At 73.0% G+C, this 55729-nt stretch carries 54 protein-coding genes, 1 tRNA gene and 1 pseudogene (2 of these 56 only partly in view); 19 read left to right on the plus strand and 37 right to left on the minus strand.

The annotated features are described in order from the left end of the window. The 3 genes from SYYSPA8_RS34375 to SYYSPA8_RS34385 form a co-directional block, all read left to right on the plus strand. Positions 1–69 carry the end of a nucleotide disphospho-sugar-binding domain-containing protein gene (locus tag SYYSPA8_RS34375; RefSeq protein ID WP_323451364.1) on the plus strand. The gene continues 1050 nt to the left of window position 1, outside the view, so the window shows 69 of its 1119 coding nt (coding positions 1051–1119); the start codon falls outside the window, past its left edge; the stop codon is at positions 67–69. A 138-nt stretch (positions 70–207) separates the two neighbouring features. After that, entirely contained in the window at positions 208–786 is a 579-nt protein-coding gene (locus SYYSPA8_RS34380; RefSeq protein WP_323451365.1) for a dTDP-4-dehydrorhamnose 3,5-epimerase family protein, read from the plus strand. Then, a complete protein-coding gene (locus tag SYYSPA8_RS34385; RefSeq protein WP_323451366.1) occupies positions 786–1754 on the plus strand; it encodes a Gfo/Idh/MocA family protein in 969 nt (322 codons plus the stop codon). Before SYYSPA8_RS34380 ends, SYYSPA8_RS34385 begins: the two co-directional genes overlap by 1 nt. 165 nt (positions 1755–1919) lie before the next feature. Here SYYSPA8_RS34385 and SYYSPA8_RS34390 read toward each other — a convergent pair whose 3' ends face one another. The 9 genes from SYYSPA8_RS34390 to SYYSPA8_RS34430 form a co-directional block, all read right to left on the minus strand. Continuing rightward, the gene (locus tag SYYSPA8_RS34390; protein ID WP_323451367.1) at positions 1920–3593 is read right to left on the minus strand and encodes a lyase family protein; all 1674 of its coding nucleotides are present in this window, start codon (positions 3591–3593) and stop codon (positions 1920–1922) included. Beyond that, on the minus strand, positions 3590–5560 hold the full coding sequence (locus tag SYYSPA8_RS34395; protein ID WP_323451368.1) for an FAD/NAD(P)-binding protein: 1971 nt from the start codon (positions 5558–5560) through the stop codon (positions 3590–3592). Before SYYSPA8_RS34395 ends, SYYSPA8_RS34390 begins: the two co-directional genes overlap by 4 nt. A gap of 78 nt (positions 5561–5638) precedes the next feature. Beyond that, positions 5639–7288: a class I adenylate-forming enzyme family protein gene (locus SYYSPA8_RS34400; protein WP_323451369.1), complete on the minus strand. Its 1650-nt coding sequence runs from the start codon at positions 7286–7288 to the stop codon at positions 5639–5641. 120 nt (positions 7289–7408) lie between these two features. After that, positions 7409–7951, minus strand: a complete 543-nt coding sequence (locus SYYSPA8_RS34405; RefSeq protein ID WP_323451370.1) for an SRPBCC family protein — start codon at positions 7949–7951, stop codon at positions 7409–7411. A 177-nt stretch (positions 7952–8128) separates the two neighbouring features. Beyond that, complete coding sequence (locus SYYSPA8_RS34410) at positions 8129–9103, minus strand: NADPH:quinone reductase (RefSeq protein WP_323451371.1); 975 nt, start codon at positions 9101–9103, stop codon at positions 8129–8131. A 468-nt stretch (positions 9104–9571) separates the two neighbouring features. Next, positions 9572–10786, minus strand: a complete 1215-nt coding sequence (locus tag SYYSPA8_RS34415; RefSeq protein WP_323451372.1) for an ABC transporter permease — start codon at positions 10784–10786, stop codon at positions 9572–9574. Then, the gene (locus SYYSPA8_RS34420; RefSeq protein ID WP_323451373.1) at positions 10783–11547 is read right to left on the minus strand and encodes an ABC transporter ATP-binding protein; all 765 of its coding nucleotides are present in this window, start codon (positions 11545–11547) and stop codon (positions 10783–10785) included. Before SYYSPA8_RS34420 ends, SYYSPA8_RS34415 begins: the two co-directional genes overlap by 4 nt. 26 nt (positions 11548–11573) lie before the next feature. After that, on the minus strand, positions 11574–12641 hold the full coding sequence (locus SYYSPA8_RS34425) for a peptidoglycan-binding domain-containing protein (RefSeq protein WP_323451374.1): 1068 nt from the start codon (positions 12639–12641) through the stop codon (positions 11574–11576). After that, a complete protein-coding gene (locus SYYSPA8_RS34430; RefSeq protein ID WP_323451375.1) occupies positions 12642–13295 on the minus strand; it encodes a hypothetical protein in 654 nt (217 codons plus the stop codon). 121 nt (positions 13296–13416) lie between these two features. Here SYYSPA8_RS34430 and SYYSPA8_RS34435 point away from each other — a divergent pair, with 121 nt between their 5' ends. From SYYSPA8_RS34435 to SYYSPA8_RS34455, 5 genes are all read left to right on the plus strand, one after another. After that, on the plus strand, positions 13417–14109 hold the full coding sequence (locus tag SYYSPA8_RS34435) for a response regulator transcription factor (RefSeq protein ID WP_323451376.1): 693 nt from the start codon (positions 13417–13419) through the stop codon (positions 14107–14109). Positions 14110–14171: 62 nt separating this feature from the next. Continuing rightward, positions 14172–15626 carry an ATP-binding protein gene (locus SYYSPA8_RS34440; RefSeq protein ID WP_407706153.1) on the plus strand — a complete coding sequence of 485 codons (1455 nt, stop codon included), beginning with the start codon at positions 14172–14174 and terminating at the stop codon, positions 15624–15626. Then, the gene (locus tag SYYSPA8_RS34445) at positions 15623–16159 is read left to right on the plus strand and encodes a hypothetical protein (protein WP_323451377.1); all 537 of its coding nucleotides are present in this window, start codon (positions 15623–15625) and stop codon (positions 16157–16159) included. The genes SYYSPA8_RS34440 and SYYSPA8_RS34445 overlap by 4 nt, the downstream gene beginning before the upstream one ends. A 29-nt stretch (positions 16160–16188) precedes the next feature. After that, positions 16189–16740 carry a hypothetical protein gene (locus tag SYYSPA8_RS34450; protein ID WP_323451378.1) on the plus strand — a complete coding sequence of 184 codons (552 nt, stop codon included), beginning with the start codon at positions 16189–16191 and terminating at the stop codon, positions 16738–16740. Between the two features lie 17 nt (positions 16741–16757). After that, a complete protein-coding gene (locus SYYSPA8_RS34455) occupies positions 16758–17297 on the plus strand; it encodes a hypothetical protein (RefSeq protein WP_323451379.1) in 540 nt (179 codons plus the stop codon). Between the two features lie 69 nt (positions 17298–17366). On the opposite strand, the gene SYYSPA8_RS34460 is transcribed toward SYYSPA8_RS34455, so the two are convergent. Both SYYSPA8_RS34460 and SYYSPA8_RS34465 read right to left on the minus strand, forming a co-directional pair. Continuing rightward, a complete protein-coding gene (locus SYYSPA8_RS34460) occupies positions 17367–17804 on the minus strand; it encodes a hypothetical protein (protein ID WP_323451380.1) in 438 nt (145 codons plus the stop codon). Continuing rightward, positions 17804–18253, minus strand: coding sequence for a hypothetical protein (locus tag SYYSPA8_RS34465; protein ID WP_323451381.1), 450 nt, complete (start codon positions 18251–18253; stop codon positions 17804–17806). The genes SYYSPA8_RS34460 and SYYSPA8_RS34465 overlap by 1 nt, the downstream gene beginning before the upstream one ends. A 265-nt stretch (positions 18254–18518) precedes the next feature. Between SYYSPA8_RS34465 and SYYSPA8_RS34470 the strand changes: the two are divergent. From SYYSPA8_RS34470 to SYYSPA8_RS34485, 4 genes and pseudogenes are all read left to right on the plus strand, one after another. Beyond that, positions 18519–18717, plus strand: a pseudogene (locus SYYSPA8_RS34470) (IS5/IS1182 family transposase); the annotation flags it as partial. 165 nt (positions 18718–18882) lie between these two features. Then, positions 18883–19482 carry a hypothetical protein gene (locus tag SYYSPA8_RS34475; protein WP_323451382.1) on the plus strand — a complete coding sequence of 200 codons (600 nt, stop codon included), beginning with the start codon at positions 18883–18885 and terminating at the stop codon, positions 19480–19482. Then, positions 19475–19984 carry a hypothetical protein gene (locus SYYSPA8_RS34480; RefSeq protein ID WP_323451383.1) on the plus strand — a complete coding sequence of 170 codons (510 nt, stop codon included), beginning with the start codon at positions 19475–19477 and terminating at the stop codon, positions 19982–19984. The genes SYYSPA8_RS34475 and SYYSPA8_RS34480 overlap by 8 nt, the downstream gene beginning before the upstream one ends. Before the next feature lie 23 nt (positions 19985–20007). Beyond that, entirely contained in the window at positions 20008–20676 is a 669-nt protein-coding gene (locus SYYSPA8_RS34485; RefSeq protein ID WP_323451384.1) for a YdcF family protein, read from the plus strand. 208 nt (positions 20677–20884) lie between these two features. On the opposite strand, the gene SYYSPA8_RS34490 is transcribed toward SYYSPA8_RS34485, so the two are convergent. Next, a complete protein-coding gene (locus tag SYYSPA8_RS34490) occupies positions 20885–21193 on the minus strand; it encodes a hypothetical protein (RefSeq protein ID WP_323451385.1) in 309 nt (102 codons plus the stop codon). Between the two features lie 121 nt (positions 21194–21314). Between SYYSPA8_RS34490 and SYYSPA8_RS34495 the strand changes: the two genes are divergently transcribed. Together SYYSPA8_RS34495 and SYYSPA8_RS34500 are read left to right on the plus strand one after the other, a co-directional pair. Continuing rightward, a complete protein-coding gene (locus tag SYYSPA8_RS34495; RefSeq protein ID WP_323451386.1) occupies positions 21315–22157 on the plus strand; it encodes a helix-turn-helix domain-containing protein in 843 nt (280 codons plus the stop codon). Beyond that, on the plus strand, positions 22136–22333 hold the full coding sequence (locus tag SYYSPA8_RS34500; protein WP_323451387.1) for a DUF397 domain-containing protein: 198 nt from the start codon (positions 22136–22138) through the stop codon (positions 22331–22333). The genes SYYSPA8_RS34495 and SYYSPA8_RS34500 overlap by 22 nt, the downstream gene beginning before the upstream one ends. A gap of 49 nt (positions 22334–22382) precedes the next feature. Here the strand turns inward: SYYSPA8_RS34500 and SYYSPA8_RS34505 are convergent, their stop codons facing one another. The 13 genes from SYYSPA8_RS34505 to SYYSPA8_RS34565 form a co-directional block, all read right to left on the minus strand. Next, positions 22383–24263, minus strand: coding sequence for an ABC transporter ATP-binding protein (locus SYYSPA8_RS34505; protein WP_323451388.1), 1881 nt, complete (start codon positions 24261–24263; stop codon positions 22383–22385). Between the two features lie 126 nt (positions 24264–24389). Then, complete coding sequence (locus SYYSPA8_RS34510; RefSeq protein ID WP_323451389.1) at positions 24390–24809, minus strand: lasso peptide biosynthesis B2 protein; 420 nt, start codon at positions 24807–24809, stop codon at positions 24390–24392. Continuing rightward, complete coding sequence (locus SYYSPA8_RS34515; RefSeq protein WP_323451390.1) at positions 24806–25090, minus strand: PqqD family peptide modification chaperone; 285 nt, start codon at positions 25088–25090, stop codon at positions 24806–24808. The genes SYYSPA8_RS34510 and SYYSPA8_RS34515 overlap by 4 nt, the downstream gene beginning before the upstream one ends. Then, positions 25077–26993: an albusnodin/ikarugamycin family macrolactam cyclase gene (locus tag SYYSPA8_RS34520; protein ID WP_323451391.1), complete on the minus strand. Its 1917-nt coding sequence runs from the start codon at positions 26991–26993 to the stop codon at positions 25077–25079. The genes SYYSPA8_RS34515 and SYYSPA8_RS34520 overlap by 14 nt, the downstream gene beginning before the upstream one ends. A 334-nt stretch (positions 26994–27327) precedes the next feature. After that, positions 27328–27954, minus strand: coding sequence for an HAD-IA family hydrolase (locus SYYSPA8_RS34525; RefSeq protein ID WP_323451392.1), 627 nt, complete (start codon positions 27952–27954; stop codon positions 27328–27330). Next, entirely contained in the window at positions 27951–29297 is a 1347-nt protein-coding gene (locus tag SYYSPA8_RS34530) for a helix-turn-helix domain-containing protein (RefSeq protein ID WP_323451393.1), read from the minus strand. The genes SYYSPA8_RS34525 and SYYSPA8_RS34530 overlap by 4 nt, the downstream gene beginning before the upstream one ends. A gap of 85 nt (positions 29298–29382) precedes the next feature. After that, positions 29383–29973: a phosphotransferase family protein gene (locus SYYSPA8_RS34535; protein ID WP_323451394.1), complete on the minus strand. Its 591-nt coding sequence runs from the start codon at positions 29971–29973 to the stop codon at positions 29383–29385. A gap of 364 nt (positions 29974–30337) precedes the next feature. Beyond that, entirely contained in the window at positions 30338–31132 is a 795-nt protein-coding gene (locus tag SYYSPA8_RS34540) for an SDR family NAD(P)-dependent oxidoreductase (protein WP_323451395.1), read from the minus strand. A 64-nt stretch (positions 31133–31196) separates the two neighbouring features. Continuing rightward, complete coding sequence (locus SYYSPA8_RS34545; RefSeq protein WP_323451396.1) at positions 31197–31991, minus strand: SDR family NAD(P)-dependent oxidoreductase; 795 nt, start codon at positions 31989–31991, stop codon at positions 31197–31199. After that, complete coding sequence (locus SYYSPA8_RS34550; protein WP_323451397.1) at positions 31988–33145, minus strand: serine hydrolase domain-containing protein; 1158 nt, start codon at positions 33143–33145, stop codon at positions 31988–31990. The genes SYYSPA8_RS34545 and SYYSPA8_RS34550 overlap by 4 nt, the downstream gene beginning before the upstream one ends. A gap of 59 nt (positions 33146–33204) precedes the next feature. Beyond that, on the minus strand, positions 33205–33957 hold the full coding sequence (locus SYYSPA8_RS34555; protein WP_323451398.1) for an energy-coupling factor ABC transporter ATP-binding protein: 753 nt from the start codon (positions 33955–33957) through the stop codon (positions 33205–33207). A gap of 88 nt (positions 33958–34045) precedes the next feature. Beyond that, positions 34046–34810: a cobalt ECF transporter T component CbiQ gene (gene cbiQ / locus SYYSPA8_RS34560; RefSeq protein ID WP_323451399.1), complete on the minus strand. Its 765-nt coding sequence runs from the start codon at positions 34808–34810 to the stop codon at positions 34046–34048. Between the two features lie 2 nt (positions 34811–34812). After that, on the minus strand, positions 34813–35988 hold the full coding sequence (locus tag SYYSPA8_RS34565) for an energy-coupling factor ABC transporter permease (RefSeq protein ID WP_323451400.1): 1176 nt from the start codon (positions 35986–35988) through the stop codon (positions 34813–34815). 341 nt (positions 35989–36329) lie between these two features. Between SYYSPA8_RS34565 and SYYSPA8_RS34570 the strand changes: the two genes are divergently transcribed. Continuing rightward, entirely contained in the window at positions 36330–36683 is a 354-nt protein-coding gene (locus tag SYYSPA8_RS34570) for an SsgA family sporulation/cell division regulator (RefSeq protein ID WP_323451401.1), read from the plus strand. A gap of 194 nt (positions 36684–36877) precedes the next feature. On the opposite strand, the gene SYYSPA8_RS34575 is transcribed toward SYYSPA8_RS34570, so the two are convergent. Beyond that, a complete protein-coding gene (locus SYYSPA8_RS34575; protein WP_323451402.1) occupies positions 36878–39121 on the minus strand; it encodes an MMPL family transporter in 2244 nt (747 codons plus the stop codon). Positions 39122–39490: 369 nt separating this feature from the next. Beyond that, positions 39491–40066, minus strand: a complete 576-nt coding sequence (locus SYYSPA8_RS34580; protein WP_323451403.1) for a TetR/AcrR family transcriptional regulator — start codon at positions 40064–40066, stop codon at positions 39491–39493. Between the two features lie 260 nt (positions 40067–40326). Here SYYSPA8_RS34580 and SYYSPA8_RS34585 point away from each other — a divergent pair, with 260 nt between their 5' ends. Then, a complete protein-coding gene (locus tag SYYSPA8_RS34585; RefSeq protein ID WP_323451404.1) occupies positions 40327–43770 on the plus strand; it encodes a S41 family peptidase in 3444 nt (1147 codons plus the stop codon). Positions 43771–43829: 59 nt separating this feature from the next. Here the strand turns inward: SYYSPA8_RS34585 and SYYSPA8_RS34590 are convergent, their stop codons facing one another. From SYYSPA8_RS34590 to SYYSPA8_RS34600, 3 genes are read right to left on the minus strand one after another with little or no spacing between them, the layout of a single operon-like run. Further along, positions 43830–44792 carry an SDR family oxidoreductase gene (locus SYYSPA8_RS34590; protein WP_323451405.1) on the minus strand — a complete coding sequence of 321 codons (963 nt, stop codon included), beginning with the start codon at positions 44790–44792 and terminating at the stop codon, positions 43830–43832. After that, a complete protein-coding gene (locus SYYSPA8_RS34595; RefSeq protein ID WP_323451406.1) occupies positions 44789–45760 on the minus strand; it encodes an alpha/beta fold hydrolase in 972 nt (323 codons plus the stop codon). The genes SYYSPA8_RS34590 and SYYSPA8_RS34595 overlap by 4 nt, the downstream gene beginning before the upstream one ends. Then, positions 45757–47409, minus strand: a complete 1653-nt coding sequence (locus SYYSPA8_RS34600) for a flavin-containing monooxygenase (protein ID WP_323451407.1) — start codon at positions 47407–47409, stop codon at positions 45757–45759. The genes SYYSPA8_RS34595 and SYYSPA8_RS34600 overlap by 4 nt, the downstream gene beginning before the upstream one ends. 223 nt (positions 47410–47632) lie before the next feature. Here SYYSPA8_RS34600 and SYYSPA8_RS34605 point away from each other — a divergent pair, with 223 nt between their 5' ends. Then, positions 47633–48262 (plus strand): MerR family transcriptional regulator, encoded by a 630-nt coding sequence (locus tag SYYSPA8_RS34605; protein WP_323451461.1) that lies wholly within the window; start codon positions 47633–47635, stop codon positions 48260–48262. A 49-nt stretch (positions 48263–48311) separates the two neighbouring features. Here the strand turns inward: SYYSPA8_RS34605 and SYYSPA8_RS34610 are convergent, their stop codons facing one another. Further along, positions 48312–49184: an exodeoxyribonuclease III gene (locus SYYSPA8_RS34610; RefSeq protein ID WP_323451408.1), complete on the minus strand. Its 873-nt coding sequence runs from the start codon at positions 49182–49184 to the stop codon at positions 48312–48314. A gap of 64 nt (positions 49185–49248) precedes the next feature. On the opposite strand from SYYSPA8_RS34610, the gene SYYSPA8_RS34615 reads away from it, so the two are divergent. Next, a complete protein-coding gene (locus SYYSPA8_RS34615; RefSeq protein WP_323451409.1) occupies positions 49249–49731 on the plus strand; it encodes a GNAT family N-acetyltransferase in 483 nt (160 codons plus the stop codon). Between the two features lie 120 nt (positions 49732–49851). Here SYYSPA8_RS34615 and SYYSPA8_RS34620 read toward each other — a convergent pair whose 3' ends face one another. Further along, a complete protein-coding gene (locus SYYSPA8_RS34620; RefSeq protein ID WP_323451410.1) occupies positions 49852–50817 on the minus strand; it encodes a ScbA/BarX family gamma-butyrolactone biosynthesis protein in 966 nt (321 codons plus the stop codon). Between the two features lie 648 nt (positions 50818–51465). On the opposite strand from SYYSPA8_RS34620, the gene SYYSPA8_RS34625 reads away from it, so the two are divergent. Next, positions 51466–52215: an SDR family NAD(P)-dependent oxidoreductase gene (locus SYYSPA8_RS34625; RefSeq protein WP_323451462.1), complete on the plus strand. Its 750-nt coding sequence runs from the start codon at positions 51466–51468 to the stop codon at positions 52213–52215. A gap of 745 nt (positions 52216–52960) precedes the next feature. Here the strand turns inward: SYYSPA8_RS34625 and SYYSPA8_RS34630 are convergent. From SYYSPA8_RS34630 to moaC, 5 genes are all read right to left on the minus strand, one after another. Then, positions 52961–53034: transfer RNA gene (locus SYYSPA8_RS34630), tRNA-Ala, on the minus strand. 123 nt (positions 53035–53157) lie between these two features. Beyond that, positions 53158–54279 (minus strand): divisome protein SepX/GlpR, encoded by a 1122-nt coding sequence (sepX, locus tag SYYSPA8_RS34635; protein WP_456115174.1) that lies wholly within the window; start codon positions 54277–54279, stop codon positions 53158–53160. Between the two features lie 137 nt (positions 54280–54416). After that, a complete protein-coding gene (locus tag SYYSPA8_RS34640) occupies positions 54417–55031 on the minus strand; it encodes a GNAT family N-acetyltransferase (protein ID WP_323451412.1) in 615 nt (204 codons plus the stop codon). A gap of 14 nt (positions 55032–55045) precedes the next feature. Continuing rightward, on the minus strand, positions 55046–55624 hold the full coding sequence (locus SYYSPA8_RS34645; RefSeq protein WP_323451413.1) for a MogA/MoaB family molybdenum cofactor biosynthesis protein: 579 nt from the start codon (positions 55622–55624) through the stop codon (positions 55046–55048). Continuing rightward, positions 55621–55729: the final stretch of a cyclic pyranopterin monophosphate synthase MoaC gene (gene moaC, locus SYYSPA8_RS34650; protein ID WP_323451414.1), read on the minus strand. It continues 371 nt past the right edge of the window; only the last 109 of its 480 coding nucleotides appear in the window; its start codon lies off the right edge, out of view; the stop codon is at positions 55621–55623. Before moaC ends, SYYSPA8_RS34645 begins: the two co-directional genes overlap by 4 nt.

A 55729-nucleotide genomic window follows, 5' to 3' on the forward strand; every position in this document is an offset into this window, starting at 1 on the left:
ATGGAGCGGATGCCGACGGCGGCGACGGTCGTGGCCGAGCTGGAGCGGCTGGTCGCCGAACGCGGCTGACGTGAGCGGGCCGTACGGCCCGTACGTCACCACCCCCACGGCCGGCCGTGCGGGACCCGTCCCACCCCCAACCGGACGGGTCCCCGCGCGGCCGGCTCCACCCTGCCCAGGGGCAGAAGAGAAGAAGGGAGAGCGGCGGTGCGCATCGAGGAGACGGCGATCCCCGGGGTCCTGGTGGTCACCCCGGAGCTGCTGCCGGACGAACGGGGCCGCTTCTACGAGCAGATGCGCGCCGACAAGCTGGAAGCGGTGCTCGGTGAACCCTTCGTCCCCCGCCAGATCAGCTACTCGGTGTCCGCCCGCAACACCCTGCGCGGCATCCACACCGTGGCGATCCCCCCGGGCCAGGCCAAGTACGTGACCTGTGTCCGGGGCGCGCTGCGGGACATCGTCGTGGATCTGCGGGTGGGCTCGCCCGCGTTCGGGAAGCACCACGTCACCACCCTGGACGCGGACTCCGGCCGCTCCCTGCACATCCCCGAGGGCGTCGGCCACGGCTTCCTCACCCTCACCGACGACGCCTGCATCTGCTACGTCATGTCCACGGTGTACGCGCCGGGCACCCAGATCGACATCGATCCGCTGGACGCGGCCCTGGACCTGCCGTGGGGATTCACCGAACCGCCCCTGATGTCCCCCAAGGACACCTCGGCCCGCTCGCTCGCCGAGACGGTGGCCGCCGGTGTCCTGCCGACCTGGCGAGGAGCCGGATCCTGATGGCCGAACCGATCCGGATGGGGGTGCTGGGCTGCGCCGACATCGCCCGGCGGCGCATGCTGCCGGCGTTCGCGGCCTGCCCCGACACCGAGGTGACCGCCGTCGCCGGACGGGACGCGGCCCGCGCCGGGGAGACGGCCCGCCCGTACGGGGCGCTCGCCTTCGGCGGGTACGCGGAGCTGCTGGCCGACCCGTCGGTGGACGCGGTGTACGTGCCGGTGCCGCTCGCGCTGCACTCCCGGTGGGTGGAGGCGGCGCTGCGGGCGGGCAAGCACGTCCTGGCGGAGAAGCCGCTGACCGGCGACGCCGGGGAGACGGAGCGGCTGTTCGCCCTGGCGGAGCGGCAGGGCCGGGCCCTGATGGAGAACGTGATGTTCGTCCACCACGGCCAGCACCGGCGGGTCCGTGAGCTGCTGGCCGAGGGTGCCGTCGGGGAACTGCGCTCCTTCGAGGCGTCGTTCACGGTGCCGCGCCGCCCCGACGACGACATCCGCTACCGCGCCGACCTGGGCGGCGGGGCCCTTTTCGACACGGGGGTCTATCCGCTGCGGGCGGCGCTGCACCTGCTGGGCCCGGAGCTGTCGGTGGCGGGCGCGGTACTGGAGCACGGGCCGGGTTTCGGGGTCGACACCTCCGGGGCGGTGCTGCTGCGGACACCGAAGGGGGTGCTCGCGCAGCTGTCGTTCGGCCTGGACCACGCCTATCGCGGCTCGTACACGCTGCACGGCAGTACGGGCCGGCTCACCCTGGACCGGGTCTTCACCCCGCCGGCCGATCTGGTGCCGGTGGCCCGGATCGAGGGCCCGGCGGGAGTACGGGAGATCCCGCTGGCGGCGGAGGACCAGGTGGCGGCCACGGTCGCCGCGTTCGCCGCCGCCTGCCGGGAGGGTTCGGCGCCGTCGGCCCAGAGCCTGGCGCAGGCCCGGCTGCTGGACGCGGTCGTCCGCGCGGCGCGGGCGGCGGTCTGAGGGGCGGCGCGGGAGAGGGGCCGCACCCCGGACGGGGTGCGGCCCCTTTCGCGTACGTCCGCGGATGGTTCGGGGCCCTTTCGCGTACGCCTGCGGACGGGTCGCGGCCCTTTCGCGTACGCCGTGTCGTACCGGGCCTCAGCCGCGCGCCGCTCCCGGTGGCGGTCAGGGCGTGTGTCCCCGTACCGGAGTGCGCAGGAGGGCGCGGTCGACCAGCGGCGCCGCGCCACCGGTGTAGTTGTCGGGGTCGCAGAGGTCGGCCAGTTCGTCCCGGCTCCAGCGGCCGGCGATCTCCTCCTGGGTGACCAGGACTTCGGGGAGGGGCCGCCCGGAGGCGACCGCCTTGGCCGAGCAGCGCGACAGCAGCTGTTTGGCGGCGGCCTTGCCGAGGGAGGGCGCGAGGTGGGCGGCGAGGCGTTCGGTGACGACCTGGCCGCCGGTGAAGGCGAGGTTGTCGCGCATCCGGTCGGCGTGCACCGAGAGCCCCGTGGCCAGTTCGACGGCGGTGTGCGCGGCGCCGCCGGTGAGCCGCAGGGCCTCCCGGAGGAAGGACCACTCGGCGTGCCAGGCCCCGGCGGAGCGCTCGTCCTCGGCCAGCATGCACTGGGTGAGCCCGGCGGCGAGGACGGGGACCTGGAGGGCGGCGGAGCGGATCAGGGTGGAGAGGACCGGGTTGCGCTTGTGGGGCATGGCGGAGGAGCCGCCGCGCCCCTCGGGGCCGGGTTCGGCGACCTCGCCGACCTCGGTCCTGGCGAGCGACTGCACATCGACGGCGATCTTGCCGAGGGCGCCCGCGGTGAACGCGAGGACGGCGGCGAGGTCGGCGACGGGCGTGCGCAGGGCGTGCCAGGGCAGCCGGGGGACGGCGAGCGCGGTCTCGGCGGCGAACGCCTCGGCGAGCCGGTCGAGGTAGTGCCCGGCGGCGTCGGGGTCGTCCTCGGCGGTGGCGCCGTCGACGACCGCGTACTCCAGATAGCCCGCGAGGGTCCCGGCGGCGCCGCCGAGGGACACCGGCAGGCCGCCGTGGAGCAGCCGTGCGACGCGCGCCTCGGCGTCGAGGACCAGGTCGCGCCAGCCGGCGGCCTTGAGGCCGAAGGTGGTGGGCACGGCCTGGAGCGCGAGGGTGCGGCCCGCCATGGTGGTGTCGCGGTGGCGGTGGGCGAGCCCGCCGAGGGCGTCCGCGATCCGCAGCAGGTCGGCGCGGAGGATGGCCAGGGCCCGCGCGGCGACCAGCATGGTACCGGTGTCGAGGATGTCCTGGCTGGTGGAGCCCCGGTGGATGTGGTCGACGGCCGCCGGGTCGCGGGCGGCGACGACCTCGGTGAAGGCGGCGATCAGCCCGACGACCGGATTGGCGGTCTCCCGGGAGGCCAGGGCGAGGGCGCGGGCGTCGAGGAGGCCGGCGTGCGCGGCCGCGGTGATGGCGTCGGCGGCCTCCTTGGGCAGGGCGCCGAGCCGGGCCTGGGCCCGGGCGAGGGCCGCCTCCGCGTCCAGCATGGCCTGGATCCAGGCGTGGTCGTCGGTGGCGGCCTCGACGGGGGTGCCGGCCCGGACGGGCGACAGCAGCCCGGTATCGGCGCACACGCCGGCCGCGGCGGCCAGGGTCCCCGGCGTCGCGGTGCCGACCGCCCCGGCCGCTGTCCCGTCGCCCGCCTGGGTCCTGTCCGGCCCCTTCGCCCCGGCACCGGCCGCCGTCCCAGCGGCCGCCCAGGTCCCCGAGTCCCCGGCACCGGCACCGGCACCGGCACCGGCCACCCCGGTCCCCCGTGCCCCGGCACCGGCCGCCCGAGTCCCCGGCGCCCACGCGCCATTCGTTCCCGCCGCGATCCGCCCGGTCATACGATCACCCCGTCCAGCTCGAACTCGGCCAGGTCCGGCCGGACCTCCGCCGGTACGTTCGCGACCGGCGGCAGCGCCAGCACCGCGCGGGCGATCGCGTCGGAGTCGCCGACGGTCACCGAGTCCACGCCCGGCCTGATCCCCGCCGCCGTCACCCAGTGCACCGACTCGGTCGGCACGCCGTACGCGAAGCGGCGCGGATGCGCCTGTCCCCGCCCGTCGAGCAGCCGGTAGGGCCGTTCGGTGACGGCGAGCCCGCCGGTCTCGAACGCGGGCCCGTGCGCGCTGGGGATCCGGTACGGCAGGGCCTGGTCCGTGTTGAGGAGGTGCCGCAGCAGCGGGTCGTCGGTCCGCCGCAGGTCGGGCTCCGGCAGCCGGGCCTCGATCAGCGCCCTCGCCCGCACCGGCTCCCCCGGCACCTGCGTCGACGAGGCGACGAACTCGGGGCCGGCCGTGTTCAGCCGTACCGTCGTCCCCGGGCCCATGACCTCCAGCAGACCGGCCCGGATCAGCGCGATCATCTCCTCCACGCGGGAGGCGGGCGGCCCGATGGAGAGGAAGGCGTTCAGCGGCGTGTACCAGCCCTCCAGGTCGTCGCGGTGGGAGTCGCCGTCGAGACCGCTGTGGTCGACGGCGAGCCGCACCTCGTTGCGCAGGTCCCGCAGGACGTCGAGCGCGGCTTTGACCGGGCCGCTGACATTGCCCGCCCGCGCCTCCCGCACGTCCTGTTCGAGATAGCCGAGGAGCCAGCTCCTGAAGGCGTCCCGGTCGGCGAACTCCTCCCCGGCGCACGGCTTGGAGATCCGCTCCCAGTCCCAGCGGGCCGCGTGCTCGATGCCCGCCGCGTCCAGCAGCGCGCCCGCCCCGCCGTCGTCGCCCAGCGCCAGATAGGCGTCGGTGAACTTGTCCCGCTCCGCCTCGCGGCCGCGCGCGGTCAGCAGGGTGGCGTAGTAGACGCTCTCCACCTCGCGGCGGATCAGCGGCCACAGCTCCCGGCCGAAGTGGGTGCCGTGGTGGCGGGCGCGCAGCTCGGCGACCTTCGCCGGGGTCAGCAGCCGGGGGAAGTACCGTCCGGACGCGCCCTTCTCGTTCTCGCCGCGTGCCTGGTAGGGGACGCCGCGCCGGGAGAACGCGTACATCTTCGGCTCCCGGCCCGAGGCCCGGTACCCGAGCCGCCCGTCGTCGTCGCGGACGAAGGTGCCGCCCCGGCCGGCGGTGAAGAGGGCCATGTAGTCGAAGAAGCAGAGCCCGAGGCCGCGCAGCAGCACCGGCCGGCCGGCCTCGACGGCGCTCAGGTCGAGATCGGCGGGGTTGGTGGGGGTCACATAGGTCAGATGGTGGATCCGGGCGAGGCTCGCGGCCCGCTCCTCGCGGACCGTGGGCCGGGTCGGGACATGGCCCTGCGAGAGGACGATCGCGTCCAGCCGGTTGAGCCGGGTGCCGTTCTCCAGGCGCAGCCCCTGCGGGCCGCCGGGCACGCCGTGGGTGTCGGCGATGGCGACCGCACGGGAGCGGTGGGTGACGACCGTGATGTGCGCGGGCGCGGTGGCGACGACCCGCTGGAAGCAGTCGCCCAGGTAGGCGCCGTAGAAGGCCCGGGTGGGGTAGGTGTCGGGGCCGAGCCGGCCGGCCTCGTCCAGCACGTCGGCCGCGACTCCGGCGGCCTCGCCCAGCGTGACCAGGTCGAGGGCCCATTCGTGGAGGGTGGGGCCGGGTTCCACCGGCCCTTCGATGGTGGTGCTGTCGTCGGTGAAGACGGTGATCTGCGACGCCACCGTGTTCATCAGCAGATGGCGCGACTGCTCGGTGCGCCAGACGGTTCCGGCGCCGGGTCCCGAGGGGTCCACCACATGGACGGTCACCGACGTGTACGAGGGTGACACCCGCTCGTTGGCGCAGATCCGCTCCAGGACGGAGAGTCCGCGCGGGCCGACTCCGACGATTCCGATCTCGACGTGGCTGCTCATCAAGTCAGTCCGTTTCTGAGGAATTCCGTTGGTGGCGGGGAAGGGCACGCCCCGCTCGGGCGTGCCCCTCGTACCGGGTCAGCCCTGCTCGACGGCTTCGGAGGCGGGGGCGGGAGTGGCTTCGGAGGCGGCCTCGGAAGGGGTGTCCGCGGTCCCCGCTCCCGTGCCGGCGGCCCGCTGCTCCAGCTGCCGGATCAGCTCCAGCCGCTTGATCTTCGTGGTGGCGGTCTGCGGCAGGTCCGCGATCCGGTACAGCACCGGCTCGGCCAGCTTCGGCAGGTCCGCGACGGCGGTGCGCCAGGCGATCGGGTCGACGGGCAGGTCGTCCTTGGTGGAGATCACCGGCACCGCCCGTCCGTCCGGGCCCGGCACGATGATCGCCTCGGTCAGCTCCGGCAGCCGGCCGAAGAGCTTGTCCTCGATCTCCAGGGTGCTGTCGATGCCGGGGATCTCGTCCACCTCGCGGTCCAGCAGGTGCAGACAGCCCCACTTGGTGCGGTAGCCGACGTCCCCCATCCGCCACCAGCCGTCGTTGACCTGCTTCTCCCAGCGCGGGTGCTCGCCGAGGTAGGTGACGATCCGGCCGTCGCTGCGGACCTCGATGAAGCCGGGCGTGGCCTTGGTGGGCGTGTTCCCGTCGCGGCTGACCACCCGGACGCCGGTCATCCCGGGGAACGGCCGCCCGACGCAGCGGCCCTCGGCGTCCGCGCCCCGCTTGTGGGTGTAGGTGCGGCCGGCGATCGGGCCGACCTCGCTCTGTCCGTACATCTGGATGAAGACCTTGCCCTTGCGGTGCGAGGCCCCGAGCAGCCGGTGCACGGTACGGGGGTGGATGGCGTCGAAGGTGGAGCTGAAGTACTTCACCTTGGCGAGGGGGCCGCGCGGGTCGTCGACCAGCTCCTCCCAGCGCATGAACGTATTGGGGTGCGCCTCGATCAGACCGGGCGGGACCTGCGTGAACAGCTCGCCCACGACCTCCGGGTCGTCCTCCTTCAGCAGGATCACCGGATGGCCCTGGAGGATCGAGATCGGCAGCGCGGTGAAGATCCGCGAGTGGACGAACGAGACATGGATGGCGACCGGTTCGCCCGGCTGGACCAGCTTGGCGACGGTGCCCTGGGGCCGGTAGCGGGCCTGGAAGGTCCGCCCGGTGTGCACGGCCAGCTTGGGGATGCCGGTGGTGCCCGAGGTGTGGGTGATCAGCGTGGGGTGGTCGGGGGAGACCACGGCCGGCGCGACCCGGGGCGAGCCCTTGAAGGCGGCCAGCTCGATGCCGTCGCGGTGGGTGCCGGTGGTCAGCAGCAGCTTCCGGGTCAGCTTGGCGACCTCCTCCGGGAGGTCGTGGTCCAGCTTCGCCTGGTCGGTGACGAGGAACGGCATGTCGACCCGGCGCAGCAGCTCCGCGACCGTCTCGCCGTCCAGCTTCGGCGACAGCAGGACGGGGATGGCGCCGAGCCGGGCGACCGAGCAGGCCAGCAGGGTGATGTCGAAGCAGTTGGTCTTGTGGACGACGACGCGCTCCCCGGCGCGGACCCCGGCGGCCCACAGCCGGTCGGCGAAGTCGGCGACCAGCTCGGCCACTTCGGTCAGTGTGAGACGGCGGCCCAGCTCCGGCGCGATGTCCAGGTCGTGGTCGAGTATCAGCGGGCCCGCGGGGTGCTTCTCGGCGGCCCTGTCGAAGAGTGTCCCCAGGCGGATGCCCTTGTTTCCGATGCGCTGGAGCAGCATTGCACGTCCCCTCGTGAAAATGTCGGTCGCCGGCCGGGGTCAGAGAATTCCGGCCGGCCCGCCCCGGCCCATCACCGATGGGCGGGGACGGCTACGCCATGGGTACGGCGGCCCGGACGGTCAAGAATTCTCGATGATTCCCTTGATGCGCTGAAGAGTTGCGTCGAGGTCCTGGGCCAGCTTCGCGTCCCATTCCTTGACGAATCGCGCGCGCCCCTCCTCGTCGAGGTCCGCGACGATGTGATGGATTCCGGCGGTGGCCTTCCCCATCCGGAAGTGGTGGGTGAGCACGGAGCCGCCGCCGGCGGCGGGGGCCAGGTCGAAGCCCCAGATGCTCTCCTGGTCGGCGCCCGCGTGGGTGAGCATCATCCACTGGAACGTACGGCCGGGCTCGGCCGCGGTGATACGGCACTCGGTGTACCAGATGCCGCGGATCAGCGGCGCCCAGCCCACTACTTCCTCGCTCCGCAGATTCTCCCCGCGGAATACCGATCCCACCTCGGACGGCTTTCCGGAGATCCATTCCCCGCCCTGGCACTCCGGGCTCCACTCGCCGCTGCGCGGGAGATCGCTGACCACGGCGTAGACCTCTTCGGGGGTGGCTTCGACAGTAATGTCGGCGCGCAGTTCGAAGAGGGGGGAATTGTCAATGATGGAAGTCATGCGGAACAGCCTCGCAGTGGGCTTCGCGGGGCGGCCAACGCTCGGCGGAGGGTTGGTCAGGTCCAAGGGAGGGCGCCGGATCCGGCCCCGGGCCCGTACCCGGGAGCCGCGTCGGCCCCGCGCCCGGACGCCGTTTCCCGGAGGCCCCGGACGCCGTTTCCCCGGAGGCCCCGGGCCTCAGCCGGTGTGGAGGACCACCTTCCCGGCCACCTTGCCCTCCTCCACCAGCCGGTGGGCCTCGGCCGCCGCCCGCAGCGGCATCGGCTCGATGCGCCGGGGCCGCAGCGAGCCGTCGGCCAGGAGCCGGTTCAGCCCCCGGGCGGCGCCCGCGAGTTCGTCGCCGGTGGCCTGCGAGATGGCGAAGCCGACGAGCGAGCAGTCCTTCACATACAGCTTGCCCGCCGGGAGCACCGGCCGGGTGTGGAGCCCCGCGAGCAGGACGATCCGGGCCCGCCGGGCCAGCAGGTCCACGGCGCTCTCCAGGTCGTTGCGGGCGGAGGTGTCCAGGAAGAGGTCGACGCCGTCGGGCGCCAGTTCGCGGAGCCGTTCCGTGAGGCCGTCGGCGCGGTAGTCGACCGTGTGCGCCGCTCCGAGCGCCACCAGCCGGTCCGTGTCCCGTGGGTGGGCGACGGCGACGACCCGGGCCCCGGCCCGCGCGGCCATCAGCACCAGGGCGCTGCCGACGTTGCCGCCGGCGCCGAGAACGACGACGGTCTCCCCCGCCCGCAGCCGGCCGTGGACGAAGAGCGCGAGATGGGCCGTCGCCGCCGGGTGGGCCACGGCGGCCGCGTCGGCCGGGTCGACGCCGTCGGGCAGCCGGTAGAGCCGGTCCGCCGGGACGACCGCCCGTTCGGCGGCGGCGCCCTGGCGGCCCGCGTAGCCGAGGCTGTTGCACCACACCCGGTCCCCCGGGGCGAAGCCCACGGCCCCGGGCCCGGCGGCGGCGACGGTCCCGGCGAGGTCGCGTCCGACGACGAAGGGGAGGGGTACGGGGGTGCGCCAGGCACCCGAGCGGACGAAGGTGTCCACATGGTTGACGGCGGCGACGGCGACATCCACGAGGACGTCGTTCGGCCCTGGTTCCGGATCCGGCAGCTCGCCGTACCGGATCACATCCGGCGGACCGAACTGTTCTAGGTAGGCGGCACGCATGGCTCGATACTCCGGGCGCCACGGGGCTCGTCGCGCCCCGGTGGGCGGGGACTGTGTCACCTCGGCCCGGGTTGCGCCGCCGGGGCCGCGCTACCTGACAAACCCCGTTCCCGGCCCTGTCGTCGCGGGTGTCAGGGTCGGGATGGTGATCACCGGCGGCCGGTGGGCGTGTCCGGCCGATGAAGATGTCCGGGCCGTTCCCGTACGGGAGCGGCCCGGAGGAAGACGGGGTACGGGCGGGCGCACACCGATGCCCCCGGTGCGGTTCGTCCGCGCTGTGTGCCGCCCGTACCCCGACGCGGGGACACCGGTCAGTGACCGGTCCCCCGTCAGCGGTATGCGGTCCCCCGGGGCCGTGGGACACGAAGCCCACGGCCCCGGGGGCCGCCGACCGGCGCCCCAACGCCGGCCCTCCTCAGTGGCGTGCCGGGTGCGCGGCGCGATGCCGTGCCCGTCCCGGACGCTACGTCATGCGGCGCCGAGGGCGACCGTCGGGTGCAGGCGGGAGGCCCGTACCGCCGGATAGAGGCCCGCCAGTACGCCGATGACCAGCGTCGCCCCGAAGCCGGCCGCGACGGACCACGGCGGGACGACGGGACTCCAGCCCTGTGCGGCGGAGAAGCCGAAGGTCGCGGCCGCGCCGAGGACGGCGCCCGCCGCCCCGCCGAGGGCGGACAGCAGCAGGGACTCCGTGAGGAACTGGAGCCGGATCGCGTTCCTGGTGGCGCCGAGCGCCCGCCGCAGGCCGATCTCCTGGCGGCGTTCCAGGACCGAGATGACCATGGTGTTGGCGACGCCGACGCCGCCGACGAGGAGGGCCACCGCGCCCAGGCCGAGCATCAGGGTGGTCAGTCCCTTGTCGGTGGCGGCCTTCGCCGCGAGCGCGTCGGAGGGCCGGGAGACCTTGACGGAGTGTTCGGCGCCGGGGCTGACCGTGCGGGCCAGGACGGCGCGTACGTCCTCGACCGTCGCGTCCGGTGAACGCTCGAAGACGGTCGTGGGCCGGCCGTCGGAGCCGAAGTACTTCTCGGCGGCCGGGAAGCCGATCATCGCGACCCGGTCCAGGGTGGGGAACAGCTCCACGGGGTGGAGGATGCCGACCACGACGACGTACCGGTCGTTCATCATGATCTTGTCGCCGGGTGCGGTGACGCCCAGGCGCCGGGCGGCGAGTGAGCCGAGGACGGTGACGGGCAGCCGCTCGCTGGCCGCGTTCAGCCAGGTCCCGCGGGCGACTTCGGCGTTGAGGGCGGTCAGCAGGTCGGTGCGGGCCGCCTGGGTGGTGACGCCCGCCGGCCGCTCCTCGGGGACGAGGTCGCTGCGGCGGATGCGGGTGTCGACGTTCGCGGTCGCGGTGGCGTGCTGGACGGGGCCGATGCGCTCGACCATCGCCACCGCCGATCCGGGCAGCTTCACCGCGTTGCCGGCGGGGTCCTCGCCCGCCTCGACGGTGAGGAGGTTCGTGCCGAGGCGGTCGAGGCGGGCCATCAGATCCGACTTGCTGGACTGGGACAGGCCCACGACGGCGACCATCGTGGCGATCCCGATGGCGATGCCGAGGGCGGACAGGACGACACGGGCGCGGCGGGAGCCGAGGCCGACGGCGCCGAGGCCGAGGATGTCGCGGGCGGACAGCCGGGAGGGCCGCAGCCGGGACGCCCGCTTCCGGTCAGAAGGATTCATGGGGCGCTCGCTTCCTGAGCGGCACGGGCAGCGGCACGGGCAGCGGCATGGACAGCGTCATGGACAGCGGCCCGGGCACGGGAGTCGGAGACGATCTCGCCGTCCCGGAAGCGGACCCGGCGCGGCAGCGAGTCCGCGATCCCGTTGTCGTGGGTGATCACGCAGATCGTGGTGCCGGCCGCGTTCAGCTCGTGGAGCAGTTCCATCACGACCTCGCCGGACGCGGTGTCCAGGGCGCCGGTCGGCTCGTCCGCGAGCAGCAGGTCCGGTTCGCCGACGAGCGCGCGGGCGATGGCGACGCGCTGTTTCTCGCCGCCGGAGAGCTGGGTGGGCCGGTGGCCGAGGCGGTGCCCGAGCCGGACGCGTTCCAGGGCGGCGCGGGCGCGTGCCCGGCGCTCCTTGCGGGGGACGCCCGCGTACAGGAGTCCGTCGGCGACGTTGTCGACGGCGTCGCGGCCCGCCGCGAGGTGGAAGTGCTGGAAGACGAAGCCGATGTGGCGGGCGCGGAGCGCGGACAGCTGGGCGTCGGAGAGCCGGCCCACGTCGTGTCCGGCCACGCGGACGGTGCCGGTCGTGGGGCCGTCGAGGGTGCCGATGACGTTGAGCACGGTCGACTTGCCGGAGCCGGAGGGGCCGACGACGGCGAGCAGTTCGCCCGCGCCGACGGTGAGGCTGACCCCACGCAGGGCGTGGACGCCGCCGGGGTAGGACTTGCCGACGTCCCGCAGTTCGACAACGGCAGGGGGCGCGGGAGTCGTCATTCCGTGGCCTGTCATTCGGTGGCCTGTCATTCGGTGGCCATCCCGACCGTCAGGCCCTCCTTGAGCTGCGGGCCGCTGACCTCGATGCGGCCGTCGGCCGTCATCCCGGTCCCGACGCGCACCATCCGGGTCGTGGTGCCGTCGACCACCTGGAGGCCGTAGCCGCCGTCGGCGCCACGCAGGGCGACGATGGCCTCCACGGGGACGGTGAGGACGCCCCTGCGGCTCTCGCTGACGAACTTCACGCTCGCCGAGGCGCGGGTGTCCTCGCCGGACACGGCCGACGCGCCGCCCTCCAGGGTGACCTCGACGATGATGCTGTCCTGGGCCGCGGCGTCGTCCGCGCCCTCGGGGCGGACTGTTCCCGTGACCCGGCCCCGCTTGGTCTTCCCGCTGGGCAGGGTCACCTCGACCCGGGTGCCCCGCGCGGTGAGCGGCGCGTCGGCCAGTTCCAGTTCGGCGCGGACGACGGGCTTGGTGGAGGCGACGGTGAGGACGGCGGTGTCGGGGCCGACCTGGTCGGCGAGGGCCGCGTCCGCGCGGACGACGTTGACCTCCTCGGGCTGGAAGACGACGTCGCCCTGGCCGACCCTGCCGCTGGGGGTGCGGTTGAGGGACTTCTGCCACTGCTGGACGGCGGCTTCCGTCGCCGCGTCGTAGAAGGGGTCGACGTAGAGGCCGCGCCCGTAACCGAGGGCGACGAGGTTGCGCTCCAGCTGGAGCACGTCGCTGCCCCGGGCGCCGTCCTTCATCTCGCGGAAGGCCGGTACCGGCCCGTACAGCAGGGAGACCGGTTTGTCGTTCAGCTCGTAGAGGGCCTGGCCGCGCGTGACGGTGGCGCCCTCGCGGGGGGCGACCGTCACCGTGCCGGCGACCGCCGACTTCACCGCCCGGCGCTGCGAGAAGTCGATCTTCCCGTCGACCGTCTCGGACTGGACGAGGTCGGCCCGGGTGATCGTGGTGGTGGCGGGCGGCCCCTCGCCCCGGCCGTCGCCGCCGCCGGTGCCCCCGTCGCCGTACACGAGGGCGCCCGCGCCCACCGCTGCGGCGGCCACCAGGGCGGCGGCGGCCAGGAATCCCGTACCCCGCTTCATCTACTGCATCCCGTCCAGACCGTCGAGGAGCTTGCTCGCGCAGGCCTTCTCGGCCTGCTGGTACGCGGGCGCGTTCGGGTCGAGGGCCGGGCTCCCGGGGCTGGGGTCGCCGCCGGGGATGACGTTTCCGCCGGACATGGTGGGGTTGGTGAACTTGGAGACGCCGTTGTCGCGCATGCACTTCGCGTGGGCGAGCAGGGACTCGTAGTCCTTCTGCACATCGCGCTTCGGCGCCAGGTTCATCGCCTTCTCCATCTCGGGGAAGCAGACGCCGTCCTTGCCGCCCTTGTACTCGACGCCGCCGTTCTTCGGGTCGATGATCTCCCCGATCCTCGCCTGGTCGAGATGGCCGCTGAGCTTGGGGTCGGGGAAGTCCTTCACACCGCCCTTGGTGCGCATGCAGCGGACGTACGTCATCTGGGCGTCGTGGAAGGCGCCCTTGCCGCCGGCGGCCGGCTCCCGCGCGCCCCCGCTGTCCTTGGCCGGCGCTTCGGTCCGTGGCGAATCGTCGGGTACGGAGGCGACCTCGTCGCTCCGGTCCGCGCGGGCGCCCTCGCCGTCCCCGCAGGCGGCGGAGAACGCGAGCAGGGGCACGGCGACGAGGGCGGCGAGCCGCAGCCGCGCGGCGCGGCGGGCGGTGGTGTGAAGAGTCATGCACTCACCGTCGACCCCCCAGATGGTGACTTTTCCACCACCGCATGATGAGCGCGTAACAATGCCCGGGATCTCCGCCACCGGGGATGATCAGCCGAAACACTCACGCATAATCTGCTCCATGGCCCACGTACTGCTGATCGAGGACGACGTGTCGGTGCGCGACGGCATGGAGCTGGTGCTGCGGCGGCACGGCTACGACGTGCACACGGCCGCCACCGGCGAGGAGGCCCTCGCGCTGCTGGCGGGACCGGTGGGCGGATCCGTCGAGATCGCCGTGCTCGACCTGATGCTGCCCGGCATCGACGGCTTCGAGGTCTGCCGCCGGCTGCGCGCCACCGGCTCCACCCTGCCCGTGATCATGCTGACCGCGCGCGGCGACGACAGCGACATCGTGGGCGGCCTGGAGGCGGGCGCCGACGACTACGTGGTCAAGCCGGTGACCGCGCCGGTCCTGGAGGCCAGGATCCGGGCGGCGCTGCGGCGGGCCGAACCGTCCGCCCACCCGGCGCGGGGCGAGGACCACGCGGGCCTGGTCCTGGACCGGGCCGGTCTCACCGTCACCAAGCGCGGCATCCCGATCGCCCTGCCCCCCACCGAGCTGCGGCTCCTGCTCGAACTCTCCGCCTCCCCGGCGCGCGTGTTCAGCCGCGAGCAGCTGCTCCAGTCCGTGTGGGAGCACGACTTCCTCGGGGACTCGCGGCTCGTGGACGCGGCGGTCGGCAGGCTGCGCTCCAAGATCGAGGACATCCCGGCGCGGCCGCGGTACATCCAGACGGTACGGGGCTTCGGCTACCGCTTCGGGCCGGTGTGAGCGTGCGCCGACCCCGCGTGCGCCGCCCCCTCGTGCGCCGGCCCCGCGTGAGCCGGCCCCGGCTGCGCCGCCCCCGGCTGCGCGTGCGCCGGTGGTTCGGCGGGCTGCGCACCCGGCTCGTCGTGGCCTTCGTCCTGGTCGCCCTGGTCAGCGCGGTGACCACGTCCGCGCTCGCCTACCGCGAGTCCCGCACGGCCGTCCTGGAACGCAAGCAGGACGCGGTACTGACCGACTTCACCAACCGGGTCGACCAGGCCGCCGCCGACTTCGACGTCCCCGCCGACGAGGCCTCCCTCAACCGCTTCGCGACCGGCATCGCGGACGGCCTCGGCGACGACGCCCTGGTCGTGGCCCGGTACCGCTCGCTCACGGCGTCGTCCGACGCGTCCGCCGACCGCACCCGGATCACTCCCGCGCTGCGGGACGCGGTGCGCAAGTACAACCGCATGAGCTTCCAGCGGGTCGATCTGGAGGAGAACCCCTACCTGGTCGTGGGCACCCCGGTCACCTTTGACTCGGGGGCGCCCTCCGGCCTCGACGTCTTCGCCATCACCTCGCTGCGGGCGGAGCGCGAGCACACGGCGGGCCTGCTCTACGCGGCACGCAACGCGATCGTCCCGGTGGTCCTGCTCGCCGCCCTCCTCGCGCTCCTCGCGGCGGGCACCGTGCTCCGCCCCGTCCGCGAACTGGGGCGGGCCACCCGGCAGCACGCCGCCGGCGACCTCACGTCCCGGGTCCGGGTCCGGGGCAGCGACGAACTCGCCTCCCTCGCCCACGACTTCAACGAGACGGCGCAGGCCCTGGAGGCGTCCGTGACCGAGCTGCGCGAACAGGACGTACGGGCGAAACGATTCGTCGCCGATGTGTCGCACGAGCTGCGCACCCCGCTCGCCGCGATGACGATGGTCGCCACCGTCCTGGACGAGGACGCGGCGACCCTCCCCCCGGACGCGGCCCACGCGGCCCGCACGGTCAGCGACGAGACCGCCCGGCTCTCCCGGCTCGTGGACGACCTGATGGAGATGTCCCGCTTCGACTCGGGAGCGGCCCGCCTCAACCTCACCGACACCGACCTCGCGGAGTCCGTCCGCGCCACGCTCTCCCTGCGCGGCTGGACCGACCGGGTCGCAACGGACCTGCCCTGCGGCGTACGGGCCCTGGTCGACCGGCGCCGCCTGGACGTGATCGTCGCCAACCTCGTCGGCAACGCGCTGCGCCACGGCGCCGAACCGGTGACGCTCACCGTGAGCACCGACCCGGAGGGCGACTGGATCACCGCCGAGGTCACCGACGAGGGCGCCGGGCTGCCGCCGGAGGCCCTCGCCCATGTCTTCGACCGCTTCTACAAGGCGGACAGCGCCCGCACCCGCTCGGAGGGCAGCGGCCTCGGCACGGCCATCGCCCTGGAGAACGCGCGCCTGCACGGCGGCACCATCGAGGCGGCCAACAGGGCCGGGGGCGGGGCGGTGTTCACGCTGCGGATGCCCTGGCGGCTCACCCCCGAGGAGTCCCCGTGACCTCGGCACTTCCGTCCTCCGTGCACCGGACCGCACTGGCCGGACTCGCGTCGGTGCTGCTCACCACCGGCTGCGGGGTGCCCCCGACGGGCGTCCTGGACGGCGGCGACCCGGCCGGCGGCCTCACCCAGGGCATGCGCCTGTACTTCATCTCCCCCACCGGCCGTCTGAAGGCGGTCCCACGCCCCGGCATCGACCCGTCCGGGCTGCGCATACCCGGCGACGTCATCGGCCTCCTCATGGAGGGCCCGACGGAAGAGGAACGCGCGGCCGGGCTCACCACCCTGCTGAAAACACAGGGGTTCGCGACCTCCACCGACGAGGACATCCCCTCGGCGTTCTTCCCGACCACACCCTTCGACCCCTCGTCGGTGCGGGACCGGAACACGATGGGCCAGGTGGTGTGCAGCGTCGCCCGGGCGCTGGCCGTGGCGGACGACGACGACACCCGGCGCACCGACGACTTCCCGGTCCGGGTGGGCGCGCGGGACGCGCCGACCACGTCGTACGTGTGCTCGGACTTCCTGAAATGACGACTCCACGGAGAAGAAAGGCGGGGGCGGTGTCCACGCTGCGAACACCCCGGCGGCCCACCCCCGAAGGGGGCCGGGCGGTAATGATCACCCTGGCGGCGCTGCTGCTCGCGACCGGCTGCGGCGTGCGCCCCACGGGCGTCCTGGACGGCGGCGACCCGGCCGGCGGCCTCACCAAGGGCATGCGCCTGTACTTCGTCTCCCCCACCGGCCGCCTGGAGGCGGTCCCCCGCCCCGACATCGAGCCGTCCAAGGCCGGTGACCCCGCCGGTGTCATCAAACTCCTCGGCGGCGGCATGTCCGACGCGGAACGCGCGGCCGGCCTGACCTCGGAGGTCCCGGGCCGCACCTACGCGGAGACGGACAAGGAGGGCCGGGTCTCCGTGATCATCCCGTACGAGGCACTCGACCCCTCGTCGGTCGACGACCGGAACCTGATGGGCCAGCTGGTGTGCAGCATCGCCCGCGGCCAGGCCGTCGCGGAGGAGGACGGGACACGGCGCACGGACGACATCCCGGTCCGGGTGGCCGCGCTGGACCGCGAGTTCACGTCGTACGTGTGCTCCGACTTCCTGAAGTGACCCCTGGAGACCACCCGATGCCACCCGCCCGCCGGACCCCCCGGACCCCGCGGACCGCCCTGACCGGCCTGGCGGCCGCGCTGCTCACCACCGGCTGCGGCGTCCCCCCGACGGGCGTCCTGGACGGCGGCGACCCGGCGGGCGGCCTGACCCAGGGCATGCGCCTCTACTTCGTCTCCCACACGGGCCGCCTGAAGCCGGTCCCCCGCCCCGACATCGACCCGTCCGAGCTGAAGGACCCCGGCGATGTGATCGAACTCCTCGGCGACGGCCCATCGGAAACGGAACGCGCGACCGGCCTCACGACGCTGGTGCCGCAGGGCCCCTACGCGTACACACCCGACTGGAAGAACCTCTCGATACGCTTCCCGGCCCACATGATCGACCCCTCGTCGGTGGAGGGCCGCAACCTGATGGGCCAGCTGGTGTGCAGCATCGCCCGGGGCCGGATCCTGGCGGACGGCGACGAGACGCGGCGGATGGACGACGTCCCGGTCCGGGTGGCGGGAAGGTGGGAGGAGCGGGAGCCCTATGTGTGCTCGGACTTCCTGAAGTGAGGACGCGGCCGCGGAATCCGATACCACCCGCACCAGGCAGGGCGACAAGGCCCGGCGGTTCTGATCCCGTCAGTCCGGGACCTGGATGTTGGCCATCCATCGGACGCTGTCCGCCGCCTCGATGTGGAAACGCCCCTTGCGGCCTTCCGACAGGTCGAGTTGGTTGACGCTGATGCGGGCCTCGGTGCTGGGGCAGTCGATGGTGAATTCCCCGACGGTGTCGACGGACAGTTCGATCCGGCCGGTGCCGGTGTCCGCGACACAATTGACGTTCACCCAGGAGACGCCTTTGCCGAGCTGGACCGAACCGAGGTCCCAGTCGCCGCGACGGGGCCCTCCCGAGGCGATCGTGCGGTGTCCGGGCCGGAGTTCCGGTGAAGTCAGTGCCACGGCTGATGGCGACGGCGTGGATGACGAACCAGGAGCGGGTCGATCCGAGTCCGTGTACCCGGCCACCGTCGCCATCACGATGACGACGAGCACGCCCGTACGGCGGAAAGAGATCATCAGCGACTGGTCTCCTCGTGAACGTGCGGGTTCGGGTGGGGTGGGCGTGCAGGACGGGATGCGGTGGCTCGGGCGGCTCGGCGTGCCAGTTCGCCGCGCCACCCCGCCCGGTTCATCAGCCACAGCAGTGTCGGGATCACCAGACCCACGACGATGAAGACCCAGGCGCTGTCCCGGTGCCGGCCGGCTTCGTCCACCTGCCACAGGACGGCCACACTGAGAACCGAGGCCGCAGGCATATGGGTCAGCAGCACCAGCACGATCACCGGGGAATGCGGCTCGCGCGACTTCACGCTGAAGACGACAAACATCCCGAGGTACAGAACCCAGATTCCACCGATCCAACCGGCGGCGGTGTACCAGCCGCTCCCGGGTCCCTCCGCAAGGGTCCCGCCCTTCGCTGTCGGCACCATGCCCAGATCGAGCACGCCCACGGCCGCGAGTCCCACACAGCTGGACCCTATGAAACCCACGAGCCAGATCGCTCCGAAGAATCCGAAGACCTTGACGGCCTCCCACGAAAACCATGCGGATCCACGCCGCTCCCCCATGAGCCCCCCTGATGCGATCAGTGTCCAATTGCCCTGCGGCATTGTGCTGCACGGGGCTCGGAGCACGACATCATCCTGTCGTCAGGTCACAGCTCTTGAAGCGAGACTGTGACACCTGCGCGTGCCTCCTGCCGAGCCCGGCTGCCCACCACCGTTCACCACGGCGCAGGCGGATGCCGACGAGGCCCTGGACTGGGCCGTCTCGGTGGACTCCACGATCGTCCGCGCCCACCAGCACGCCGCCGGGGCCCGCAAAAAGGGGCCCGGCAGGCGAGCCGGCCGACCACGCCATCGGACGCTCCCGCGGCCGGCTGACCACGAAGGTCCACCTCGCCGCGGGCGGCCGGTGCCGCCCCCTGGCCTTCGCCCGGCGTCGCGGCTGTACTCGATCAAACGTGGGCACGGCGGTTCGGGATGGGCGGCGGGACAGGAAGACCGGCCGGCCGTGTACAAACCAGGAGCCGACTCGGGCGACCACCAGAGGGAATGCCGTCGACACGGGCGAAGCGCGATCGTAGCCTCCTGGCATGCGCGCATCCCGAAACATCGACTCCTGGGAGCAGGTGGACTCCCGAGAGGACTTCTCCTCCTGGCTGCGCTTCCTGGCCTTCGACTGCGAGCAAGCCCACAGCGGCGGAACTTCCGGGGTTTCCGCGGCCCTGGAGTGGACCCACCAGAGCATCGACGGCTTCCTGTGGGGCTGGGTCCGCCTTCTGGGCAGCCGTCTCGACGGTACCGACCTGCTGCACGAGGAAGCCCCCGGCCGGCCCGGCTGGCGCGGACTGGCCCATCAGCTCGACAGGGTCCGCACGACCCTGCCCGGGTACAACGACGTGCTCGCTGACTCCGGCACCCGGCATGAAGAGGTCGACACCCCAGGGGACCTGAGCATGTACGCCGCGGCGCTCGCGATGGACTTCGTCCGGGACCGACGCGAGATGCAGGCGAAAGCCGGACGGGGCGAATGGGCCGGCGACGGAGGCAGCTGGGCGCACGGCACTCTCTACGACTGGCTCGCCTCCTGGGGCTCCTGGGTGGGCGCCGACTCACCACGCCATGCCCAGCTCACCCCGGTCACCTGGCGCTGCGTCGCCCTGCAACTCTCGGTCGCACGCATCTATGAGTAGCAGCTTCGGCTTGAAGGGGATGATCCTGGGGCCACTGTCAGCCGCCCGGTCCTACGCCAGAACACACACCCTGTTCACCGAACTGGATGTCCCTCGCTGTGCGGCACAGATCGAGCTGGCGCTCGTGGTCGTCAACGAGGTGTTCGGCCAACTCGCATTATCAGCGCGCCAGTACGAGCAGCTCACCACCGATGAACGCCTGAGTCTTCGCGACCGGGCATGCGCCCGCCTGTGGATCGGTACGGCTCTCGGCAAGGAAGGCGACAACGCCCACGCCGGCCGCGTCATGGCGGCCGCCATCCGGGAGTTCGGGGAACTCGGCGAGCCCGAGGACTGGTCAGTGGCCCACCAGAAACTCGCCCTGGCTCACCGTGGCTCCGGTGATCTCAGCGGCGCGGATGGCCACGCGGTACGGCCTGACCCATCAGCTGCGCAGCATCGAGAACATCCGACAGCCCTACAAGGATCCGCCGGCCCTCCGTACAGGCTGAGTGGCCAGTAGCGACGAATCAAGGAGCCCCGGTGATGGATCCCGGACAGAAGGCAATCACCGACGCGCAGTGGAACGACGCCAACCTGATCTGGCAGTACCACCGGATGGGCCACGAGGTCCGCCCCTGCTCGGCGGCGATCGGCCTCGGCAGCCATGACCTCGGGGTCGCGAAGGCGGCAGCCGCGCTGTACCGCACCGGGCTCTTTCCCGTGATCGTGTTCAGCGGTGGCAACAGTCCGACGACCGCATCCCGCTTCCCTCGCGGCGAGGCGGTCCACTACCGCGAGCACGCGCTCGACCTGGGGATGCCCGACGGCGCGATCCTCCTGGAGACCGGGGCGCGCAACACGGGGCAGAACATCACGCACTCCCGCGAGGTGCTGGGTGCGGCCGGCGTCGTTGTCGACTCGCTGCTCCTCATCTCCAAGCCGTACATGGAGCGCCGTTCGTACGCCACCTGCCGCAAGCTGTGGCCCGACGTCGACGTCATCTGCGCCTCCGAGCCGCTTGCGTTTGATGACTACCTCAAGTCCATCGGCGACGAGAAGCTGGTGGTGGACATGCTCGTCGGGGATCTGCAACGGGTGATCGAGTACCCGGGGCTGGGGTTCGCCGTCCGGCAGGACGTGCCGGGGGATGTGCAGGACGCCTACGAACGCCTCCTGCGCTCCGGTTTCGACAACCGGCTCATCGGCGCATGAGTGCCCCGGCCGGGGAGGCGTGGGCCCGGCCGGGGCGGGGACCCGGTCCGCCTCAGGGGCAGGGGCGGACCGGGGGCTTTTCACAGCGCGTGGACGAACGGGTCGTACAGGCGCGGGCGCAGCACGCTGGTCAATAACAGCGCGACCGAACCCAGGTACACGAGCACGTAGAGCGTGGCTATGCAGCGACGCAGCCGACGACGGAGGCTCACTCCGCGCCCTCGGCCTGGTTCCGGCGAAACGCCGGAGTCCTGCGCCGCTCGTTCGCCGCCCGCAGCGCCGCGATCAGCTCGGCCGCCAGCACCTCCGCCTCGTACGGGGCGAGATACAGGCCCGTCGCCCGGCCCATGCTCCCGTCCGAGACGGTGAGCGGTACGTAGATCTGGGCGGCGTCGCCGTCGTGGAAGTCCACCAGATCCACCCGGCCACCCAACGTGCGGTTCACGGTCCAGGCGGCCTCGGACTCATGGCGGAACGGCGGTGGATCGGCCTCGCGCGGGTGGTTCGTGGGGAGCACGAAACGTCACCTCCTTCGGGTCGTGTTGTCGCGGAATGTGTCTCCAGCGTGACGCTCCGGCGCTAGCCTCCGGAAGTAGGGCAGGGGCATCAACGGACCTGACGCGAAAGACGACATAGACATGGGCAAAGAGGACAATCCCTACACTGGCCGCACGAAGGACTTCTTGGGCGAGGAGCTTCGGCGGCGACGGCAGGCGAAAGGGCTCTCGCAGCGGGAGCTGGGCAACAAGATGTTCATCTCCGGCGGTTACCTCGGGCAGATCGAGGTCGGCACTCGGCGGCTGACGGCGGACATCGCCCAGCGGCTGGACGAGGAGCTGAACACGGACGGGTTCTTCGAGCGGCTGGCCAACGCCATGAAGAAGAGCAATCACACCGCATATTTCGAGGAAACAGCAGAACTGGAGACGCTGGCCACGGCCATCTGCGACTACGCCTGCGTGTTCGTGCCCGGACTGTTCCAGACCGAGGACTACATCCGCGCCCTAGTCCGCTCCACTTACCCGACGGCGCCGCCAGAGAAGCTAGACAACGCGGTCAAGTCCCGAGTGGAACGGCAGAGCCTCCTCAAAAACCCGGAACGGCCCGACATGTGGGTCATCCTGCACGAGACCGTACTGCGCACGGTCGTAGGCGGCCCTGCAGTGATGGGGGAGCAGCTGCGAAGGATCGCGGAGATCGTGCGTGCGCATCGTTCCGTCGTGCAGGTTGTCCCGTTTTCCGCAGGCGCGCATGGATGCATGGGTGGGCTGGTCAGCCTCATGTCTTTCGACGACGCACCTGATGTCGTCTACACCGAAGCTGCTCTGTCGGGGCAGTTGCTGGACGATCCGGCCCTGGTTGCCACGCACCGCAAAGCCTACGATCACGCCAGGGCCGTCGCGCTGTCTCCGGAGGCGTCCCTGAAACTGATCGAGTCAGTGGCGGAGGAATTCGAGCAATGCGCAGAGAAGCAGACCTGACCGGTGCCATCTGGCGCAAGTCCAGCCACAGCAATTCCGAGCACGCGAACTGCGTCGAGGTCAGCGACGACCTCCCCGGGCTCGTCCCCGTACGGGACAGCAAGCTCCAGACCGGCCCTGCCCTCGTCTTCGGCGGGCCCGCCTGGACGGCGTTCGTCCGCGACATAGCAGCCTGAAGCATCGCGCGGCCCCGGTGAGGATCCACCTCACCGGGGCCGCGCCATGTCACGGTGTGGCCATCGCGGGTGCGGTGGGCCGGTCGCCTTCCTGCAAGGTCAGAAGCTCTTGGAAGATCCCGCCCGGCTGGGCGGACAGTTCCGCGAAGGTGCCCTGTTCGGCCACTTTGCCATGGTGGAGGACGATGATGCGGTCGGCATGGCGGGTGCTGATGAGGCGGTGGGTGACCAGGATGGTGGCCCGGCCGACGGCCATCCGACGCATGGTGGCGAACAGAGCTGATTCCGCACGGGAGTCGAGGGCGGACGTCGGCTCGTCCAGGACCAGGAGGGCTGCATCCCGGTGGAACGCGCGGGCCAGGGCGATGCGCTGCCACTGGCCGCCGGAGAGGTCGTGGCCGTCGGCCCAGGACGGCGCGAGCGAGGTGTCGAGGCCGTGGGGGAGCCGGGCGATGACGCTGTCGGCCCGGGCGGTGGCTGCCGCGGCGTGGACGGCGGGGTCACCGCCGGGCCCCGGGGTTCCGAGGTGGATGTTCTCCCGGACGCTCAGGGGCCATTCGGTGAAGCGTTGCGGAACCAGGGCGACGTGCTCCCACACCGTCTCCGGGTCGGCGTCGGCGAGGTCGAGGCCGTCCCACCGGACGGTGCCGGTGCCGGGGAGGGTCAGGCCGGTGAGGAGTTGGATCAGGGTGGACTTGCCCGCGCCGTTCTCCCCGACCAGGGCGACGACCTCGCCCCGCCGGACGGTCACGCTGACGCCGTCCAGTGCCGGACGGTCGGCACCGGGGTAGGTGTACGTGACATTGCCGGCCTCGATGACCTTCGGCCCGGCGGCTGGGACTGCCTGGGTGCCACGCCGGGCGGTGTGCTGTTCGGCGAGGGTGGTCCACCGGTCCCAGTCACCCACATAAAGGGCACTGCGGAACAGCCTGCCTGCGGTGATCGCGGCGTCTGCGAGGGCGGCATTGACGGTGCGGACGGCCAGGACCGCGGTGCCTGCGGCGGCGAGGTCGAGACGTCCGGTCGCGGCCAGGGCGCCGAGCGCCGTCCAGGTGGCGAGCTGCCCGGCCCCGGAACCGAGGTCTCCGACGATCCGGGCGCGTTCGGCGTGGTGGACCCCGGCGAGCACCGCCGAGTCCAGACGCCGGGACACCTCGTGAAAGCGCCCCTGAAGGAACGCGGACATCTTCGCCGCGCGGATCTCGGCGGCCGGTCCGCGCTTGGTGGTGTCCCGGTAGAGGTAGTGCCGCATCCGCCGGTCCGGATGGGTCTCGTGCCGGATCATGTGCTCGATCCGGGCCGCGCGCACGGTCGCGCCGGCCTTCGGCACCGCCGTGAGGACCACCAGCGGCAGCAGCACCGGGTGCAGCGTCACCAGGACGGACACGGCCGCCGCCATCTGCGCCAGGGAGGCGATCACCCCCTGGGCCTCGGCGACCAGGTCGGCCATCGCCTGCGCGCCGTCGTCGGCGGCCTCCATGGCGTCCACCACGCCTGGGTGTTCGTACGCCGTCAGCTCCAGCCGGTTGGCGCCGGCGACGACGGCGTAGCTCGCCTCGGTGACGCATCGGGGCCCGATCCTCGCCGCCGCCAGCCGGGCCGCACTCGCGGCGGCGTAGCGTACGGACAGGGTGACCAGCAGCGTGCCCACGGCGGGCCAGGCCGCGTCCGCCGACGCTCGCCACGGTCGGTCGTTCAGCAGGTGGGTGAGGACGGCGGTGGTGGCGAGCAGCGCGACGGCGGTGGCCGCCGCCGCGACCATCTGGCCTGCGGCGACGGCGAGCACGGCCCGCCGGTCGGTCCGCCACGCCATGCGGGTCGCCTGGGCGAGGAGGGCGGGCAGTTCGGTGGCGACGGCCCGGCCGGTCATCGCCAGAGTGCGCTGCTGGTGCACATCCGCCGGCGGGGGCGGGTTCTGCAGGGTGGTCATGGGCACCATGTGTGCCGCAACCGGTGCGGTAGCGGCACCCGTTTTCCGTCGTCCCGGGCCGCCCATCGCAGGTCACCGCCCCGGTCACGCTCGGTGGTTCACCCATTCGGGTGGTTGTCCTGGGGGTCAGATCTCCAGCGCCGGCATGTAGTGCCAGCCGTCTTCGGTGCACTCCCCCACCGGCTGCCCGCCGGGGATCCGGGCCCAGGCGTGGTACTCCGTCGGCGGTTCGACCCGCGTTCCGACACACCAGGTCAGCCGCCTGCCGAGGAGCGCGCAGGCCAGCATCGCGCCGAGCGACGATTCGAGACACGCGACACGGACCGGCCACCTGCGTCCGGCGTAGCGCACGGCCTCCACCACCTCCAGCGCCCGGTCCGCAGACAGGGGGCGGCGCCCCGCGATGCGGGCGAGCTGCGCGACCCGGACCGCCCACCGGAACGGCAACCGCAGCAGCAGTACCGCGACCGCCAGCCCCAGCCGGGCGAGCGCCCGTTCCCGGGCGGTGCCGGCCCGTACAGTCGCGTACGACTCGACCGACGTCACCGCCACCACCCCCGTCCCCACCGCTGCCGGGGTCGGTGGAGCAGACCTCCATCGCCCAGGGTGCGTTCGACTCCGGCAAGGTCCCGCTCGGCCACCTCCCGGGAAACGCCGAACCTGCACGCATAGCCGTCAATCGCCGGGCCGCGCTCTTCGTGGTCCAGCAGAAGACGGAGCGCGACGGCGGCGGTGCCGGTGAGCTGGAGCCACCGCCCGGAGCGCTCGTCGAGCAAGGCTCCGGCCGTCTCGGTCAGGACCGGATGCACCCCTCTACGCAGCCGCACGACCATCCCCTTCCTCGGACAGCATCCAGTGGGCCGGGGCGTCGGCGGCCTGCCGCAGCCACAGTTCGGCCGCGACCGCGTAGTGGATCGCGCCTGCCCCGCCGGGACGCCCCGATGCCGCCGCGGCCACCTCGCCGCCCACTCCCGCAGAGGGAAGCAGCCCCAGTCCGGCCAGGTGCGAGCCGGGGCCGAGGAGTTCCGCGAGGAGACCGGCATGGCGTACGAGTCCCGCGTGGGCCACCCCGTCGAGCCCGCCCTTGGTGGTGCGCTCCAGGACGAAGCCGGGCACCGGGCCGTCGGGAAACGCGGCGGCCAGGAGCGGCTTGTACCGGTCGGCCGCGCCGCGTTCGGACGCTTCGACGGCGAGGCACGCCCGGACGACCTCGTTGTCCAGGTATGGGGTGGCGAGGGTCATGCCGTGTTCGCGGGTGATGGCCCGCCACCCGGCGAGGCTCGATCCGATCCGCATCAGGTCCTGCCGGTCCGACCAGTCCGCCATGCCCGGATCCTCGCCGAACGCGTCCGCCGCAGTGTCGACCTCGTCGGCCAAGTGGAGCCGGACGCCGGGACACAGCCATCGCGCGCACGGCGACAACACCTGCCGCGCCACCGCCTCCGGCGTGACCGTCGCCGCGGGGTTCGGGGCGGCGCGCAGGGCGCTCGCCGCCTGCCGCCACCCGCCGGCCACTCCGCCGCGCGCCAGGAACCGTACGCGCCGCCACAGCGTCAGCGGGCTCACCCGGCGCACCCGGGCGTGCGCGAGCGTGTGCTGCCACGCCTCCCGCCGGCGCCCCTCCCGGTAGAGATCCGGCAGATATCCGGCGGACGCCGCCAGAACAACGTCACCCCCCTCTCCCGTGAGGTAGACGGCCCCCGCACGGCTGACGAGGTCCAGCTGAGCATGCTTGATCCGCGCGGTTGCCGCGTAGAGGGTCGGCTCGTCCGTCACCGGTGCCGACCCCGGATCCTCCAGCCCTCCGTACAGCACCGCCTCCTCGCTCCCGGTGAACGTGTGGTGCCGCACCCCGGGCACCACCGCCGCGGTCCGCCGGGCGTAGGCCAGGTCGTCGTCGCGCATCCGCGGGTCGGCATGGGTCACCGCGTCGACGGGCACGCCCTGGGCGGCGGCGAGGCAGACGAGGGTGGTGGAGTCGAGCCCGGCGAGGTCGGCGACGCCCGGCCGCCCGTCCAAGCGGACGGTGACAGCCTCCGTGAGGGCCGCCGCGACCTGCGGCGCCCCCTCGGGCATGCTCACCGGCCGGGGCTCCGACTCGAACCGGACGACCGCCGCGTCGTCGGGGCGGAGGAGGAGCAGGTGCCCGGGGGGAACCCGGCGCACACCCGTGAACAGACTCCGTTCCGCGAGGATGCCGAACGGGCCGAGCGCGAGCCGCGCCGCCAGTGAGATCCGGTCAACCGCGGCGCCGTGGAGCTGTGCCAGCGGCAGAGCGGCGGTCGCCCACCACAACCCACCGCCGTCGAGCGGTTTCCAGTGCACGGGGTGCTGCCCCGCCAGATCGCCGATCACCGCCGTCGTTCCGTACCGGGCCGCCACTGTCAGGTAGGAGCCGGCCCACCGGGTCAGGGCCCGCCACCGCCCGGCCTCCACATCGGCCAGCGCCCTCTCCAGCCCGGCCGCCGAAGCGCCGCACCGGCCGACGACCACCAGCCCCAGACGGGCCGTGCCCGCGGTCCTCACCTCGGCGGGTGGCCACCCGCACGTCCACATCCCCGGCAGCACGGACACCCCGTGCCCGCCCGCCGGCACCCGGCCCGGCCGTCCCGGGCCCCGCCACCCTGCACACCACTGATCCACCCGGCGCCTCCCCGTGCTCCCGGCTCCAGATATGAGGGAGGGCGCCGGGACCGCCCGGAGGCGGTCCCGGCGCCCGGACCGGATCACCCGTGGATCCGGTGACCGGCTTGGTCAGACGGCGGACACCCCGGGGGGTCTTCTGCCGGTACTCGGTGTTGTCCTGGACGTCATAGCCGTTCCGGCCCAGAGTCACCGCCCGGACGGTCCCGGCGACGAACAGCTCCGGCTCCTGGTAGACGACGGCCGGAGCGGCAGTGGTGGACTCCGTAATCACGGATACCTCCATGAAGCCATCACCACGCACCCGTTGCTCCGGTACCCGGACCGGCAGGCCGCGGTGGTCATGTCCACCACCATGACGCACGGCCAACCGCTCCATCCGCAGCCGCAGCACGGGCCCGCAGCCCGGCTGCGGGCCGGTCTAGACCCCCTCGGTGAGCCGGAGCCCGAGAAGGGCTTCCACCTGCGCGATCGTGTTCGCCGGACGGGTAGCGTGCACGGTGGCGATGCTCAGATCCCCGGCCGGGGGAAGATTGCGGGCGGTGTCATCGACAAACACACACGCCTCACCCGGCAGCCCCATCAACTCCAGCATCTCCTTGTAGAGAGCGGGATCGGGCTTGCGCATCCGGTAGTCCTCGGACACCAGCACCACGTCGTACAGCTCGTCGAGTCCATAGCCCGCGTAGACGTCGTACGGCTCCCTCCCGAGGCTGTTGGAGAAGATCCCCACCCGCACCCCCTGGGCGCGGGCCGACTGGGCAGCGGCGATGACCGACGGCTCCGGATGCAGATCCTCCAGCACCCGGCCCAGCAGATTCCCGCCCTCCAGACCGAGCAACGCGGCCGTGCCCGCGTTCCACTCGGCCTGCGTGACCGCTCCGCGCTCCAAATCCTCGTACAGCCGCGAGCCTTCCGGATGACGGGAGATGACGGACAGGAATGTCCCCACGGCCAAGCCCGCCCGCCGGTCGAAGCCGGCCGCGCACTCGGCCACGCCCGTCGTCAGCACCCCACCGAAGTCCAGGATCAAACCCGAACGCCTCATACCAGCCTCCTTGTCGCCGACCTCATCACCGTGCGCACGTCCACGAGATGCTCGCCCAGAGCCCGGGCCCCGGCTGTTCCCCGCGGGCGCAGGCCGCGGTGGAGGGCGCTCACCCGCCGCAGCGTCTCCTGGTGCTGGACATGTTCGGCCAGGTCCAGCGCGGCGTGCCCGTCGGCGCACGCCGCCTCCACCTCCCCGGCCCCCGCGTACGCCTCCGCTCGCGACACGAACGCCGAGCACCGGTGCCGCACCATCTCGGCCGGCAGCCGCCCGATCGCCCCGTCCAGTGCCGGCAACGCCTCCGCGAACCGACCCAGCCGCACCAGATCACTTCCCTCGTAGGCGTCGGCCTTCGCCAGGTCGAACGCCCCGATCCCACCCCACCGCTCATCATCGACCGGCCCGGACACCACCCGCCGGGCCTCCTCCAGCGAGGTGCGGAACCCGTGCTCGTCCCCGGTGGACGCGTACATCTCCGAGGCCACCGCACTCGTCCACGCCCGCATCCGCACGGATGCCCCGCGCCCCGCGGTGTCCACCGCGGCGAGCGCGTAGTCCAGAGCGCTCTCCCCATCCCCGCCGAAGGCGGCAGGGAACGCCCGCCCGGCCAGGATCAACGCCCTGATCTCGGCGCTTCCGGTCTCCTTCGCCACCTGGTAGCCGAGGTCCAGATAGCCCTCGGCCAGTTCCGGGTCCCCGAGGTCGATCGCGAGCAGAGCGCCCGCGAGCGCGGCCATCTCCGCGAGATGCGCCAGCAGTGATTCCCGCACGCCGACCGGCTGGTCCTTCGGCCGTAAGGAGAGCACCAGCTGTACCTGGTGATGAGCCACCGTCACCAGGCTCGACGCGGGAAACGAGCGGTACGAGCGTCGGTACGCGGCCCCGATCGCCCGCAGCTCCTCCGCTGCGGCCCGGTCCACTCCGTGACCGGAAGCCCGGCCGATCTGAGCATGAGCATCAGGAGAAAGTCCGGTCACGGCGGTCGTCAGACCTGCCAGCGACCCCAGAGTGAACACACGACGCAGCACAACCCCGTAGCCTTCCGCATCCGGCGGTGCGTCGACAGACGAACCGGCGACCGGACCGGACGACCGGACCGGCCGGGTTGCCTTCGGTCCTGCGGAGTACCGGACATCGAAGGCCAGAAGGAACTCCACTTCCAGCCGCACGATCCGCGCCAGCCGCTCCGCCATCGCCACACTGTCCAGGGATGCCACACCCCGCTCGATCTGCGACACCCACGACTCCGAACGGCCCACAGCTGCCCCGAGCTCACCCTGATGCCAGCCCTTGCGCCGCCGCGCCTTCTCCAGGCGGCCGCCGACGACCCTGTCGATCTCCACCACCACACCCCCACAGGGCAAGTGTCACCGAGCGGCTACTTTAAGCAACCGTACCGGGTTGCTCTCTTCCGCCATCCAGAGCGATTCAAGCCACCCGGACAGCTTCGGTCAGTGGGCGTTTCGTCGACCAACCGACGATCAAAGCCATCACGACCGCGCTCGCGGACACCCTCCAGAAGGGCACCACCGCATGACCACCACCGTCACCGCCAGGGCCCTGCGCCGGCAGCTTGTCGAGCAGCTTGTCGCGGATGGCCTGCTGCACGATCCCGAGGTGCGCCGCGCGGCCGAGGCCGTCCCCCGTGAGGCGTTCCTCGGGTCTGCGGTCTACCGGCCCAGTGCCCCGCCCGGGGTCACGGTCTGGACTCCGGTGCGCCGTGCCGATGTCCCGGAGGAGGAGTCTGCCTGCCTGCTCGACAGCGGCCAGCGCCTTCACCGTGTCCGCCGCTTGCGGAGACAGCACAGGTACCGTTCCGGGGATGTCCTCAAGGCACAGCCACCACCATCCGGCGCTGTCGTCGGGCGTGGCCCACCACAGGACGCGTGGCCCCACACCATCCGGAAGAGCCGAGGTCACGGTGATCTCATCCGCGTACTGCGGTGCGAACGGGTGATCACCGCTCATGCCCTTGAGGAATGCCGTCCGCCCGTCGTCCAGAAGCAGCCGGGACGCCACCCCCGGAGTGAAGCCGCCTGTACACGGAATCGCGCCGGCTACGGGTGAACCCAGCCGCAGTTCGACGTAGGCACGCGCCTCGGGGGGAAGCGAACCCCACGTGGGCCGGACGGAAGTGACGGCCACGGATGCCTCCCTGGAACCGGCTGCCGGACAAGACGCATTCCCGGCAGGTTAGCGCCCTGCCGGGACGCGGCGAGGGAGTTTCCCCGCCCGGCGGGCCGGGAGAGCGCCGGGCACTCATGGCCCCGCGCGGGGGATGCCCGCCCGTGTGACGACCCGGGCGTCACACCGGCGGACAGCTCCTGGTCCGACTCCACGGGCATGGCCTCCGGGCATCAACACCCCTGGGGCCGCCCGGCGTTCACCCCTTCGCCCGCTCCTCGTCCAGAATCTCGCGGAACGACGTGTTCACCGCGAGCAGACCACCATCCACCCGCAGCGTCGTCCCCGTGATCCAGGCCGCGTCCGGCGACGCCAGGAACGTCACCGCCGCCGCGATGTCCTCCGGTTCGCCCACCCGGCCCAACGGGTAGATCTTGCGGCCCAGTTCCGCGAGGCCCTGGTCCTGGCCCTCCCAGGCGCGGGTGCGGATCGTGCCCGGGTTGATCTGGTTGACGCGGACGCCGCGTGGGCCCGCGTCGCCCGCCAGGGTGCGGGTGAAGGACGCCAGGCCCGCCTTGGCCGCGCTGTAGGCGTGGCCGCCGAAGTCCATCTCGGCGTTGACGGAGCCGATGTTGACGATCGAGCCGCGTCCCGACGCCTCCAGGTGGGGCATCGCGGCGCGGGCGAAGCGGAAGGCGCCCGTGAGGGAGATGTCCAGGACGCGGGTCCAGTCGGCGTCGGGTTCGTCCTCGATCAGCGGGGTGTCGTCCGTGCCCGCGAAGGCGTTGTTGACCAGGGTGTCCAGCCGGCCGAAGCGTTCCACGGCGTACGCGACCGCCGCGTCCACCGCCGCCCGGTCCGCCACGTCGCAGACGACGGACTCCGCTCCGGGTATGGCGGCGGCCGCCTTCTCGGCCGCCGCCGCGTCGATGTCGGCGATCAGGACCCGGGCCCCTTCCGACGCGAACCGGCGGGCGGTGGCCTCGCCGACTCCCCGCGCCCCGCCGGTGATGAGAACCGCGTACCCCTCGAAACGTTTCAGCGACTCGTTCATAGCGCTGAACGTACCGCGCGGATCAAGGCCTGACCACGGGGAATTCACTGGAACAACGCCGCGTTCAGCTCTCGGCGCGGCCCGCGTCGACCATCGCGCGGAAGGACGTGTTCACGCCGAGCAGGCCACCGTCCACCCGGAGGGTCGTGCCCGTGATCCAGGCCGCGTCCGCCGATGCCAGGAACGCCACCGCCGCCGCGACGTCCTCCGGTTCGCCGACCCGGCCCAACGGGAAGAATTTCCGGCCGAGTTCCTCCAGGCCCTGCTCGCGGCCCTCCCAGACACGGGTGCGGATCGTGGCCGGGTTGATCTGGTTCACGCGGACGCCGCGCGGGCACGCGTCGCCCGCGAGGGTGCGGGTGAGGGAGGCCAGGCCCGCCTTGGCCGCGCTGTAGGCGTGGCTGCCGAAGCCCACCTCCGCGTTGACGGAGCCGATGTTGACGATCGAGCCGCGCCCCGACGCCTCCAGGTGCGGCAGTGCCGCACGGGCGAAGCGGAGCGCTCCCATGAGGGAGACGTCCAGGGTGTAGGTCCAGTTCGCGTCCGGCTCCTCTTCAAACCTCGGGGCGTCACCCCCTCCGGCGAAGGCGTTGTTGACCAGGGTGTCCAGCCGGCCGAAACGTTCCACGGCGTACGCGACCGCCGCGTCCGCCTGGGCCGAGTCCGCGACGTCGCAGACGACGGACTCCGCGTGGGGAATGTCGGCGGCCGTCTTCCCGGCGGCCTCCGCGTCGATGTCCGCGATGAGGACGCGGGCCCCCTCCGACGCGAGCCGGCGTGCGATGCCCTCACCGATTCCCTGGGCGCCGCCGGTGATGAGGACCGCGTACCCCTCGAAACGTTTCAGCCACTCATTCATAGCGCCGAACGTACCGCCCGGATCAGGGCCTGACTACGGGAATCAGCCGTAACTCCGGTCCACATACTGTTGGTTGTGTAGGCGAGGGCGATCCCGGATTCCGGGTCGGCGAAACCGAGGGAGCCGCCCCGGCCCGGGTGGCCGAAGGAGCCGGGGCCCAGCAGGGGGCAGGCCGGGCCGTGCAGCATGAAGCCGAGGCTGAGGCGGGTGGGGACGACGAGGACGCGGTCCGGGCCCGCCGACTCCTCCGTGCGGGCGAGGGTGAGGGTGGCCGGGGCGAAGAGCCGGGGGCGGCCGCCGACCGCGCCGATCGTCGCCGCGTAGAAGCGGGCCACCGCGCGGGCGGTGGAGATCCCGTTGGACGCGGGGAGTTCGGCCGCGTGGTAGGCGGGGTCGTTCTCGTCCGGGAGCGGGTGGATCGCCCCGAAGGCGCGGCGGGTGAGCGAGTCAGGGTCGCTGTACGCGGCGACGACGGACCGCTTGGGGCGCAGGGTGAGCCCCGGGGAGGACGGCGGTTCCTCGGCCTGGCCGATGCGGCCGACACGGTGGGCCTCGTCGGCGGGGAGGCCGATCCAGAAGTCCAGGCCGAGGGGTCGGGCGATCTCCTCCGCGACCCAGCGGCCGATGGTCCGCCCGGTGACCCGGCGGACCAGTCCGGCGATCAGCCAGCTGTAGGTCTGGGCGTGGTAGCCGTGGTCCGTGCCCGGCTCCCACGCGGGGGCCTGGGCGGCCATCGCGGCCTCGGCGGTGGCCGGGTCGATCGCCTCCGCCGGGGTGAGGGGCCGGTCCAGGACGGGCAGGCCCGCGCGGTGGGAGAGGAGGTGCCGGACGAGGACCCGCTCCTTGCCGTTCGCCTTGAACTCCGGCCAGTACGTGCCCACCGGCGCGTCCAGGTCGATCTGCCCGCGCTGGTGCAGCAGCAGGACGACCGCCGCCGCGACGCCCTTGGTGACGGAGCGGACGACCTGCGTCGTGTCCACCGCCCAGGGGGCCCGGCCGTCGACGTCCCGGGTCCCCGCCCACAGATCGGCGACCTTCTGCCCGTGGCGGTAGACGGCGACGGCCGCGCCCCGCTCGCCGCGCTCCTCGAAGTTGCGTACAAACGCGTCGCGTACCGGCTCGAATCCCGCCGCGACCGTGCCCTGGACGTCCACTGTGTTCTCTCCCGCCGCTGTCGTCCCCCCATGGTGCAACGACGGGCGCCACGGCTGGTTCAGCGGGGGCGGGCGGCGGCCGCGTCGAAGCCGTAAGGCAGCTCCAGGCGGTGCCGTCGCAGCAGCCCGGCATCGGTGAGCAGGTCGCGCGTGTCGCCGTCGGCGCAGATCACGCCGTCGCTGAGGATCACCGAACGCGGGCACAGCTCCAGGGCGTACGGGAGGTCGTGCGTGACCATGAGCACGGTGACGGACAGCGCCCGGAGGATGTCGGCGAGTTCGCGGCGGGAGGCCGGATCGAGGTTGGACGAGGGCTCGTCCAGGACCAGGATCTCCGGTTCCATCACGAGGACGGTGGCGACGGCGACCCGGCGGCGCTGCCCGAAGGAGAGGTGGTGCGGGGGCCGGTCGGCGCAGTCGGCCATGCCGACCAGGTCCAGGGCGGCGCGGACCCGGGCCTCCAGTTCGGCGCCGCGCACCCCGGCCGCCGCCGGGCCGAAGGCGACGTCGTCGCGGACGGTCGGCATGAAGAGCTGGTCGTCGGGGTCCTGGAAGACGATGCCGACCTTGCGGCGGACCTCCGCGAGATGGGGGCGGGCGACGGGGAGCCCGGCGACGCGGACCTCGCCCGTGCCGCCGCCGAGGATCCCGTTCAGATGGAGGACAAGAGTGGTCTTCCCGGCACCGTTCGGGCCGAGGAGGGCGACCCGTTCGCCGCGCGCGATCGTCAGGTCCACGCCGAACAGGGCCTGGTGGCCGTCCGGGTAGGCGAACGCGAGCCGGCTGATCCGGAGCGATGCGGGGGTGGTCATACCGGCCCTTTCGGTCATGCATTGCCGTACAGGGGCGTACGGGTCGGAGTACCGCGATCATCGGCGTATACGGGTCGGAGCGCCGCGTTCACCTGGTCGTCCACGCGGTGAGGCAGAGGGCGAACGCGGCCGACGGGAGGGCCAGCGCGTACCCCCACCGGGCCCGCGACACGGTCGTTTCGGCCAGGTGCGGCAGCACTCCCGTACCGCCCCTGCTGACCATCGCGAGATGGACGCGCTCGCCGCGTTCGTAGGAGCGGATGAAGAGCGCGCCCGCCGAGGTCGCGAGGGTGCGCCAGTGCGCCGGGCCCCGGGCCTCGAAGCCCCGGGAGCGGCGGGCGACCGACATCCGGCGCATCTCGTCGGCGACGACGTCCGCGTACCGGATCATGAAGGCGGCGATCTGCACCAGCTGCGGGGGCAGTCGCAGCCGCTGGAGGCCCAGCAGCAGGGCGGTCGGTCCGGTGGTGGCGGCGAGGACGACGGCGGCGGCGACCCCCAGCGTGCCCTTGGCGAGGATGTTCCAGGCGCCCCACAGGCCGGGGACGCTGAGCTGGAGTCCGGCGACGGCGGTGGTCGGGCCGGGGACGGTGAGCGGCAGCAGGACGGCGAAGAGGACGAACGGGGTCTCCACGAGGAGCCGCCGCAGCACCAGCCGGGCGGGGAGGCGGGCGTGGGCCACGGCGGCGGCGACCAGCAGTGCGTACGCGCCGAAGGCCCACATCGCCTCGCGGGGTGTGGCGGCCACCGCGAGGACGAAGCAGAGCACGGCGACGAGTTTGGTGTGGGCGGGGAGGGTGTGGACGGGGGAATCGCCGGGGTGGTGGAGCCGGTGGGCGTGCCCGGCGCCCATGATCAGGCGCCCCGGGGGCCGGCGGAACCGGTGGATCCGGCTGACCCGGCGGAACCGGTTGATCGGGTCGATCGGGTCGATCGGGTCGATCCGGCGCGGTGGCGGGCGCGTTCGCGGCGGCGTCGGGCCACCGGGTACAGGAGGGCGACCCCGGCGACGGCGGTCGCGCCGACGCCGATGACGCCCGCGAGGCCCCCGGAGAGACGGGCGTTGCCGATGTCCCCGACGCCGTAGTCCGCCAGCGGCCAGTCGGCGGTGGCGTGTTCCTCGGCCTTCTCGTCCATGCCGTGGTCGGCGGCGACCTTCTCCAGGCCGTCGGGGCTGGCCGAGGCGTAGAAGGAGACCCCGCCCGCGAGGACGAGGGCAGTGAGCAGCGATGCGGACAGGAAGCGGCGCGAGGAGCGCGCCGGGCGCCGGGCCGCAGGAGCCGGGGACGGCCCCTCCCCCGGCGCGCGCAGGGTGAGCGGCCGGCGGGCCAGGCCCCGGGCGCCGTGGACGAGATCCGGTCGTACGGCGAGGACCGCGCCGACCGTGAGCATGGTGATCGCCGCCTCGCCGATCCCGATGAGGACATGGACGCCGACCATGGCGCCGAGGACCGTGCCGAGCGGGATGTCGGTGGTGCCGCCGACCGCGTAGAGCAGGGTGAAGGCGGCGGCGGACGCGGGGACGGAGACGAGGGCGGCGGTGAAGGAGGCGACGGCGACCGCCCGGCGGGTCCCGGCGCGGGCGCGGACGAGGACCGCGAGCAGGCCCCGGAAGAGCCCGTAACCCGTCAGAACCGTGACCACACCCATGATCAGGACGTTCACCCCGAGGGCGGTGAGTCCGCCGTCGGCGAAGAGCAGGGCCTGGGTGAGCAGGACGACGAAGAGGCACAGGACGCCGGTGTACGGGCCGACGAGGATGGCGGCGAGCGCACCGCCGAGGAGATGGCCGCTGGTGCCCCCGGCGACGGGGAAGTTGAGCATCTGGGCGGCGAAGACGAAGGCGGCGGCGAGTCCGGCGAGGGGCGCGAGCCGCTCGCTCCCGGAGCCGGGGCCTCCGGAGCCGGGGCCTCCGGGCGCTTCCGCCGCCTCCGCGCGGGCGCCCCGCAGGCAGACGCCGACCGCCACGGCGGCCAGGGCCCCGGCGGCGACGGACACGGGCGCGTTGATGAATCCGTCGGGTACATGCATGGCTGGCTCCGCATCGGACAGACGCGTGGAACGCCGCGGAGTCCGCGGGATTCAGCGCGTTCGTACAGAGGAGGGCGCGCGTGCAGAGGACCGCGTACGGCCGAGGGGCGGGAACGCGATCGGGAACACAGTGGGGAACAGAGGGGATCCGGACGACTACGGGGCGGCGTGCCCGTGCCCCGCGGTCGCCCTCGATAGTGGGCCTGCTGCACAGGGCTCGCAAGGGCGTGGCAGTCGTAAAAACGGACCGTTCGCACCGCGCCCGGAGGGCGGAGCACGCCCCCGCCGGGCAAAATATGGGACATTAGATAGCAAATAAGACGAATGTGAGGAGCGATCCGATGTCCGTCGCCACCGTCGAGGAGCACGCCTGGGGGCGTGTCGTCGTCGACGACGCTCCCGACTACCAGCCGGTACGGGTCGCGCTCCGCTACGAACCCTCCGAGGATCCCCGCTCCGTCCACTTCTCCTTCCCCAGCGGCAGCGACTGGGTCCTGCCCCGCGAGGTCCTGGAGAGCGGGCTGCGCTCGCCCGCCCGCAGCGGGGACGTCGAGGTCTGGCCGTGCGGGCGGGTCCAGGCGGTCGTCGAGTTCCACACGGCGGACGGGGTCGACGTGGTGCAGTTCGACACCAGCGCGCTGCGGCGCTTCATCCGGCACACGTACGCGGCGGCGGCCGGCGTCCCTGTCGACTGACACGCCTGACACGACTGACTCCGGCCGACCCGGCCGACCCGACTGACCCGGCCGACCCGGCCGACCCGGCCGACCCCCGTACCAAAAAGCGACCGGCCCCCGTACCAAAAAGCGACCGGCCCCGTACGAAAAGGGCCGCGCCCTCTGCCCCGGAAGGTTCCGGAGCAGAGGGCGCGGCCACAGGCGGTACGGACTCAGCCGCGGGCACCGACCAGGCGGCGCTCCTCGTCCGGGTCCTCCGGGGAGGCGGCCAGGTGCTGCGCCAGCTTCTCGCCCTCCACGTCCACGTTGGGCAGGATCCGGTCCAGCCACGCCGGCAGCCACCACGCCTTGGCGCCGAGCAGCGCCAGCACGGCGGGCACGATCGCCATCCGGACCACGAAGGCGTCGAAGAGGACCGCGATCGCGAGACCGAAGCCCATCATCGTGACCATCTGGTCGCCGGAGCCGATGAAGCCGGAGAAGACGCCGATCATGATGACGGCGGCGGCGACGACCACCCGGGCGCCGTGGTTGAAGCCGGTGACCACCGCGTCGCCGGGGCGCTCGCCGTGGACGAACGCCTCACGCATCCGCGTGACGAGGAAGACCTCGTAGTCCATGGCGAGACCGAAGACGACACCCACCATGAAGATCGGCATCATCGACATGATCGGGCCGGGCTGCTCCACGTTGAACAGCTCGCCCATCCAGCCCCACTGGAAGACCGCGACGACCGCGCCCAGCGCCGCGAGGACGGAGAGCAGGAAGCCGAGGGCCGCCTTCAGCGGGACGAGGATCGAGCGGAAGACCAGCACCAGCAGGAGGAAGGCGAGGCCGACGACGAGCGCCAGGTACGGGACCAGGGCGTCGTTCATCTTCTGCGAGAAGTCGATGTTCAGCGCGCTGGTGCCGGTGACCAGGATGGTCGCGCCGTTGTCGGCCTTGATGTCGGAGTCGGCCTCACGGATGTCGTGGACCAGGTCCTCGGTCTTGGTGGAGGACGGGCGGTCCTTCGGGATGACCGTGACGATGCTCGTGTCGCCGGCCTTGTTCAGCGGGCCGGCGCCGGCCCACTCGACCCCGTCCATCTTGCCCAGGCGGTCGGCGACGGCGTCGACGGCGGCCTTCGGGTTCTCGCTCTTCTTCGCGTCCACGACGATGGTCAGCGGGCCGTTGAAGCCCGGGCCGAAGCCGTCGGAGAGCAGGTCGTACGCCTTGCGCGGGCTGGCCGACGGCGCCTGGGCGCCCTCGTCCGGCAGGCCCAGCTGGAGCGAGCCGACCGGCGCGGCGATCACGCCGAGCCCGACGACGGCCATGACCAGGACGGCGATCGGACGGCGCAGCACGAAGCGGGCCCAGCGGGTGCCGCCGTTGGGCTTGCCCTGCGCGGCCTTCGCGGCGACGGCGGCGGGCTCGTCGCCCGCCTTCATGGCCTTGCGGGTCTTGCGGCTGAAGGCCATCTTCCCGGCGAAGCCGAGCAGCGCGGGGATCAGGGTCAGCGCGATGACGACGGCGATGACGACGGTCGCCGCGGCCGCGAAGCCCATCTTGGTGAGGATCGGGATGTTGACGACGGCCAGGCCGCAGAGCGCGATGACGACGGTCAGACCGGCGAAGACCACGGCGGAACCGGCGGTGCCGGTGGCGCGGCCGATCGCTTCCTCGCGGCTGTGGCCGTCGGCCACCTCCGCCCGGTAGCGGGAGACGATGAAGAGCGCGTAGTCGATGCCGACCGCGAGACCGATCATCGTGGCCAGGGTGCCGGTGGTGGTGCCCAGGTCCAGGACGTTGGCGAGCGCGGTGATCGAGGAGATGCCGATGCCGACACCGATGATCGCGGTGAGCAGCGGCAGGCCGGCGGCCACCATCGAACCGAAGGTGATCACCAGGACGACCGCGGCGATGGCGATACCGATGGCCTCGGCGGACGACGGGTCCATCTCGGCCATGGCGGCGTCGCCGCCGATCTCGACCTGCATCCCGGATTCGCGGGCGTCCTCGCCCGCCTTCTTCAGGGCCTCACGGGTCTCGTCGTTCAGCTCCATGGCGTTGGCCTTGTAGCTGACGGTGATGTAGGCGGTGGACTCGTCCTGGGAGACGGCCTGGGCGACGAACGGGTCGGCGGCGTCGGCGACCTGGTCGGATCCGGCCTTCAGATCGGCGACGATCCCGGTGATCTGCGCCTTGTGCTTGGCGTCGGAGACCTTCTGGCCGTCGGGGGCCTTGAAGACCATCCGGCCGACGGCTCCGTCGGCCATCATCCCGGGGAAGCGCTCTTCCATGAGGTCGAACGCCTGCTGGGACTCGGTGCCGGGCAGGGCGAAACCGGGGTCCTTGGCCTTGGCCGCGGTGGAGGCGCCCACGCCGGCCAGGACCAGCAGCGCCACCCAGGTGAGAAGGACGAGCCAGCGGCGGCGGAAGGATATCCGCCCGAGCTTGTAGAGGAACGTGGCCACGAGGGCTTTCTCCCGTTGAGTAGATGAACAGGGGTTGGGGAGTCGGCCCGACGGACGAGAGCGGCGCGCGTCAGGTGCGGTGCTGCGGTCACTGCGGTACTGCTGAGCGGTGCTCCGGACACGCGGGCGCGGGTCCGGCGCTTCCCGGAAGGCGGTTCCGGGAGGGGTTCGCGGGGAGCCGGTGGGGACGGCTCCGGTCAGCAGGGGGTCAGTCGCCGGACTCCGGGGGTGCGGACACCCGGAAGGCGCTGTCGTGGGGACGACAACTCGGGGCCCCTCCGGCGCCCCGGCAGCCGGGGCGTGGAGCGGGCGGGGGCAGGGTGGTGGTGCCCAGCGGTCCACGGCCGCGCGGGGGACGGACGGATCCCATCACGCCTCCAGCGCCGGCAGGACGACCGAGTCCACGTACCGGGCGAGGAATTCCCGGTCGGGGATCTGGTCGTCGACGATCTCCCGGGCGAAGAACGCGCCGAGCAGCATGTGCGCGACGAACTCCCGGGCCGGGTTGTCGGGGCGGATCTCGCCGCGGTCGACGGCCCGGTCGAGGACCTCCCGGAGCCGGCCGGTCTCGGGACCGATCACCCGCTCCCGCAGGGCCTCGTGGAGATCGGGGTATTCGTGGGCCGCCTGGATCAGGCCCCGCATCAGCGCGGAGTCCCGTTCCATCTGGTCCTCGTCCGACCGCGAGACCATCTCGTGGAAGTCACCGCGGAGGCTGCCGGTGTCGACCTCCTCGTCGCCGTGCGGCGGGCACTTCTGCAACGCCGTGGCGACGAGCTGGGGCTTGCCGCCCCACTGGCGGTAGAGCGTGGCCTTGCTGGACCGGGTGCGGGCGGCGATCGCGTCCATCGTCAGCGCGCCGTACCCCACCTCGCGGAGGAGATCGAGCACTGCTTCAAACAGTTCGCGCTCGCGCTCGGGCGTGAGCCGGCTGCGTGTCGTCATGGACGGACCTCCTCCCTGACCGATCGAACGGGACCGAACGATGTCGAACGAAACGATGTCGAACGAAACGATGTCGAACGAAACGGTTTCGTACACCAGGACGTCAACGGTAGCCCAGAGGGTTGAGCGAAACGAAATCGTTTCGCTGTGGTGTCAGTCACGAAGGGCCCGCCTCCATCCGTACTTCACCCGTACTTCACCCGTACTCCGGCGGCGGTCCAGGAGTTGCCGGGTCACCGGCGCGCGGAAAGCATGGTGGGGTGAGCCCCAGCGACCCCCCGTCCGGCGGCGACGACGGCGCACCGGCGTATCTCCGGTTCCCCCATCTCCACGGGGACCTGCTGTGCTTCGCCGCCGAGGACGACCTCTGGGTCGCCCCGCTGGTCCCGGCGGGGGCGGGGCACCGGCCGGAGCGTGCCTGGCGGCTCACCGCGGACCGCACCCGCGTCGGGCCGCCGCGCTTCTCCCCGGACGGCCGGTGGATCGCGTACACGAACTGGCGCAGCCTCGACCCCGAGATCCATCTCGTCCCGGTGGCGGGCGGACCGGCCCGGCGGCTCACTCACTGGGGCTCCGCCGACACCCGGGTCTGCGGCTGGGCCCCGGACGGGCATGTCCTCGCCGTCTCCTCGCACGGCCAGCCGTTCGCGTACTTCTCGTGGGCGTACAGCGTGCCCGTGGACGGGGCGCCGGGCGGGCGGCTGCCCTGGGGGCCGGTCTCGGACATCGCCGTCGCCGACCTGCCCGACACCGGGCTCCCGCCCGAGGCCGACGACGGCGGGGAGCGGCGGACCCTGCTGCTGACGGGGCGGCCGCCGCACGAACCGGCCGCCTGGAAGCGGTACCGGGGCGGCGCGACCGGCCGGCTCTGGCTGCACGGCCGGCGCCTGCTCGCGGGACTCGACGGCCAGCTGGACTGCCCCATGTTCGTCGCGGGCCGGATCGCGTTCCTCTCCGATCACGAGGGGATCGGCAATCTCTACTCCTGCCGCCCGGACGGGAGCGACCTGCGGCGCCACACCGACCACGACGCCTTCTACGCCCGCCACGCCGCGAGCGACGGCCGGCGGGTGGTGTACCAGTGCGCGGGCGAACTGTGGGTCGCGGAGGACCTGGCCGACCCGGCCGCGCTCCCGCGCCGGCTCGACGTACGCCTCGGGGGGCCGCGCACGGGGCGGCGGCCGTACCAGGTGCCGGCCGCCAGCCATGTCGACGCGGTGTCCGTGGACACGACGGGACGGGCGAGCGCGGTGTCGGTCCGGGGCGCGCTGTACTGGCTCACCCACCGCGACGGGCCGGCCCGGACGATCGCGGACACTCCGGGCGTACGGGTGCGGCTGCCGGTCATGCTCGGTACGGGCGGGCAGGTGGCGTACGTGACCGACGCGGGCGGCGAGGACGCGGTGGAGGTCGCGTATCTGCCCAGGGCGAGCGGGGAGCGGCCGCCGCGCCGGCTGGCGGCGGGGCTGCTGGGGCGGGTGCAGGAGCTGGTCCCGGACCCGGCGGGGGAACGGCTGGCGGTGGCCGCGCACGACGGCCGGCTGTTGCTGCTCGACGTCCCCGACGCCGACGGCACAGCCGACACCGGAACCGGAAACGGAACCTCCGCTACGAGTACCGGCGATGCAAGCGGTGCCGATGACGCCGATGTCGTCGCCGAGGGCGTCGTGGAGCTGATCCGCTCCGTCAACGGCCCCGTCCGCGATCTCGCCTTCTCCCCCGACGGCTCCTGGCTCACCTGGTCCCACCCGGGCATCGGGCGCTCCCTGCGCCAGATCAAGCTGGCCCGGATCGTGGACCGGACCATCGTCGACGTCACCAACGGCCGCTTCGAGGACGAGAACCCGGTCTTCACCGGCGACGGCCGCTATCTCGCCTTCCTCTCCTGGCGGGGCTTCGACCCGGTGTACGACGTCCACACCGGCGACCTCTCGTTCCCGCTGGGCTGCCGCCCCTATCTCGTCCCCCTGTCGTCGGCGACCCCCTCCCCCTTCGCGCTCTCACCGGACGGCCGCCCGGCGGCGGGCGGGCTCGACCCGCTGACCGAACCGGAACCGGAGGGCGGAACGGAAGGTGCCGACGGCGGCGGCGAGAGCGGGTACGGCCCGCCCGTCACCGTGGAGGTCGAAGGGCTGGAGAGCCGGGTGACCCCGTTCCCGGTGGCGGCGTCGAAGTACTCGTCCATGGCGCCCGTGGACGGCGGCGGCCTGGTCTGGCTGCGCTGGCCGATCTCCGGCGCGCTCGGCGAGACCTTCGTCAACCCCGCCGACACCTCCGGCCGCCCGACCCTGGAGCACTTCGACATCTCCAAGGCCCGCCGGACGGAACTGATGTCCCATGTGGACTGGTTCGCGGTGAGCGGCGACGGCACCCGGCTGGTCGTCGTGGACGAGGACGAGCTGAGCGCCGTGCCCGCCGCCGAACCCGCCGACGCGGACGCGACCGTCCTCATCGATCTGCGCCGGATCCTGCACGAGGTCGACCCGGCGTCCGAGTGGCGGCAGGCGTACGCGGAGGCGGGCCGGCTGGTCCGCGCGTACTTCTGGGACCCGGGGTTGAGCGGGATCGACTGGGACGGCGTCCTCGCCCAGTACCGGCCGCTCGTGGAGCGGGTGGCGGCGCCGGACGAGTTCGCCGATCTGCTCCGGGAGGTCCTGGGCGAGCTGGGCACCTCGCACGCGTACGTCGCGGCGGCGCGGCGGAACGAGGGGCCGCCGCACTACCAGCGGCCGATGGGCCTGCTGGGCGCCGATCTCGTCTGCCGCGACGGGGAGTGGACCGTACGCCGGATCCTGCCGGGCGACTCCTCCGACTCGAAGGCCCGCTCGCCGCTGGCGGGTACGGGCATCCGCGAGGGCGCGGTCGTCACCCATGTCGACGGGCGCCCGGTGGACCCGGTCGCCGGCCCGTTCCCCATGCTCGCGGGGGCCGGCGGGACCACCGTCGAACTGACCTTCCGCAACGAGGGCGAGGGCGCCGCCCGCCGGGTCGCGGTGATCCCGCTCGTGGACGAGCGGCCGCTGCGCTACCAGCACTGGGTGGCCAAACGGAGGGCGGTGGTCCGAGAGCTGAGCGGCGGCCACTGCGGCTATCTGCACATCCCCGACCTGGGCGGCTCCGGCTGGGCGCAGTTCAACCGGGATCTGCGGCTCGAAGTCTCCCGGCCCGCGCTGATCGTGGACGTCCGGGGCAACGCGGGCGGCCACATCAGCGAGCTGGTGGTGGAGAAGCTGACCCGGCGGATCCTCGGCTGGGACCTGACCCGCGACGCCCAGCCCGTCTCGTACGCGTCGAACGCGCCGCGCGGGCCGGTGGTGGCGCTCGCGGACGAGGCGACCTCGTCGGACGGCGACATGATCACGGCGGCTTTCAAGCTGCTGCGGCTCGGGCCGGTGGTGGGCACCCGGACCTGGGGCGGGGTGGTCGGGATGACCGGCCGGCACCGGCTGGGCGACGGCACGGTGATCACGGTGCCGATGAACGCGGCCTGGTTTGACGCGTACGGCTGGTCGGTCGAGAACCACGGCGTGGAACCGGACCTTCCGGCGTTGCGCACCCCGCTGGACTGGGCGGAGGGGCGGCACGCCGGCCTGGACGAGGCGGTCGGGCTGGCGCTGGCCGCGCTCGACGAACGCCCGGCGGCGAGCCCACCGGGGTACGACCAGGTCCCGGACCGCAGCCGGCCGAAGCTGCCACCGCGCTGACCGGCCGCCGCCGGGTCCCGGGGGTGTCGGGCGGCACCCCCGGGACCGGGCGGCCCCGGTCAGACCCCGGCCCGGCGGGCCGCCTCCGACTCCGCCTCCGACTCCGCGCCCGAGCCCGCGCCCGAGCCCGCGCCCGCTCCGGCCGCGCGGGCCGCGTCGTCGGCCGCGCCGCCCGCGCCGACGAGCGTCCCCGGATCCGGCCCCAGGGCGGCGATCCTCGGGGCGAACCGCCGCATCTCCCGCGCGGCCCCGTACCCGAGCACGGCGGGCAGGACCCCCCGCAGCGGCTGGAGGGCCCGGACCCACGGCTGCCCGTAGACATGCGCGGAGCGCCGCTCGATCCCGGCGACCAGCCGGTCGGCGGCCGGCCCGAGCGGATAGGTCCGGTTCCCCGGCCAGGGCAGCCGCCGCCGCAGATCCCGCATGACCTCGTGCTGATCGGCGCCGCGCACCATGTCCGTGTCGGTCCAGGAGAGATAGGCGACACCCACCCCGACGCCCTGGTGCCCGACCTCCGCGCGCAGCCCGTGCGCGAACGCCTCGGCCCCCGCCTTGGAGGCGCAGTACGCGGTCATCAGCGGCATCGCCGACATCGCCGCGACCGAGGCGATCTGGAGGAAGTACCCCCGGCTCTCGGTGAGGACGGGCAGGAACGCCCGGCCGGTGATCGCGCTGCCGACGAGGTTGACCTCGATCACCCGCCGCCAGGCGTCCGGGTCGGAGTCCGCGAGGAGGCCGCCGGTGGCGACCCCCGCGTTGGCGACGACGATGTCGACCTTGCCGAAGCGCTCCTTGACCTCGGCCGCGACCCCGGCCATGGCCGTGTGGTCGGTGACGTCCGCGTGCCACCAGCCGCCCTCGGTGTGCAGCCGGGCGGTGACCCGCTCCAGCTCACCGGGTTCCAGGCCCACCAGCGCGACCCGGGCGCCGCGCGCGGACAGTTTGCGCGCGAGGAGTTCACCGAGGCCCCGGGCGGCCCCGGTGACCACGGCGACCTGCCCGTCCAGACCCACCCGGCTCATACGGCGTTCTCCCGTTCGCCCTCGCTCGTCCCGTTACTCGTCCCGTTACTCGTCCCGCTGTCCGACGACGTATCCGCCGTGGCCGGGGCGTGGTCACGGACCAGACCCCGGATCAGGGAGCTGACCGTCATCGGCGCCTCCACCGGTGTCATATGGCCCGCCCCGGAGATCTCCACCAGCTCCACGCAGTCGGGCAGCAGCGCCGCGAGCCGCCGGGCGTGGACCATCGGCGTCAGCCGGTCCTCGGTGCCGCAGGCGACGACGGTGGGGACGCGCAGCTCCCGTACGCCCGCGCTCAGATCGAGAGAGGCGAGCGCCCTGGCCCAGGCGGCGCGGACCTGGCGCGGGCAGGCGTGCACGATCCGCGCGCACTCGGCGACCTGGTACGCGGGCGTGCGCGGGCTCATCGTGGCGTACCGGAGCAGCCACCGGGAGAGCGGGTTGACCGGCCCCATGGGGGCGTTGGAGCCGATGACCCCGAGGGTGAGCCGGAAGCGGAGCGGGCCGCGCCGCAGCGGGAACACCCGGGACTCCTCGACCAGGTGGGAGCTGCCGGTGCTGAGCAGCAGCACGGCGGCGGCGTGGTCGTTGAAGACGGCCCGGCGGGCGGCGGCCATGACGGTCATGCCGCCCATGGAGTGCCCGGCGATCACGGCCTTCTCCCCGGGTTCGAGTACGGCGGAGAGGACGGCCTCCAGATCGTCGGCCAGGAGATCGGTCCCGGTGGGGGCGGCGGGGGTGCGGCCGTGGCCGCGCTGGTCGTACACGACGACCCGGTACTCGGCGGACAGCTCGCGTATCTGGGCGTTCCAGAACTCCGTCGAACAGGTCCAGCCGTGGATGAGGACCACGGCGGGCGCGCCCTCGGGCCCGTGGACGCGGGCGTGTATGCGGGAGCCGTCGGCGGAGACCGGGTGCAGGGTGCGGTGGGGCGCGGCCGGCTGCCGGACGGCGGGCTCGGGGCTCATCGGACGGCACCTCCCGCCGGTACGGGGGCGTCCGCGCGGACCGGCGCGCGCAGGATGTCGTACTCGGCGAGGTCCACTTCGCGGGTGAGGCGGCGGAACTCGCCGGTGGTGCCGGGCCAGATGGTGGTGTTGCGGCCCTGCTCGTCGAGGTACCAGCTGGTGCAGCCGCCGGTGTTCCACACGGTCCGCTGCATCCGGCGCTGGAGCATGCGGTTCCAGCGGGTCTGGGCGGCGGGCCGGACGGCGAGCGCGGTCCGGCCGCCGAGGACGGTCAGCTGGCGCAGATAGTCGGCCATGTAGTTCAGCTGGGACTCGATCATCAGGATCATGGAGGAGTTCCCGAGTCCGGTATTGGGTCCGATGAGCGTCATCCAGTTGGGGAAGCCGGCGGTGGTCGCGCCGCGCAGCGCCTGCATGCCGCCTTCGCCCCAGACGTCGGAGAGCCTCGTCCCGTCGGCGCCGGTGACCCGCTCGGCGATCGGGATGTCGGTGACCCGGAACCCCGTACCGAAGATGATCACGTCTGCCTCGGTCTCGGAGCCGTCGGCGCCGACCAGGGTGGAGCCCCTGACCTCGCGCAGGGCGGAGGCGACGACGTCGACGTTGGGGCGGGTGAGGGCGGGAAGGTAGTGGTTCGACAGCAGGATGCGCTTGCAGCCGAGGCGGTACGAGGGCGTCAGCTTGGCGCGCAGCCGCGGGTCCTTGACCACCTGGGCGAGGTGGGCGCGGGCCAGCGCCTCGACCGGGCCGAGCCGGGCGGGCTGCTTGGTGAAGGCGGAGACCTGGAGTTCGCGCAGGCCCCAGAGCACGCCCCGGCGGAGCGACCCGGTCAGCGGGATCTGGCGGTGCAGCCAGCGTTCGGCGCCGCTGATCCGGCGGTCCACGCGGGGCAGCACCCAGGGCGCGGTCCGCTGGAAGAGGGTGAGCCGCTCCACCCGGGGCTGGATCTCGGGCACGATCTGGGCCGCCGACGCCCCGGTGCCGACCATGGCGACCCGCTTGCCGGTGAGATCGAGGTCGTGGCGCCAGCGCGCGGAGTGGAAGACCTCGCCGGGGAAGCCGTCCATGCCGGGCACGTCGGGGACGCGGGGGTCGGAGAGCGGGCCGGTGGCGGAGACGACGACGTCGGCGGTGTACGCGCCGCGCCCGGTCTCGATGGTCCAGCGCAGCTCGTCGGGGTCCCAGGTCACCTGGAGCACTTCGTGGCCGAGACGGACATGGGGGCGGATGCGGAAGATGTCGGTGACCCGCTCCAGATAGGCGCGGATGTGCTCCTGCCCGGAGAAGGTCCGGGGCCAGTCGGGGTTGGGCGCGAAGGAGAAGGAGTAGAGGTGGGAGGGGACGTCGCAGGCGCAGCCGGGGTAGCTGTTGTCCCGCCAGGTGCCTCCCACGGAGTCGGCGCGCTCCAGGACGACGAAGTCGGTGATGCCCTCGCGGCGGAGCCGGACGGCCGCGCCGATGCCGCCGAAGCCGGCGCCTATGACGGCGACGCGGACGTGCGGCCGGTGCTCCCCGGCCTCCCGATCGCCCGCCTGCCCGCCCGGCCGCTCGGGCTCCTGCTGCGGTGGGTGCTGCTCGTGCTGTTCGCTCTGCTCGTGCTGTTCGCGCTGTTCATGTCGCTCGTGCTGTTCATGTCGCTGCCGGCTCATGCTGCCGCCTCCCACTGAACGCCACAACCGAACGTCACGGCCGGGGCCGTGGGCCCGGGGTCACCACCGGGGTGCCGTGGCCCGGACCATGGACCATGCCAGCAATCACTGGCGCAATGGGGAGAGTAGAGCAGGGGCGACGGCAAGCGGTAGAGGCTGGGCCCGCCAAGTTACCGGGCCGACAACATAGGCTTTGCCCGTGGCAGAGGAACGCGAGTACCGCATGGAGGAGCTGGCCCGCCGGGCCGGTGTCACAGTGCGCACCGTGCGCTTCTACCGTGAGCGCGGACTGCTGTCGCCGCCCCGCCGGCAGGGCCGGATCGCCTGGTACGACGACCACCATCTGGCCCGGCTGCGGACGATCTCCGCCCTCCTGGAGCGCGGGCACACGCTGAACGGGATCGCCGACCTCGCGAAGGCGTTCGAGAGCGGGCGGGACGTGGGCGAGGCGCTGGGCCTGGTCGAGCCGTCCGAGGAGACCCCGGTCCGGCTCACCCCGGAGGAGCTGGCCGACCTCTTCGAGGGCGAGGTCACCCCGGAGAATCTGGCCGGCTCGCTGGAGCTGGGCTATCTGGCGATCGACGGCGACGAGATCGTGCACATCAGCCGCCGGCTGCTGGAGGTGTCGGCGGCGCTGGTACGGGAAGGGGTGCCGCTGGCCGTGGTGCTCGACGCGGGGCGGCGGGTGCGGACGCACGCGGACGCGCTGGCCGGCCTCTTCACCGAGGTGCTGCGGACCCATCTGCCGGAGGGGGACGTGGAGCGGCTGCGTCCGCTGGCGAAGAGCGTGGTGGAGGCGGAGCTGTCGATGGCGCTGGACCGGCGGCTGCGCGAGGAGCCGCCGGGCGCTTGAGGCGTACCGCCCCGCAGTACCTCCAGTGGTCCTCGTGGTCCTCGTGGCCCTAGTGGTCGTAGTCGACCGTGACGGGCGCGTGGTCGCTCCAGCGCTCCGCGTGGGTGGCCGCGCGCTCCACGTACGCCTTCCGCGCGCGGGCGGCGAGCCCCGGCGTGGCGATCTGGTAGTCGATCCGCCACCCGGTGTCGTTGTCGAAGGCGCGGCCCCGGTAGGACCACCAGCTGTAGGGGCCCTCCTGGTCCGGGTGGAGCGCGCGGACGACGTCCACGTACTCCGCCGTACCGTCGGCGCCAGGCGCGTCAGCCGCACCCTCGGCACCTTCCGCGCCCTCGGCACCCTCCGTGCCCTCCGCGCCGATGACCTTGGAGAGCCACTCCCGCTCCTCCGGCAGGAAGCCGGAGTTCTTGCGGTTGCCGCGCCAGTTCTTCAGGTCCGCCTCGCGGTGCGCGATGTTCCAGTCGCCGCAGACGAGAACCTCGCGGCCCTCCGCCGCCGCCCGGGCCCGCAGCCCCACCAGGTACGGCAGGAAGGCGTCCATGAACCGGTACTTCTCGTCCTGCCGCTCGGTGCCCACCTCACCGGCGGGCAGATAGAGGCTGGCGACCGTGAGCCCCGGCAGATCGGCCTCGATGTACCGGCCGGAGCCGTCGAACTCGGGGACGCCGAAGCCGGTCCTGACCGCGTCCGGCTCCCGGCGCGTGTACAGCGAGACGCCCGCGCGGCCGGTGGCCCCGGCGGGCGCGTGGGCCGTGAACCAGCCCTCGGGGTCGCGCACCCCGGCCGGCAGCTGCTCCGGCGTCGCACGGACCTCCTGGAGGCAGACCACGTCGGCGTCGGTGGCGGCCAGCCACTCGACGAAGCCCTTCTTCGCGGCGGCGCGCAGGCCGTTGACGTTCACGGAGGTCACGATGCGTCCCATCCAGGCACCATACCGGGGAAAATCCCCCCCGTCCGTACTTGCGCCCGCACGTACGATCTGACGCATGGATGTACGCCCCACCCGTTTCGATCACCCCGACGCCGTGCTCCTCAACGACCTCGTCCAGCGCGAGTACGACGAGCGCTACGAGGACGGCGGCGACGCCACCGTGGTCCTCCCCGAGATGTTCGTCCCCCCGCAGGGGCTCTATCTGCTGGTGTACGACGAGGACGGCCGACCCGTGGCCACCGGCGGCTGGCGCACCCAGCGGCAGAACGAGGAGGGGTACGCGGACGGCGACGCCGAGCTGAAGCGGATGTACGTGATACCCGAGGCCCGGGGGCGGGGGCTCGCGCGGCGGCTGCTCAAGCTGCTGGAGGAGGACGCGCGGGCGGCGGGCCGTACCAGGATGGTGCTGGAGACCGGGGACCAGCAGCCGGAGGCGATCGCGCTCTACAGCTCCACCGGATACCTCCCGGCAGCCGTGAAATTCGGCCATTACCGGGAGTACGACGCCAGCCGCTGCTTTGTGAAGCCACTGGTCTGACGCCGTCCCACGCGCGCCGCACGGATCCACGCGCCGCGCGCGCCCAGGATCGCCCGACCGCACGGACCGTCCCCGTGCGGAGCCCGGGCGGGCCGGGTGGCCAGGCCGTCCCCCGACGGCCTACACCGGGGCGGGTGCGGCCACGGCCGTCGTCACCGTGCACTCGAAGAGGCAGTCGTCGTGCTGGCGCGCGACGACCCGGGTACGGCTGTTGCCCCGGGTGTCCGGGGCGGTCGGGGCGGCCTCGATCCAGCAGTCCTCGTCCAGCTCCGCGTACCGGTGGAAGACGGCCTCCGTACCGACCGGGACGACCGGCACCGGGGGGCTGACGGCGAGGGCGGCCTGCCGGGCCGCCTCCAGCAGGAGCATGCCGGGCGCGTGGTCCTGCGGGTGGTCGAAGAGGATCGGATGCCGGGTGTCCGCCCGCAGGAGCCAGCGGTCCCGGACCCGGGTCGGGGCGAGGACGACGTCCTCGGGCCGGAGCCGGCCCACCAGCGCCGGCTGGACCGGCGGCGGCAGCAGGGCCAGGTTCCCCGCCGTCCGGACCTCCGCGTGCGGGCCCCTCAGCCTCCGGTAGACGGTCCTCGGGAGCGAGGTCACACTGCTGACCGCCCGCCCGAGATAGCGGCCGTCACGGCGGGCCGTCACCTCCATCCGCAGCCCGCGCAGCGCGCCCGCGCGCCGCTCCACGTCGGCGCAGCGGATGTCCAGCTCGACGGAGGCGGGGGTCCCGCCCACGAAGAGCGCGTCCCGGTCGAGGTCGACCGTGAGCCGGCGCCAGATCTGATGGTGGTCCATCGGTGTGGCGTACACGGTGTGGGTGATCAGGTGGACGGCCTGGCGCAGGGTCTCGGTGAACATCAGCGGGTCGTGCACGCCCGCCGTGGGGCCGTAGAAGGTATGGGCGCGCGGCCACTGGGCGGTCACCGTGAGGGTGTCGAGCCCCGTGGGGTGCACACCGGTGAGGAACACCTCGGCGAGTGCCGCCCGGTGGACGTACTCCCTGGGAACCGTGGTGGTGAACGGCCCGTGCGCGACCGGTCGGTCGACGACGGCGAGGCTCTCCCGGCGTAACGGCATGGTCATGTCCCTCCCACAAGAAACGTGCTGCGGCGAACGCGACACTCTTCAACGTACAGACTGTGCGGCGCTATTCAAGCCCTAGCAAAGATCCGGTAAAGGTGCCAGAATCCTCAGCGCCGTCGACCATTCCGGGCAACCTCGGGGATTATCCCGGAGCGACGTCATTTGGATCGACCACGTAACCGGGCCCGCGGAGCTGTTCGGACCCGTACGACAAGGCCGTTCGGCCGGGCCGGTGAGCCGTGCTGTCAATAACTCCCCCAGCGGTCCACAGGGATAGGGCACTTCTTTGTCCGAGGAACTGAGCCGGTTACGCCGATCCGGGACGAACGACGCGGGTACGCGCCCCCTCGCGCGGGCGCGGGCAGGACCGTCCGCCACGACGACGGCGGCGGCCCCCTCAAGGAGCATCGGGTACGCGTGGAGGACTGCGCCGCAGATTCGCTGGAGCGGCCACGCATCTGCGCACGGCTTTCGGCCACCTTTGATGCGGGAGAAAGAAATGAGGCGCATGGTGACCTCTGCGACGGAAGTGGGCGACCGGGCACACCCCGCGGACGCGAGGACGGGCCGGTGACCGGGCACGTCGGCACCGGCACCGGCACCAGCACCGGCACCAGCACCGGCACCGGCGCGGGCCGGGGCGGTCCGCTGGCCGGGAAGAGCGTGCTGATCACCGGGGCGAGCAGCGGCATCGGGGCGGCGGCGGCCCGCGTCTTCGCCGCGCAAGGCGCCCGGCTGGTGCTGCTGGCCCGCCGCGCCCACCGGCTGGACGCCCTCACCCGCGAACTGCGCTCCCACGGCGCCCAGGTGCACGCCACCACCGGCGACGTACGGGACGCGGCACAGGTCGCGCACGCCGTCGACCTCTGCGTCGAGCGGTACGGCCGGCTCGACGGCGCCTTCAACAACGCGGGCGCCGTCACCCCGCCGCGCCCCCTGCACACCACCGACGACAGCGACTACGACCTGGTCATGGAGACCAATGTGCGCGGCGTGTGGAACTGCCTGCGCCACGAGATCCCGGCCCTGCTCGCGACCGGCGGCGGCGCGATCGTGAACAACAGCAGCACCGCCGGGATACGGGCGACCTCGATGGGCCCGGCGTACATCGCCTCCAAGCACGCGGTGGTGGGTCTGACCCGGTCCGCCGCGCTCCAGTACGCCGAGCGGGGCATACGGGTCAACGCGCTGGCCACAGGGCTGACCCGGTCCGAGATGACCGAGGCCGTCTTCGCGCTCGACGCGGACGCCGAACCCCGGATGCGGGCGAAGGTCCCCCAGGCCAGGGCCGCCGCGCCGGAGGAGGTGGCCCAGGCGGCGGCCTGGCTCATCAGCGATCTCTCGTCCTTTGTCACGGGCGCGGTACTCCCCGTCGACGGCGGTTCGACGGCCCGCTGACCCCGGACCCGCAGGCCGGAGCGCCGGGCCGGCTCCCGCCCCTGTACGGCCGTACAGCACCCGCCCGGCCGGTCCTGCACAGCGGTACAGCAGCCGGGAAAAGGCCCGCACCCCGAGGGACGCTTATCGGCCACTCGGTCGGAGGCGCCTCGTCCCCTTACTCCCCAGCGCCGCCAGATTTCGGTACTCTGCGGCACAGTTTTCGAGTGTCCTGCCGCTTTTCCGCTTTTGCATTGGCGATTCACTTCCCGCCGACGGAATTCCGGGCACGGAAGACGGACGGCAAGACCGAAGGCGAGACGGAGAACAAGACAGGGGCCGAGACAGGGGCCAAGGCAGAGGGCGAGACGGACGGCAAGGCAGAGGGCAAGGCGGACCGGAAGGCGGCGCCCCGACCCCGTTCGCCGATCGTGCGCATTCCCTGGCGCCCGGCCCGTATCCACCGCCGTCCGGCGGCGGCCCGACCCCGTTCGCCGCCCGGATGTCCCCGCGCCCGGCGAGACCACTCCCCCGCGCGGCTCCGGCACCCGGGGCACCCCGTCGGCCGGGGGGCCGGACGGCGACGACCGAGCACCCGCGCGGAGTCGGCCCGGGTCTGCGGTCGGCGGTCTGCGGCCGGCTCAGGGGCGCCGCTGCGGGTGGGCAGGGCGGCCGGGGCCCGGAACGCGAAGAACCCGCCCGATCGAGACGATCGGGCGGGTTTCTCGCGCGTGTCCCCGGGCTGACCCGGAGACAGTTGCAGATGTGGACCTGTGGGGATTTGAACCCCAGACCCCCTCGATGCGAACGAGGTGCGCTACCAGACTGCGCCACAGGCCCTTGCAACGAGTGAAACTCTAGCATCCCGAACCGGGTGCCTGGAAATCCGCTCCCGCGCTGGTCACGAGGGGCGGCCCGGGGCAGCCGCCCCGGGCCGTGGACCACTCGCCGGCCCTACGCCGGTCATTCGTTGGCGGCGCGGGGGCGGTCGTCGTCGGCGTACTGGTCGAAGAGCGGGGTGCGCCCGCGCTCGCGGGTGGTGCGGCGCGCCGGGCCCGGCACGGACGGCTGCTCGGACGGGGTCGGGTCCGCCGCCGACGACCGGGCCGAACTCCAGGTGTCGGGGTCGCTCAGATCCACCCCGCCGCCCGCGCGCGGGGCGACCGGAGCCGTGACATAGGTCGGCAGCGGCACCGGGACCGGGTCCCAGCTGCCGCCGGACGCGGGACCCGAGGCGCGCTGCTGGTCCACCCACTCCGCGTGGTCGGTCTGCTCGACCAGGGCCCGGCGGTCGGCCGCCTGCGGGGAGAGCCTCGGCTGCTCCGGCTCGGGACGGGCCTCCGGGTCGGCGGCCGGCTCGGCGGGGCCGGCCGGGGGCGCCTGCTGGGGGCGGCCCCGCTCGCGCAGCCGCGCCGCCGCCGCCTCCGCCCGGCGCCGGTCCATCACGACCGCGAAGCGCTGGCGCTCCTGCGTGCGCAGATGGGCGATGTAGACACTGAGGAGCACGGCGGGGGCCGCCGGGGCCCACAGGAAGCCGAGTCCGCCGACCGCCGCGACGACCGAGCCCAGCGTGAACCCCAGGAAGAGGAGCGTCGTGGTGCGTCTGCGCCGGGCCAGCGCCTTGCTGCGCCGGGCCCGCTCGGCGGCGACCCCCTGCCGGGGGCGGCGGCCCCGGGGCGCGGCGGCCCGGGGTCGCGCCGGTGCCTCGGGGCGGGCGTCGGCGCGGGCCTCGGGCCTGACCTCCGCCCGGGCCTCGGGCCTGACCTCGGCGCGGGCCTCGCCCGCGCCCTGCCGGGGCGCGGCGAACCGCCGGACGGCCACGGCGTCCACGGCGTCCAGGCGGTCCGTGACGGCGTCCGGGTCCACACCGGGACCGGCCTCCCCCTCGGTGCGCTCACGCAGCTCCTTGGCGTACCGGCGCTCCATCGCCCCGCGCCCGGACAGCAGCCGGATGGCGGTGGAGAAGCGTTCCGTCGGACGAGCCTCGTTCAACTCGTCCTGCCTGCGGAGCCACATCGGCACCAGGTAGGCGGCCCAGGCCCCGACGATGACTGCGTAGATGAGGCCGCTGCTGCTCACGGTCACACCGTAGAGGGATTCTCGGGGCGGCATCCGCCAATTGGCCCGGTGTGTCGTGCGATCCCGCTCATATCACTGACTTTTTTTCTGATAGTTGGGATGACCACAGGGATAGTGCCGAATTTATTCGAACGCATTTTCTATTACCCGGTTCCTGGACGGTGTGCTCCGGGCCGGGCCCGGTACCAGCGGCGCAGCAGACCCTCGGGCACCTCGTCGGCGGTGAGCGCGAAGACCAGGTGGTCCCGCCAGGCGCCGTCGATGTGGAGATAGCGGGGTCGCAGGCCCTCCTCGCGGAATCCCAGCTTCTCCACCACCCGGCGGCTGGGCCCGTTCTCCGGGCGGATGCAGACCTCCATGCGGTGCAGCCCGACGGTGTGGAAGCAGTGGTCGACGGCGAGCGCCACGGCGGTCGGCATCACACCCCGGCCGGCGACCTCGCGGTCCACCCAGTAGCCCACATGGCCGGAGCACATGGAGCCCCAGGTGATGCCCGCGACGGTGAGCTGACCCACCAGTTGGCCCCGGTACTCGACCACGAACGGGAGCATCCGGCCCGCGTGGGCCTCGGCGCGCAGATGACGGACCATCTGGCGGTACGTGGGCCGCCGGGCGGCGGGCGCGCCGGGGGCGGGCGGCGGGATGGTGGCCTCCCAGGGCCGCAGCCAGTCGCGGTTGCGGCGGTTGACCTCGCGCCAGGCTCGCTGGTCACGGAACTTTATGGGGCGCAGGACGACATCGCCGTCCCTCAGGGCCACCGGCCAGGGCGCGTTCAGCTGGGACCCCCGGCGGACGTGGACGGCGCCGGGGGCGGCGTCGGGTGGTCCCCGCCGTGGATCTGGTCCACGGCGTGCCGCAGCAGCGGGCCCAGCACGGCGAGTCCGTCCCGTACGCCCCCGGTCGAGCCGGGGAGGTTGACGATCAGGGTGGTGCCCGCGACCCCGGCGAGGCCCCGGGAGAGCGCGGCCGTGGGGACGGCGCCCCGGCCGTGGGCGCGGATGGCCTCGGGGATGCCGGGGACCTGCCGGTCGAGGACGGCGGCCGTGGCCTCCGGGGTGCGGTCGGTGGGCGAGAGGCCGGTGCCGCCGGTGGTGAGGACGACGTCGTACCCGGCGGCCACTCCGGCGCGCAGGGCCGCTTCGACGGGGTCGCCGTCGGGGACGACCCGGGGGCCGTCGACGGCGAAGCCGAGCCCGGCGAGCCCGGCGGCCAGGAGGGGGCCGCCCCGGTCCTCGTAGACACCGGCCGCCGCACGGTTGGAGGCGGTGACGACCAGCGCGCGGGGGGTACGGGCTCCAGCAGGCCGGGAGTCGGTGGCGGAGGCGTCAGGGCTTCCGGGGCTGGCGCTCATGTGCGGCTCCAGTCGCCGGACTTCCCGCCGGTCTTCTCCTCGACCCGTACGTCCGTGATGACGGCGGCCTTGTCGACGGCCTTCACCATGTCCACGACGGTCAGC

It is taken from the genome of Streptomyces yaizuensis (genome assembly GCF_034961445.1).
In the GTDB taxonomy this organism is placed as follows: domain Bacteria; phylum Actinomycetota; class Actinomycetes; order Streptomycetales; family Streptomycetaceae; genus Streptomyces; species Streptomyces yaizuensis.

Excerpts from the sequence above, each read along its gene's own strand:
- SYYSPA8_RS34385 (WP_323451366.1), top strand. The coding sequence starts at position 786 with ATGGCCGAACCGATCCGGATGGGGGTGCTGGGCTGCGCCGACATCGCC.
- SYYSPA8_RS34390 (WP_323451367.1), bottom strand. The coding sequence starts at position 3,593 with ATGACCGGGCGGATCGCGGCGGGAACGAATGGCGCGTGGGCGCCGGGG.
- SYYSPA8_RS34395 (WP_323451368.1), bottom strand. The coding sequence starts at position 5,560 with ATGAGCAGCCACGTCGAGATCGGAATCGTCGGAGTCGGCCCGCGCGGA.
- SYYSPA8_RS34400 (WP_323451369.1), bottom strand. The coding sequence starts at position 7,288 with ATGCTGCTCCAGCGCATCGGAAACAAGGGCATCCGCCTGGGGACACTC.
- SYYSPA8_RS34405 (WP_323451370.1), bottom strand. The coding sequence starts at position 7,951 with ATGACTTCCATCATTGACAATTCCCCCCTCTTCGAACTGCGCGCCGAC.
- SYYSPA8_RS34410 (WP_323451371.1), bottom strand. The coding sequence starts at position 9,103 with ATGCGTGCCGCCTACCTAGAACAGTTCGGTCCGCCGGATGTGATCCGG.
- SYYSPA8_RS34415 (WP_323451372.1), bottom strand. The coding sequence starts at position 10,786 with ATGAATCCTTCTGACCGGAAGCGGGCGTCCCGGCTGCGGCCCTCCCGG.
- SYYSPA8_RS34420 (WP_323451373.1), bottom strand. The coding sequence starts at position 11,547 with ATGACGACTCCCGCGCCCCCTGCCGTTGTCGAACTGCGGGACGTCGGC.
- SYYSPA8_RS34425 (WP_323451374.1), bottom strand. The coding sequence starts at position 12,641 with ATGAAGCGGGGTACGGGATTCCTGGCCGCCGCCGCCCTGGTGGCCGCC.
- SYYSPA8_RS34430 (WP_323451375.1), bottom strand. The coding sequence starts at position 13,295 with ATGACTCTTCACACCACCGCCCGCCGCGCCGCGCGGCTGCGGCTCGCC.
- SYYSPA8_RS34435 (WP_323451376.1), top strand. The coding sequence starts at position 13,417 with ATGGCCCACGTACTGCTGATCGAGGACGACGTGTCGGTGCGCGACGGC.
- SYYSPA8_RS34455 (WP_323451379.1), top strand. The coding sequence starts at position 16,758 with ATGCCACCCGCCCGCCGGACCCCCCGGACCCCGCGGACCGCCCTGACC.
- SYYSPA8_RS34460 (WP_323451380.1), bottom strand. The coding sequence starts at position 17,804 with ATGATCTCTTTCCGCCGTACGGGCGTGCTCGTCGTCATCGTGATGGCG.
- SYYSPA8_RS34475 (WP_323451382.1), top strand. The coding sequence starts at position 18,883 with ATGCGCGCATCCCGAAACATCGACTCCTGGGAGCAGGTGGACTCCCGA.
- SYYSPA8_RS34480 (WP_323451383.1), top strand. The coding sequence starts at position 19,475 with ATGAGTAGCAGCTTCGGCTTGAAGGGGATGATCCTGGGGCCACTGTCA.
- SYYSPA8_RS34485 (WP_323451384.1), top strand. The coding sequence starts at position 20,008 with ATGGATCCCGGACAGAAGGCAATCACCGACGCGCAGTGGAACGACGCC.
- SYYSPA8_RS34495 (WP_323451386.1), top strand. The coding sequence starts at position 21,315 with ATGGGCAAAGAGGACAATCCCTACACTGGCCGCACGAAGGACTTCTTG.
- SYYSPA8_RS34500 (WP_323451387.1), top strand. The coding sequence starts at position 22,136 with ATGCGCAGAGAAGCAGACCTGACCGGTGCCATCTGGCGCAAGTCCAGC.
- SYYSPA8_RS34505 (WP_323451388.1), bottom strand. The coding sequence starts at position 24,263 with ATGACCACCCTGCAGAACCCGCCCCCGCCGGCGGATGTGCACCAGCAG.
- SYYSPA8_RS34525 (WP_323451392.1), bottom strand. The coding sequence starts at position 27,954 with ATGAGGCGTTCGGGTTTGATCCTGGACTTCGGTGGGGTGCTGACGACG.
- SYYSPA8_RS34540 (WP_323451395.1), bottom strand. The coding sequence starts at position 31,132 with ATGAACGAGTCGCTGAAACGTTTCGAGGGGTACGCGGTTCTCATCACC.
- SYYSPA8_RS34545 (WP_323451396.1), bottom strand. The coding sequence starts at position 31,991 with ATGAATGAGTGGCTGAAACGTTTCGAGGGGTACGCGGTCCTCATCACC.
- SYYSPA8_RS34555 (WP_323451398.1), bottom strand. The coding sequence starts at position 33,957 with ATGACCACCCCCGCATCGCTCCGGATCAGCCGGCTCGCGTTCGCCTAC.
- cbiQ (WP_323451399.1), bottom strand. The coding sequence starts at position 34,810 with ATGGGCGCCGGGCACGCCCACCGGCTCCACCACCCCGGCGATTCCCCC.
- SYYSPA8_RS34565 (WP_323451400.1), bottom strand. The coding sequence starts at position 35,988 with ATGCATGTACCCGACGGATTCATCAACGCGCCCGTGTCCGTCGCCGCC.
- SYYSPA8_RS34570 (WP_323451401.1), top strand. The coding sequence starts at position 36,330 with ATGTCCGTCGCCACCGTCGAGGAGCACGCCTGGGGGCGTGTCGTCGTC.
- SYYSPA8_RS34580 (WP_323451403.1), bottom strand. The coding sequence starts at position 40,066 with ATGACGACACGCAGCCGGCTCACGCCCGAGCGCGAGCGCGAACTGTTT.
- SYYSPA8_RS34590 (WP_323451405.1), bottom strand. The coding sequence starts at position 44,792 with ATGAGCCGGGTGGGTCTGGACGGGCAGGTCGCCGTGGTCACCGGGGCC.
- SYYSPA8_RS34595 (WP_323451406.1), bottom strand. The coding sequence starts at position 45,760 with ATGAGCCCCGAGCCCGCCGTCCGGCAGCCGGCCGCGCCCCACCGCACC.
- SYYSPA8_RS34600 (WP_323451407.1), bottom strand. The coding sequence starts at position 47,409 with ATGAGCCGGCAGCGACATGAACAGCACGAGCGACATGAACAGCGCGAA.
- SYYSPA8_RS34605 (WP_323451461.1), top strand. The coding sequence starts at position 47,633 with ATGGAGGAGCTGGCCCGCCGGGCCGGTGTCACAGTGCGCACCGTGCGC.
- SYYSPA8_RS34610 (WP_323451408.1), bottom strand. The coding sequence starts at position 49,184 with ATGGGACGCATCGTGACCTCCGTGAACGTCAACGGCCTGCGCGCCGCC.
- SYYSPA8_RS34615 (WP_323451409.1), top strand. The coding sequence starts at position 49,249 with ATGGATGTACGCCCCACCCGTTTCGATCACCCCGACGCCGTGCTCCTC.
- SYYSPA8_RS34620 (WP_323451410.1), bottom strand. The coding sequence starts at position 50,817 with ATGACCATGCCGTTACGCCGGGAGAGCCTCGCCGTCGTCGACCGACCG.
- SYYSPA8_RS34645 (WP_323451413.1), bottom strand. The coding sequence starts at position 55,624 with ATGAGCGCCAGCCCCGGAAGCCCTGACGCCTCCGCCACCGACTCCCGG.